The 55,189-nt window shown below is 57.2% G+C and carries 58 protein-coding genes (1 of these 58 cut by a window edge); 29 read left to right on the top strand and 29 right to left on the bottom strand.

Going from position 1 to position 55,189, the window contains the following annotated elements; genetic code table 11:
• From JIF53_RS03995 to JIF53_RS03985, 3 genes are all read left to right on the top strand, one after another.
• Positions 1-886, top strand: partial view of a pyridoxal phosphate-dependent aminotransferase gene (locus tag JIF53_RS03995; protein ID WP_011785682.1) — the 3' portion only. Its footprint begins 341 nt before the window's first position; only the last 886 of its 1,227 coding nucleotides appear in the window; its start codon lies beyond the left edge, outside the window; it ends in the stop codon at positions 884-886.
• An 8-nt stretch (positions 887-894) separates the two neighbouring features.
• Positions 895-1,086 carry a CPXCG motif-containing cysteine-rich protein gene (locus tag JIF53_RS03990; protein ID WP_022990918.1) on the top strand — a complete coding sequence of 64 codons (192 nt, stop codon included), beginning with the start codon at positions 895-897 and terminating at the stop codon, positions 1,084-1,086.
• Between the two features lie 89 nt (positions 1,087-1,175).
• Positions 1,176-1,742: a DUF1439 domain-containing protein gene (locus tag JIF53_RS03985; RefSeq protein WP_011785680.1), complete on the top strand. Its 567-nt coding sequence runs from the start codon at positions 1,176-1,178 to the stop codon at positions 1,740-1,742.
• A 93-nt stretch (positions 1,743-1,835) separates the two neighbouring features.
• On the opposite strand, the gene JIF53_RS03980 is transcribed toward JIF53_RS03985, so the two are convergent.
• Positions 1,836-3,095: an aspartate aminotransferase family protein gene (locus JIF53_RS03980; RefSeq protein ID WP_199451889.1), complete on the bottom strand. Its 1,260-nt coding sequence runs from the start codon at positions 3,093-3,095 to the stop codon at positions 1,836-1,838.
• Positions 3,096-3,138: 43 nt separating this feature from the next.
• A complete protein-coding gene (locus JIF53_RS03975) occupies positions 3,139-4,293 on the bottom strand; it encodes an isocitrate/isopropylmalate dehydrogenase family protein (protein WP_199451888.1) in 1,155 nt (384 codons plus the stop codon).
• A 204-nt stretch (positions 4,294-4,497) separates the two neighbouring features.
• Between JIF53_RS03975 and JIF53_RS03970 the strand changes: the two genes are divergently transcribed.
• Both JIF53_RS03970 and JIF53_RS03965 read left to right on the top strand, forming a co-directional pair.
• The gene (locus JIF53_RS03970) at positions 4,498-5,262 is read left to right on the top strand and encodes an EAL domain-containing protein (RefSeq protein ID WP_014420796.1); all 765 of its coding nucleotides are present in this window, start codon (positions 4,498-4,500) and stop codon (positions 5,260-5,262) included.
• A gap of 23 nt (positions 5,263-5,285) precedes the next feature.
• Positions 5,286-5,642: a hypothetical protein gene (locus tag JIF53_RS03965; RefSeq protein WP_199451887.1), complete on the top strand. Its 357-nt coding sequence runs from the start codon at positions 5,286-5,288 to the stop codon at positions 5,640-5,642.
• Here JIF53_RS03965 and JIF53_RS03960 read toward each other — a convergent pair.
• Positions 5,636-6,538: a LysR family transcriptional regulator gene (locus JIF53_RS03960; protein WP_199451886.1), complete on the bottom strand. Its 903-nt coding sequence runs from the start codon at positions 6,536-6,538 to the stop codon at positions 5,636-5,638. The two genes, JIF53_RS03965 and JIF53_RS03960, sit on opposite strands and share 7 nt — an antisense overlap.
• A 145-nt stretch (positions 6,539-6,683) precedes the next feature.
• Between JIF53_RS03960 and JIF53_RS03955 the strand changes: the two genes are divergently transcribed.
• From JIF53_RS03955 to JIF53_RS03935, 5 genes are all read left to right on the top strand, one after another.
• A complete protein-coding gene (locus JIF53_RS03955) occupies positions 6,684-7,895 on the top strand; it encodes an acyl-CoA dehydrogenase family protein (protein WP_014420798.1) in 1,212 nt (403 codons plus the stop codon).
• A 472-nt stretch (positions 7,896-8,367) separates the two neighbouring features.
• Positions 8,368-9,189: an SDR family oxidoreductase gene (locus tag JIF53_RS03950; RefSeq protein WP_199451885.1), complete on the top strand. Its 822-nt coding sequence runs from the start codon at positions 8,368-8,370 to the stop codon at positions 9,187-9,189.
• Between the two features lie 21 nt (positions 9,190-9,210).
• On the top strand, positions 9,211-10,275 hold the full coding sequence (locus JIF53_RS03945; protein WP_199451884.1) for a phosphotransferase family protein: 1,065 nt from the start codon (positions 9,211-9,213) through the stop codon (positions 10,273-10,275).
• Positions 10,275-10,964 carry a histidine phosphatase family protein gene (locus JIF53_RS03940; RefSeq protein ID WP_014420800.1) on the top strand — a complete coding sequence of 230 codons (690 nt, stop codon included), beginning with the start codon at positions 10,275-10,277 and terminating at the stop codon, positions 10,962-10,964. The genes JIF53_RS03945 and JIF53_RS03940 overlap by 1 nt, the downstream gene beginning before the upstream one ends.
• 14 nt (positions 10,965-10,978) lie before the next feature.
• Entirely contained in the window at positions 10,979-11,749 is a 771-nt protein-coding gene (locus JIF53_RS03935) for an SDR family oxidoreductase (RefSeq protein WP_199451883.1), read from the top strand.
• Between the two features lie 72 nt (positions 11,750-11,821).
• Here the strand turns inward: JIF53_RS03935 and JIF53_RS03930 are convergent, their stop codons facing one another.
• Positions 11,822-12,688, bottom strand: a complete 867-nt coding sequence (locus JIF53_RS03930) for a DUF6279 family lipoprotein (RefSeq protein ID WP_199451882.1) — start codon at positions 12,686-12,688, stop codon at positions 11,822-11,824.
• A gap of 154 nt (positions 12,689-12,842) precedes the next feature.
• On the opposite strand from JIF53_RS03930, the gene JIF53_RS03925 reads away from it, so the two are divergent.
• Complete coding sequence (locus JIF53_RS03925; protein ID WP_014420803.1) at positions 12,843-13,103, top strand: DUF2798 domain-containing protein; 261 nt, start codon at positions 12,843-12,845, stop codon at positions 13,101-13,103.
• Positions 13,104-13,279: 176 nt separating this feature from the next.
• On the top strand, positions 13,280-14,314 hold the full coding sequence (locus JIF53_RS03920) for a fasciclin domain-containing protein (protein WP_199451881.1): 1,035 nt from the start codon (positions 13,280-13,282) through the stop codon (positions 14,312-14,314).
• Positions 14,315-14,388: 74 nt separating this feature from the next.
• Here the strand turns inward: JIF53_RS03920 and dacB are convergent, their stop codons facing one another.
• Positions 14,389-15,960, bottom strand: coding sequence for a D-alanyl-D-alanine carboxypeptidase/D-alanyl-D-alanine-endopeptidase (gene dacB / locus JIF53_RS03915; protein WP_199451880.1), 1,572 nt, complete (start codon positions 15,958-15,960; stop codon positions 14,389-14,391).
• A 249-nt stretch (positions 15,961-16,209) separates the two neighbouring features.
• Here dacB and JIF53_RS03910 point away from each other — a divergent pair, with 249 nt between their 5' ends.
• The gene (locus tag JIF53_RS03910; protein WP_228285459.1) at positions 16,210-16,977 is read left to right on the top strand and encodes a glutathione S-transferase N-terminal domain-containing protein; all 768 of its coding nucleotides are present in this window, start codon (positions 16,210-16,212) and stop codon (positions 16,975-16,977) included.
• Positions 16,978-17,063: 86 nt separating this feature from the next.
• Complete coding sequence (locus JIF53_RS03905) at positions 17,064-17,477, top strand: GFA family protein (protein ID WP_023007954.1); 414 nt, start codon at positions 17,064-17,066, stop codon at positions 17,475-17,477.
• A gap of 3 nt (positions 17,478-17,480) precedes the next feature.
• Here the strand turns inward: JIF53_RS03905 and JIF53_RS03900 are convergent, their stop codons facing one another.
• Positions 17,481-18,608, bottom strand: a complete 1,128-nt coding sequence (locus tag JIF53_RS03900) for a PQQ-dependent sugar dehydrogenase (RefSeq protein WP_199451878.1) — start codon at positions 18,606-18,608, stop codon at positions 17,481-17,483.
• 213 nt (positions 18,609-18,821) lie between these two features.
• Here JIF53_RS03900 and JIF53_RS03895 point away from each other — a divergent pair, with 213 nt between their 5' ends.
• Positions 18,822-20,999, top strand: coding sequence for a TonB-dependent siderophore receptor (locus JIF53_RS03895; RefSeq protein ID WP_199451877.1), 2,178 nt, complete (start codon positions 18,822-18,824; stop codon positions 20,997-20,999).
• 178 nt (positions 21,000-21,177) lie between these two features.
• Here JIF53_RS03895 and JIF53_RS03890 read toward each other — a convergent pair whose 3' ends face one another.
• The 6 genes from JIF53_RS03890 to JIF53_RS03865 form a co-directional block, all read right to left on the bottom strand.
• Positions 21,178-21,939 (bottom strand): (2Fe-2S)-binding protein, encoded by a 762-nt coding sequence (locus JIF53_RS03890; protein WP_023007958.1) that lies wholly within the window; start codon positions 21,937-21,939, stop codon positions 21,178-21,180.
• The gene (fhuB, locus tag JIF53_RS03885) at positions 21,926-23,959 is read right to left on the bottom strand and encodes a Fe(3+)-hydroxamate ABC transporter permease FhuB (protein ID WP_199451876.1); all 2,034 of its coding nucleotides are present in this window, start codon (positions 23,957-23,959) and stop codon (positions 21,926-21,928) included. Before fhuB ends, JIF53_RS03890 begins: the two co-directional genes overlap by 14 nt.
• Positions 23,946-24,875 (bottom strand): ABC transporter substrate-binding protein, encoded by a 930-nt coding sequence (locus JIF53_RS03880; RefSeq protein WP_199451875.1) that lies wholly within the window; start codon positions 24,873-24,875, stop codon positions 23,946-23,948. The genes fhuB and JIF53_RS03880 overlap by 14 nt, the downstream gene beginning before the upstream one ends.
• The gene (locus JIF53_RS03875) at positions 24,865-25,638 is read right to left on the bottom strand and encodes an ABC transporter ATP-binding protein (RefSeq protein ID WP_199451874.1); all 774 of its coding nucleotides are present in this window, start codon (positions 25,636-25,638) and stop codon (positions 24,865-24,867) included. Before JIF53_RS03875 ends, JIF53_RS03880 begins: the two co-directional genes overlap by 11 nt.
• Positions 25,639-25,721: 83 nt before the next feature.
• A complete protein-coding gene (locus JIF53_RS03870; RefSeq protein WP_113879911.1) occupies positions 25,722-27,509 on the bottom strand; it encodes an ABC transporter ATP-binding protein in 1,788 nt (595 codons plus the stop codon).
• A gap of 79 nt (positions 27,510-27,588) precedes the next feature.
• The gene (locus JIF53_RS03865; RefSeq protein WP_011785656.1) at positions 27,589-28,041 is read right to left on the bottom strand and encodes a YaiI/YqxD family protein; all 453 of its coding nucleotides are present in this window, start codon (positions 28,039-28,041) and stop codon (positions 27,589-27,591) included.
• 303 nt (positions 28,042-28,344) lie between these two features.
• Between JIF53_RS03865 and JIF53_RS03860 the strand changes: the two genes are divergently transcribed.
• Both JIF53_RS03860 and JIF53_RS03855 read left to right on the top strand, forming a co-directional pair.
• A complete protein-coding gene (locus JIF53_RS03860) occupies positions 28,345-28,887 on the top strand; it encodes a histidine phosphatase family protein (RefSeq protein WP_228285460.1) in 543 nt (180 codons plus the stop codon).
• Positions 28,888-28,927: 40 nt separating this feature from the next.
• On the top strand, positions 28,928-29,266 hold the full coding sequence (locus JIF53_RS03855; RefSeq protein ID WP_011785654.1) for a zinc ribbon domain-containing protein YjdM: 339 nt from the start codon (positions 28,928-28,930) through the stop codon (positions 29,264-29,266).
• A gap of 45 nt (positions 29,267-29,311) precedes the next feature.
• On the opposite strand, the gene JIF53_RS03850 is transcribed toward JIF53_RS03855, so the two are convergent.
• Positions 29,312-30,031, bottom strand: a complete 720-nt coding sequence (locus JIF53_RS03850) for a tellurite resistance TerB family protein (protein ID WP_199451872.1) — start codon at positions 30,029-30,031, stop codon at positions 29,312-29,314.
• A gap of 236 nt (positions 30,032-30,267) precedes the next feature.
• On the opposite strand from JIF53_RS03850, the gene JIF53_RS03845 reads away from it, so the two are divergent.
• A complete protein-coding gene (locus JIF53_RS03845; RefSeq protein ID WP_199451871.1) occupies positions 30,268-32,574 on the top strand; it encodes a putative bifunctional diguanylate cyclase/phosphodiesterase in 2,307 nt (768 codons plus the stop codon).
• Between the two features lie 66 nt (positions 32,575-32,640).
• Complete coding sequence (locus JIF53_RS03840; RefSeq protein ID WP_014420823.1) at positions 32,641-33,144, top strand: copper chaperone PCu(A)C; 504 nt, start codon at positions 32,641-32,643, stop codon at positions 33,142-33,144.
• A 32-nt stretch (positions 33,145-33,176) separates the two neighbouring features.
• Here JIF53_RS03840 and JIF53_RS03835 read toward each other — a convergent pair whose 3' ends face one another.
• Both JIF53_RS03835 and JIF53_RS03830 read right to left on the bottom strand, forming a co-directional pair.
• Positions 33,177-33,920 carry a class I SAM-dependent DNA methyltransferase gene (locus JIF53_RS03835; RefSeq protein ID WP_199451870.1) on the bottom strand — a complete coding sequence of 248 codons (744 nt, stop codon included), beginning with the start codon at positions 33,918-33,920 and terminating at the stop codon, positions 33,177-33,179.
• Positions 33,921-34,060: 140 nt separating this feature from the next.
• A complete protein-coding gene (locus JIF53_RS03830) occupies positions 34,061-34,339 on the bottom strand; it encodes a SelT/SelW/SelH family protein (protein ID WP_014420825.1) in 279 nt (92 codons plus the stop codon).
• 82 nt (positions 34,340-34,421) lie between these two features.
• Between JIF53_RS03830 and JIF53_RS03825 the strand changes: the two genes are divergently transcribed.
• Complete coding sequence (locus tag JIF53_RS03825; protein WP_199451869.1) at positions 34,422-35,315, top strand: diacylglycerol/lipid kinase family protein; 894 nt, start codon at positions 34,422-34,424, stop codon at positions 35,313-35,315.
• Here JIF53_RS03825 and JIF53_RS03820 read toward each other — a convergent pair.
• Positions 35,312-37,504, bottom strand: a complete 2,193-nt coding sequence (locus JIF53_RS03820; RefSeq protein WP_199451868.1) for an OsmC domain/YcaO domain-containing protein — start codon at positions 37,502-37,504, stop codon at positions 35,312-35,314. The genes JIF53_RS03825 and JIF53_RS03820 overlap by 4 nt on opposite strands.
• Positions 37,505-37,528: 24 nt before the next feature.
• Here JIF53_RS03820 and JIF53_RS03815 point away from each other — a divergent pair, with 24 nt between their 5' ends.
• The gene (locus JIF53_RS03815) at positions 37,529-37,762 is read left to right on the top strand and encodes a hypothetical protein (RefSeq protein ID WP_114433582.1); all 234 of its coding nucleotides are present in this window, start codon (positions 37,529-37,531) and stop codon (positions 37,760-37,762) included.
• A gap of 3 nt (positions 37,763-37,765) precedes the next feature.
• On the opposite strand, the gene JIF53_RS03810 is transcribed toward JIF53_RS03815, so the two are convergent.
• The gene (locus JIF53_RS03810) at positions 37,766-38,599 is read right to left on the bottom strand and encodes a zinc-dependent peptidase (protein ID WP_199451867.1); all 834 of its coding nucleotides are present in this window, start codon (positions 38,597-38,599) and stop codon (positions 37,766-37,768) included.
• Positions 38,600-38,681: 82 nt separating this feature from the next.
• Here JIF53_RS03810 and JIF53_RS03805 point away from each other — a divergent pair, with 82 nt between their 5' ends.
• The gene (locus JIF53_RS03805) at positions 38,682-39,005 is read left to right on the top strand and encodes an antibiotic biosynthesis monooxygenase family protein (RefSeq protein ID WP_199451866.1); all 324 of its coding nucleotides are present in this window, start codon (positions 38,682-38,684) and stop codon (positions 39,003-39,005) included.
• Here JIF53_RS03805 and JIF53_RS03800 read toward each other — a convergent pair whose 3' ends face one another.
• Entirely contained in the window at positions 39,006-39,977 is a 972-nt protein-coding gene (locus JIF53_RS03800; protein WP_199451865.1) for a ribonuclease Z, read from the bottom strand. It abuts the gene before it with no gap.
• Between the two features lie 71 nt (positions 39,978-40,048).
• Here JIF53_RS03800 and JIF53_RS03795 point away from each other — a divergent pair, with 71 nt between their 5' ends.
• The 3 genes from JIF53_RS03795 to JIF53_RS03785 all read left to right on the top strand — a co-directional run bounded on the left by JIF53_RS03795 (position 40,049) and on the right by JIF53_RS03785 (position 42,085).
• A complete protein-coding gene (locus JIF53_RS03795; RefSeq protein WP_011785638.1) occupies positions 40,049-40,903 on the top strand; it encodes a crotonase/enoyl-CoA hydratase family protein in 855 nt (284 codons plus the stop codon).
• 3 nt (positions 40,904-40,906) lie between these two features.
• Positions 40,907-41,488, top strand: a complete 582-nt coding sequence (locus JIF53_RS03790; protein WP_199451864.1) for a CPBP family intramembrane glutamic endopeptidase — start codon at positions 40,907-40,909, stop codon at positions 41,486-41,488.
• 120 nt (positions 41,489-41,608) lie between these two features.
• Positions 41,609-42,085 (top strand): DUF4442 domain-containing protein, encoded by a 477-nt coding sequence (locus JIF53_RS03785; RefSeq protein WP_199451863.1) that lies wholly within the window; start codon positions 41,609-41,611, stop codon positions 42,083-42,085.
• A gap of 16 nt (positions 42,086-42,101) precedes the next feature.
• Here JIF53_RS03785 and JIF53_RS03780 read toward each other — a convergent pair whose 3' ends face one another.
• A complete protein-coding gene (locus JIF53_RS03780) occupies positions 42,102-43,151 on the bottom strand; it encodes an alpha/beta hydrolase (RefSeq protein ID WP_199451862.1) in 1,050 nt (349 codons plus the stop codon).
• An 81-nt stretch (positions 43,152-43,232) separates the two neighbouring features.
• Between JIF53_RS03780 and JIF53_RS03775 the strand changes: the two genes are divergently transcribed.
• Positions 43,233-43,457, top strand: a complete 225-nt coding sequence (locus JIF53_RS03775) for a DUF2007 domain-containing protein (RefSeq protein WP_011785634.1) — start codon at positions 43,233-43,235, stop codon at positions 43,455-43,457.
• Positions 43,458-43,461: 4 nt separating this feature from the next.
• On the opposite strand, the gene thpR is transcribed toward JIF53_RS03775, so the two are convergent.
• Positions 43,462-43,998 (bottom strand): RNA 2',3'-cyclic phosphodiesterase, encoded by a 537-nt coding sequence (gene thpR, locus JIF53_RS03770; protein ID WP_199451861.1) that lies wholly within the window; start codon positions 43,996-43,998, stop codon positions 43,462-43,464.
• Between the two features lie 74 nt (positions 43,999-44,072).
• On the opposite strand from thpR, the gene JIF53_RS03765 reads away from it, so the two are divergent.
• Entirely contained in the window at positions 44,073-45,068 is a 996-nt protein-coding gene (locus JIF53_RS03765) for a CobW family GTP-binding protein (protein ID WP_014420835.1), read from the top strand.
• A 25-nt stretch (positions 45,069-45,093) separates the two neighbouring features.
• Here JIF53_RS03765 and JIF53_RS03760 read toward each other — a convergent pair whose 3' ends face one another.
• The 3 genes from JIF53_RS03760 to JIF53_RS03750 all read right to left on the bottom strand — a co-directional run bounded on the left by JIF53_RS03760 (position 45,094) and on the right by JIF53_RS03750 (position 49,140).
• Positions 45,094-45,954, bottom strand: a complete 861-nt coding sequence (locus tag JIF53_RS03760) for a DUF6160 family protein (RefSeq protein WP_011785631.1) — start codon at positions 45,952-45,954, stop codon at positions 45,094-45,096.
• Between the two features lie 96 nt (positions 45,955-46,050).
• A complete protein-coding gene (locus JIF53_RS03755) occupies positions 46,051-47,874 on the bottom strand; it encodes a choice-of-anchor D domain-containing protein (RefSeq protein WP_199451860.1) in 1,824 nt (607 codons plus the stop codon).
• 243 nt (positions 47,875-48,117) lie between these two features.
• Complete coding sequence (locus tag JIF53_RS03750) at positions 48,118-49,140, bottom strand: helix-turn-helix domain-containing protein (protein WP_199451859.1); 1,023 nt, start codon at positions 49,138-49,140, stop codon at positions 48,118-48,120.
• 199 nt (positions 49,141-49,339) lie between these two features.
• Here JIF53_RS03750 and JIF53_RS03745 point away from each other — a divergent pair, with 199 nt between their 5' ends.
• Complete coding sequence (locus JIF53_RS03745; RefSeq protein WP_199451858.1) at positions 49,340-50,011, top strand: class I SAM-dependent methyltransferase; 672 nt, start codon at positions 49,340-49,342, stop codon at positions 50,009-50,011.
• A 7-nt stretch (positions 50,012-50,018) separates the two neighbouring features.
• On the opposite strand, the gene JIF53_RS03740 is transcribed toward JIF53_RS03745, so the two are convergent.
• The 6 genes from JIF53_RS03740 to JIF53_RS03715 all read right to left on the bottom strand — a co-directional run bounded on the left by JIF53_RS03740 (position 50,019) and on the right by JIF53_RS03715 (position 54,550).
• Positions 50,019-51,017, bottom strand: coding sequence for a PA2778 family cysteine peptidase (locus tag JIF53_RS03740; protein WP_199451857.1), 999 nt, complete (start codon positions 51,015-51,017; stop codon positions 50,019-50,021).
• A 6-nt stretch (positions 51,018-51,023) separates the two neighbouring features.
• Positions 51,024-51,425: a PA2779 family protein gene (locus JIF53_RS03735; RefSeq protein ID WP_199451856.1), complete on the bottom strand. Its 402-nt coding sequence runs from the start codon at positions 51,423-51,425 to the stop codon at positions 51,024-51,026.
• A 96-nt stretch (positions 51,426-51,521) separates the two neighbouring features.
• Positions 51,522-52,253, bottom strand: a complete 732-nt coding sequence (locus JIF53_RS03730) for a glutamine amidotransferase (RefSeq protein WP_199451855.1) — start codon at positions 52,251-52,253, stop codon at positions 51,522-51,524.
• 49 nt (positions 52,254-52,302) lie between these two features.
• Positions 52,303-53,028 (bottom strand): YebC/PmpR family DNA-binding transcriptional regulator, encoded by a 726-nt coding sequence (locus JIF53_RS03725; RefSeq protein ID WP_011785624.1) that lies wholly within the window; start codon positions 53,026-53,028, stop codon positions 52,303-52,305.
• Between the two features lie 120 nt (positions 53,029-53,148).
• Positions 53,149-53,949: an MBL fold metallo-hydrolase gene (locus JIF53_RS03720; RefSeq protein ID WP_011785623.1), complete on the bottom strand. Its 801-nt coding sequence runs from the start codon at positions 53,947-53,949 to the stop codon at positions 53,149-53,151.
• 172 nt (positions 53,950-54,121) lie between these two features.
• Complete coding sequence (locus JIF53_RS03715; RefSeq protein ID WP_022992924.1) at positions 54,122-54,550, bottom strand: SRPBCC family protein; 429 nt, start codon at positions 54,548-54,550, stop codon at positions 54,122-54,124.
• Between the two features lie 198 nt (positions 54,551-54,748).
• Here JIF53_RS03715 and JIF53_RS03710 point away from each other — a divergent pair.
• A partial coding sequence (locus tag JIF53_RS03710) for a contractile injection system protein, VgrG/Pvc8 family (protein WP_266096867.1) occupies positions 54,749-55,189 on the top strand: 441 nt, incomplete at its 3' end.

Raw genomic sequence — 55,189 nt, 5'->3', positions numbered from 1 at the left:
AACGAGCGGCGCGACTGAGGCCATGTATCTGGCCATTTCGGCCACCTCGGCGCCCGGGCGGCAGTTCATCGTGACAGACCCATCGTTTCTGTTGTATGCACCTTTGATCCGGATGACCGGGGGTGAGGTGAAGTTTGTTCCCACGAGGGCCGAGAACAATCACCAGCTGGATCCGGACGATGTAATTCGGGCCATGGGCTCCCGCACCTTTGCGCTGATTTTGAACAACCCGAACAACCCCACCGGGGCGGTGTATCCCCGCAGCACCGTGGAGACCATTCTGGAAGAGTGCGCCTATCGTGGTATCCAGGTATACGCCGATGAAGTCTATGACCACCTGATTTTTGATGACGATGATTTTGCCAGTGTCCTCAATTGCTCCATGGACCTGGACAACATCATGTGCATCAGCAGTTTCTCCAAAACCTACAGTATGGCCGGCCTGCGCGTAGGCTGGGTCATTTCCAGCCAGGCGGCGATCAAGTCCCTGCGCCGGTACCATATGTTCACCACCTCAGTGGCCAATACCCCATCCCAGTTTGCCGGAGTGGCGGCGCTGACGGCCGACCAACAATGCGTTCAGGACATGGTGGATATCTACCGGGAGCGTCGGGACAAGGTTGTCGAGTTGATTGATCAAACCCCTTACCTGACCGGCTACAAGCCCGGTGGTGCCTTTTTCGCCTTCCCGGACTTGCCGCCCCACGTGGATGGTTCGGATCTGGCCTTGCGCATGCTGAAGGAAACCGGTGTCTGCGTGGTGCCGGGGGACGCCTTTGGTGAGCACTGCACCAACGCCTTGCGGTTCAGTTTCTCCACTACCTGCGAGCGTATGGAAGAGGCCTTCGACCGGATCATCCCCTGGATGGCCAAGCAACAGTTCTGAGGCCTGGCATGTCGGCTCTGGAATCCGTCCTGATTCAATGCCCCTACTGTTGGGAGACGCTGGATATCAGCGTCGACCCGACCGTGCCTGAGCAGGAATATGTCGAGGACTGTCAGGTGTGCTGTCAGCCCATTGTTCTGACTGTCCAGTTGGAAGAGGGGCGAGTCGTCAGCGTGGATGCCCGCCCCGAGAATGAGTAAGCGCATGACCAATCGTTAATGCCAGTCAGTTGCGGTGCAGGGCGCTCTGGCGCAGGATAAAAGCCGACCAATTTGCAGGGAATCCAATCATGTTGAATCACGCCAAAGCCTGGCTGCTGTCTCTGTTCGTTGTGCTGACGGCTAGCGGTTGCGCAAGCCTTTCGCCCTACGCCATCTCCGAGGGTGAGATTGAGGGTCACCTGAAGGATGTGGTGGCGGAGTTTGATCGAAAACAGCTGCAGAGTGGGTCGCCTCTCAGTCTCAGCCTGGATGACGCTGATATTACCCTTGGGCCTGATGGTCGGGACGTAGCGGTGATCGACCTGCGTGGACAGGTAGCCCTGAATGCGTTGATGGCCAAGTTACCCGTGGACCTCGCTTTGAAAGTGGAGGGTGCGCCGGTATACGACAGCCAGGAGAAAGCAGTGTATATCCGCCGCTTGCAGTTACTGGAGAGCTCGATTGACTCGCCCTTTTTCAAAGGGGATCTGGCACCCATCACCGACAATGTCATGCGGGCGGTGGCTCAGATGCTGGAAACCATGCCGGTGTATCGTCTGGATGAAACCGATTTCGCCCAGCGCATGTTCGGGATGGTACCGATGGATGTGCGGGTAGCCCCGGGACGACTGGAGTTTGTGATGGCGGATCAGTAAGGCAGGATCCTGCCTTGCGGTGAGTGGAAGCAAAAAAGGCCGGGTGGATGACGTTCCTCCCGGCCTTTCTGCTTGCTGGTACCGGCCGATGGCTCAGGCCGTGGCTTTCAGCGCCTCTTCGAAGATGCCGGTGGCTTCGTCAATCTGGTGCTGGTTGACGATCAGCGGCGGCAGCCAGCGTACTATCTCCTGGTATGGGCCACACCGCAGCATCAGCAGCCCCCGCTTTTCACATTCTTTCAGGATCTTGCCGGCGCGTTCTCCGTCCGGGCAGTCTCCGCGGCGCATCTCCACGCCAACCATCAGGCCTTTGCCCCGGACATCTGCCATTTCCGGGTAGTCCTTTTTCAAACTGTGCAGGTTGTCCCACAGGCGTTTGCCCATCGCATCGGCGTTCTGCACCAGGCCCTCTTCCTGAATCACGTCGATGGTTGCTATGGCGGCAGCCGCCGCTACAGCGTTGCCGCCATAGGTGCCGCCCTGAGAACCCGGCCAGCCCTTGGCCATGGTTTCTTCTGAAGCCGCCAGAGCAGAAATGGGGAAGCCGCTGGCCAGGCCTTTTGCGATCATGATGGCGTCGGGTGTTACCCCGAAGTGTTCGTGGGCCCAGAACTTGCCGCTGCGGCCGAACCCGGCCTGTACTTCGTCAAACACCAGCATGATGCCGTGCTTGTCGCAGCGCTCCCGCAACCCCTGCATAAAACGAGCGTTGGCCGGCACATAGCCACCCTCGCCCTGAACCGGCTCAATCAGCATGGCCGCGGTTTCCTTGGGGGCGGAATAGGTCACAAAGATGCGATCCAACTCTCTCAGGCAGAAGTCCGTGGCCTCATCCAGGCTCCAGCCGTAATGGAAGGCGTGAGGGAATGGCGCGACGACCACGCCCCCCATCATCGGGCTGACGCCGGCTCGCAGGCCCACGCTGGAGGTGGTCATGGACAGTGAGCCCATGGTGCGACCATGAAAGCCGCCATGGAATACGATCACATTGGGGCGACCGGTGGCCTGGCGCACCAGGCGGATGGCACCTTCGGCAACTTCGGTGCCAGCATTGGAAAAGAAGAAGGCATTCAGCGGGTCCGGGGTCACGGCGCCGAGTTTTTCTGACAGTTCAGGTAGTCTCGGGTTCATGACTGTGGTGGCCTGGGCATGGATCATGGTGGCTACCTGTTTCTGGGCGGCTTCCACCACTTTCGGGTGACAGTGCCCGGTACTGGTGACACCAATGCCGGATGTAAAGTCCAGGTAACGGCGACCTTCAGGGTCAATGATATAGGCACCTTCGCCTTTGGCCGCGGTGATGCCGGTAGCCTGCTTGAGCAGGGGGGACAGCTTGCCTTTGTGGTCGGTCATGGACACCTCCCGAAGTGAATGGAATACCTCTTTTGCAGCCTAGTCAGGCCCCAAGGCGTTTACAAATAGCATCCCCGATTTCCCGGGTGCTGCGTTGTTCAGAGCCTTTCTCTGCGAGATCCGCGGCCACCGCATCAAACAGTTCCTGCCCGGCCTGGGCCAGCAACGGGTCTTTTCGGCCTAGCCAGTCCAGCATGCGGGCGGTGGTAAACAGCATGGCGGTCGGATCAGCGATGCCCTGGCCGGCGATATCCGGCGCGCTACCGTGGGTGGGTTCAAACATGGAGGGCATGTCCGGGTCGGTCGGGTTGAGGTTGCAGGACGGAGCTACCCCCATGCCCCCCGAGATCACGGCGGCCAGATCGGTCAGAATATCGCCCTGGAGGTTGCTGGCTACGACTACGTCAAAGGCCCAGGGGCTGGAGACAAATTTCATGCAGGCGGCATCCACCAGTTCGTGATGGGTGGCTACATCCGGGAATTCCCGGCTGATTTCCTCAAACACTTCGGTATACATGTCACCCCAGTAGCGCAGGGCATTGCGCTTGGTGATCAGGCATACCTGGCTTTCGCAGGTCTTGCCATCCAGTGTCCGGAAACTGCGGGTGCGGCCTTGCTGAAGACGTTCGCCGGCCCGTTTACGAGCCTGTTCAAAGCCGTACCGGATAATGCGCTCAGTGGCCCGGCGGGTGAACACCTCCATCTGGGTGGCCACTTCGTCGGGCGATCCCGGGCGCAGCCGGCCACCCTGACTGACGTACTCACCCTCGCTGTTCTCGCGAATCACCAGCATATCGATGTCCTTGGCACGGTCATCTTTCAGGTACTGGCGTGCGCCGGGGAGCAGTCGTGCCGGGCGTTCACACACCCACTGGTCAAAGCCTTTTCGCATGTCCAGCAGGGGCGCGAGCGAAATGCTGTCCGGTAACAGATAGCGCTCCGGGTCGTGCATGGGGCCCGGATCTCCCAGCGCGCCCAGCAGTATGGCGTCGTAGGCCTTGAGCTGCTCAAGGGCATCTGTGGGCCAGGATTCGCCGTGTTCTTCGTGCCAGGCGTGAGAGGGCCATGGAAAACGGGTCCATTCCAGTGGCAGGCTGTGCCTGGATCGCAGTGTCTCCAGGCATCGCACGGCTTCCGCGACCACTTCCGGGCCGATACCATCTCCGGGTGTTACTGCAATACGGGTGGTCTGGGCCATCCATGAACCTCCTTTTAAGAGCGGCTTGACTGATTAAATACACCAAAACCAGTGTAGACCCGCAGCCGGCAGATGCCACCCGACTATGGGAGGTATAGCGAGTTTTCGTTTTACCCGATTGCGGATGGTGTCTATAGTTGAATGTGATTGATTCTTTTACAGTTCCACCCGAATTCATTTCGAGCGAGCCACTCTGGAGCTTCTGTGGATAGACCCTCTGTTCTTTTTGATGAGTCCCATTGCGACGAGTGCGCCTGTGGTAATGGCCTCGACTTTTCGTTCAGCTTTGCCTTCCAGCCTATTGTTGATGCCACCAATAAAACGGTGTTTGCATACGAGGCGCTGGTGCGGGGAACCGAGGGGCAAGGGGCCATGACCGTGCTGGATAAGGTGAATAGCCAGAACCAGTATGCGTTCGACCAGATATGCCGGGTCAAGGCGGTGAAGCTGGCGTCGCGGCTCGATATGAAGGCCATGTTGAGCATCAACTTCATGCCCAACGCGGTCTATCAGGCAGAATATTGCATTCGTACCACGCTGGCGGCCGCCAAGACCTATGATTTCGACACCCGGAAGATCATCTTCGAGGTGGTAGAGGGTGAGGAGATGACCTCGGTTGATCACCTCACCTCCATCATCGAAGCCTACAAGAGCATGGGGTTCAGCACCGCCATTGATGATTTCGGTGCCGGTTACTCCCGCTACAACCTGATGATCTCGAGCCCGCCGGATTTGCTGAAGCTGGATATGGGGCTGGTTCGCAACATTCATGCGGAACCCAACAAGCAGGCAGTGGTCTCAGGTATCATCACCATGATGCGCCAGCTTGGCGGCCGAATTGTGGCGGAGGGCGTGGAAACGCCGGAAGAATACTTCTGGTTTCGTTCTCAAGGGATTGCCCTTTACCAGGGCTACCTGTTCGCCAAACCGGGATTCGAATGTCTGCCGGAGCCGGTGTTTCCCGACTGATTGACTCTTAACAGGATGTTTCCGTGCTCTATCGCCTGATTACCCTGATTGGCGGCCTGGTCTTTGTGGCTGCCTTGTTTGCCCTGGTCTGGTTCTTCTGCAAGAAGTTTCTGGAACATCATGGCGTGACCGACCAGACCTCGGACCGCGCGACTGTACTGGCTACCTGGACCTTTGCCGGAATCGCCATCGGACTGGTGTTTGCCGTCGTGGGCGCGTTCGTGCTTGGCCCATGGGCGTTCTATCGCACCCTGCGCGGTCATGGTGTCGACATTGCCGATGGTGCGGCTATCTGGTGGGGCCTCGGTATCGTTGCGGTATCTCTGGCGATTACCGCGGCTGGCTTCTTTGGCTTTCTGATGCTGGTCGGAGCCTATTGAGCCTGCTGCAGGTTGTGTAGCAAGTCCCGAAACCACACCAGCGCCGGTTCCTGTTCATAGGCCTTGTGCCAATACAGATGCACATCAATCGACGGCATCTCCACCGGCGGCGCCAGCACTTCGATGTCGGTGTTCTGGGCAATGATCCGGGCGTAGGTTTCCGGCATCGTCAGTAACAGGTCTGAGCTCTCCACCACCCGGCAAGCCGCGTAGTAATGCTGGCAGCGTAGGCGAATAGTGCGCTGGGCGCCGTGGCGGGAAAGCTCGAAATCCTCAATACCCGGGCCCTCGGCCCGTGACGACACCAGAATGTGCCGGGCCTCCAGGTAGCTGGCCATATCCAGCCCTTGCGCGATGACCGGGTGACCCTTTCGCGCCAACACCACCAGTCGGTCCTGCCTCAGCAGTTCATGACTGGTCTGGTTGCTCACTGGCAATAACACATCAATGGCAAAGTCCAGCTTGCCTGCGGCCAGTTGCGTTTCCATGTCTCGTCTTGCCACCCGTTGACTCTGAACCTCCATGTCCGGATACGGCGCGAGTTTTGAAATCAGTTGAGGCAGGAAGGTGGATTCCAGAACATCCCGAAGGCCGAGGGCGTAGGTTTTACGCTGGCTGGCGGGGTCGAAGGCGTGAAACTGATTCACAGCACTCTGGATCTGGTTCAACCCCGGGCGCATGGATTCCAGAAACCGTCGGGCCAGGGGGGTGGGCACCATCTGGTTACCCTGGCGGGTAAACAGCGGATCATTGAAATGATCCCGAAGCCGAGCCAGGGAATGACTGATGGCAGGCTGGGTCAGATGCAGAGCTTTTGCGGCCCGCGTCAGGCTTCCTTCCCGATAGATAGTGTCGAAAACATGCAGCAGGTTCAGGTCCGGTCTATTCAGCGCCATGATGAGGTTCCGTTGTTCTGAATAAGCATGATTAATGATAAACGATAAGAACAATTCAGTCGCGTAATAATGTGTTGGCTCCTAGACTGATTCCCATCTGATCGACATTGCCCCCGACAGGGCGGCCAGCGCGAGGAGCTGCACCATGGATTTCAACATTTCCGAGAAAGGCCAGGATTACCTGAAGCGCGTGAAACAGTTCATGCGCGACGAGATTTTTCCCATTGAGGAGCAGTATCACAAGGAGCTTGCCTCTCAGGAAAACCGCTGGGTGGTGCTGCCGATCATCAAAGAACTGAAAGAAAAAGCCAAGGCCCAGGGCCTGTGGAACATGTTCTTCCCGGACGACAAGTATGGCTGTGGCCTGCTCAACTCCGACTACGCCCTGATTGCCGAAGAAACCGGCCGCAGCTTCATCGCCCCGGAAATCTTCAACTGTAACGCGCCGGACACCGGCAACATGGAAGTGCTGATCCACTACGGCTCTGAAGAACAGAAAGCCGAATGGCTGCCGAAACTGCTGAGTGGCGAAATCCGCTCCGCCTTCTGCATGACCGAACCGGCGGTTGCCTCTTCCGATGCCACCAACATGGAAGCTACCGCCACCGTAGAAGGTGACGAAGTGGTGCTCAACGGCCGCAAATGGTGGAGCACCGGCATTGGCCACCCGGACTGCAAAGTGGGCATCTTCATGGGTGTAACCGACCCGGACGCGCAGAAACACCGCCGACATTCCATGGTGCTGGTGCCGCTGGATGCCCCGGGCATCACCATCGAGCGCATGCTCCCGGTCTTTGGCGCCTACGACGAGCCCTACGGCCACGGCCAGGTGTTGTTCGACAACGTACGTTTGCCCAAAAGCGCCATCATCGCCGGCCCGGGCCGCGGCTTCGAAATCGCTCAGGGCCGTTTGGGGCCCGGCCGCGTGCACCACTGCATGCGTGCCATCGGAGCTGCCGAGCGCGCTCTTGAGATCATGATCAAGCGCGCCATGACCCGCGAAGCTTTCGGTCGGCCAATCGCCAAGCTGGGCGGCAACCCGGACATCATCGCCAATGCCCGTATGAACATTGAGCAGGCTCGACTGTTGACGTTGAAGTGTGCCTGGGCCCTGGATACCAAGGGCATTATGGGCGCGTTGCAGGAAGTGTCGATGATCAAGGCGGTGGTGCCGAAGATGCTTCAGCAGATTGTGGATGACGCGATTCAGATTCACGGCGGGGCTGGTGTCAGCGACGATGATTTCCCGCTGACGGCATTGTTCGGTTACGCTCGGGTTCTGCGGTTGGCCGACGGTCCCGACGAAGTGCATCGGGCCATGGTGGCTCGCCTGGAGCTTCGGAAGTATAAGTCCTGATTTTGGGCTTGGGTGCTTTGGCTCTTCTGGCCTCTTGGCTCGGAGTGGGTGGCCGTTGGGGTGGGGCTTCTGAAAAGCGCTCCTTCGGCACATCCATGTGGCGCTTGTGTTCCGCCATCCATGGCTTCACAAATTTTCAGAAGCCCCACCCCAACGGCCACCTCTAACTTTTTGGAGGGACTGCCCTGAAGAAATGCTGGTGGTTGTGCCAGGGTGGATCTCGAATGGGTTACCGAGCGGTGCGCCAAAGAATTTTCTTCTTTTGAACAGCATACTGGAGAGTATGGGAGTTGGTGCCAGAGGGCCTTTCCAAAAATTTCGGAGGCCATGGATGGCCGGAGAGAAGCGCACATGGATGTGCTTGTAGCGGTTTTTGGAAAGGCCCTCTGGCACCAACTCTTACCCGAAAGCAAAGAGAACTCGAATTCCAAAATACAAAACGAACTCAAACGTAAAAACGGTGAGCACTAACATGACACAACGGGTATTTATAACCGGCGGGGCCAGTGGCCTGGGCCGGGCGATTGCGTTGCGGTATGCCAAAGAAGGGGCCAAAGTCTGCATCGGGGACATTAACCCGGAGCAGGGCGTGGCCGTTGAGGCGGAACTGAACAAGGCCGGTGGCGAAGGTTATTTCGTGGAATGCGATGTGCGCCGCCTGAGCGACTTCGAGAAAGTCCGTGATGACCTGGTCCAGAAATGGGGTGGAGTGGACGTAGTCGTGAACAACGCCGGCGTTGCCTCCGCAGGCTCCATTGAAGACACCACCATCGGTGACTGGGAATGGATTCTCGACATCAACGTATTGGGCGTCGTGCGCGGCTGCAAAGCCTTTACCCCGCTGTTCAAGCAGCAAGGCTCTGGCGCGTTTGTGAATGTGGCTTCCATGGCCGGGCTTATGCTGGCGCCATTGATGGACAGCTACAATGTTTCCAAAGCCGGGGTGATAGCCCTGTCGGAAACCCTCAGCCAGGAATTGCGTGATTCCGGCATTCACGTCAGCTGCGTGTGCCCGGCGTTCTTCCAGACCAACCTCGCCAGCACCATGCGTTCGGATATTCCCGGTATTCAACAGAACGTGAACAAGCTGATGAAGCGCTCCAGCATCACCGCCGAAGACGTGGCCGAGGATATCTTCCGCAGTGTGAAAGACAAAGACTTCTGGGTACTGCCCCACGCCAAAGAGCGCCGTATGTGGATGCTCAAGCGCCACGCACCCTGGGCGTTTGACTGGCTGATGCACCAGGAAACCAAGCGCTGGATGAGCAAGATGGGTAGCAAGGCGAACGCCTGAACACATCACAGGAGAGATTGAATGACACAGATCGACCAGGCCGTAGACATCCGTGAAGGCGAAGAGCTGGATATCAGCGCCGTCGACAAGTTCATGAAGCAGGCCATTCCGGGCCTGGAAGGCCAGCCGAGCATCAAGCAGTACCCCGGTGGTGCGTCCAACCTGACCTATCAGGTGGATTATGGCGACCAGTCCTACGTGCTGCGCCGGCCGCCGTTCGGCAAGATCGCCAAGTCCGCCCACGACATGCTGCGGGAAGCGCGGGTGATGGAGGCGTTGAAGCCAGCCTATCCCTATGTGCCCAACATTGTTGCGATTTGCGACGATCACAGCGTACTGGGTTGCGACTTCTACGTGATGGAGCGGCTCAAGGGCATCATTCTGCGCCAGGACTTCCCCAGGGATTTCGAGCTGAGCGCTGAAGACACTCGCAAGCTGTGCCTGAACGTGATCGACAAGCTGGTGGATCTGCATACGGTGGACGCCAAGGCCGCAGGCCTGGACAAGCTGGGCAAGGGCGCGGGTTACGTGCAGCGGCAGATTGGCGGCTGGAGCGACCGCTTCCGCAAGGCCCGTACCGACGATGTCGGTGACTTCGAAGAGGTCATGGCCTGGCTGAACGATAAGATGCCGGATGATATCGCTCAGGTGGTTATTCACAACGACTACCGTTTCGACAATGTGGTGCTGAACCCGGACAACCCGTTTGAAGTGATTGGCGTGCTGGACTGGGAAATGGCCACTATTGGTGATCCGCTGATGGACCTGGGCAACAGTCTGGCCTATTGGATCGAAGCCGACGATGAAGGCCCGTTCCAGATGCTGCGGCGCCAGCCCACGCACCGGCCGGGCATGCTGACTCGTAAAGAAGTGGTGGACTACTACATGGAGAAATCCGGCTTCCGGGCGGAAAAGTTCGACTTTTATGAAATTTACGGGCTGTTCCGCCTGGCGGTGATCATCCAGCAAATCTACTACCGCTTTTATCACGGCCAGACCAAAGACAAACGCTTCGCCGCCTTTGGCCACGCCGCCAACTATCTGGAGAAACGGTGCCAGCGCCTGATTAGCGAGAGCACCCTGTAATGGCCACGATTTATCTGGTGCGCCACGGCCAGGCCAGTTTCGGCAAGGAAAACTACGACCAGCTCTCGCCGCGAGGCTGGGAGCAGGGCAGGATTCTGGGCCGCTGGCTGGCGGGCAAGGTGGAGCCGGGTGCTGTTTTTGGCGGTAACCTGCAGCGCCATCGGGAAACTGTGGAGGCGATCACTACCGGTTACGGTGTCAGCCTGCCGGATATGCAGGTGCTGGAAGGCCTGAACGAGTTTGATCATCTGGAAGTGGTGGAGCGCCTGCGTCCGGAATGGGCGGATAAACAGGTGATGGCGCGGGACCTCGCCAGCTTTCCCAAACCTGCTAGAGCCTTCCAGCAGGCTTTCGAGAAGGCAGTGACCCGCTGGGTGAGTGGCGAGTTCGACCAGGAATACAGCGAAACCTGGAACGGATTCCGGCAGCGGGTTGGCCATGCACTGGATCAGCTGATTGAACTGGCCGATGGTGCCGATGTGATTGTGTCCACCTCTGGCGGCCCCATTGCGGTCATTGCCCAGCGCCTGCTTGAACTGTCAGACCGCAAGGCGCTGGAGATGAACAATGTGATTGCCAACACCAGCGTGTCCCGCATTCTGTATTCCGGCCCCCGGCGCAGCCTGGCCGTATTCAACAACTATAGCCACCTGGAAGCGGAAGACCCCGCCCTGGTGACATTCCGATAAGCTGAGGGAATTCCATGAGCAACAAAAACCTGTTCGACCTGACTGGCAAAGTCGCCCTGGTAACCGGCGCCAGCCGCGGTATCGGCGAGAGTATCGCCCGTACGCTGGCTCATTACGGTGCTCACGTGATTGTCAGTAGCCGCAAGATTGACGGTTGTGAGACCGTGGCCAGTAGCATCCGTGAAGACGGCGGCAGCGCCGAAGCCTTCGCCTGCCACATTGGCGAGATGGACCAGATTGAAGCGGTGTGGGAGCACATCGCCAAAGCGCACGGCAAACTGGATATCCTGGTGAACAACGCAGCCGCCAACCCATACTTCGGTCCGGTGGAAGACACCGACCTGGGTGCTTTCCACAAAACCGTAGATGTGAACATCCGTGGTTACTTCTTCATGTGCGCCCGTGGCGCTCAGCTGATGAAAAAGAACGGTGGTGGTTCCATTGTGAACGTGGCCTCGGTTAACGGCGTAAACCCCGGCCACTTCCAGGGCATCTATTCGGTGACCAAGGCAGCAGTGATTTCCATGACCAAATCTTTCGCCATGGAGCTGGGCCAGCAGAATGTGCGGGTGAATGCCTTGTTGCCGGGCCTGACCGATACCAAATTTGCCAGCGCCCTGACCACCAATGAGGCCATCAAGAAGCAGGCCATGGCCCACATCCCGATGAAGCGTGTGGCGGATCCCGATGAAATGGCGGGTACTGTGCTGTACCTGGTGTCTGACGCTTCCAGCTATACCACAGGAGCCTGCATTAATGCGGATGGTGGTTACCTGACGGTCTGACACAGATCGAGACGCAAAAAGGGCCGGATGATACGGATTCATCCGGCCCTTTTTTGGTATCGCGATCCGTGTTTAGCTGCAGGTCAGCGCTGCAAAATCTCCTTTCAGCTCACTGGCCCTGGCCAGCAGCTGATCTTGATGCCGGCTATCTCCAGCCTGCAGAAGATCGTGCATCAAGCCGGCCATCGCCACCCGGCTTTCGGCCAGCATGGCCTGGTATTCCGCTCCTCTGGCGCGCTCTGAGTGAACCAGCAACTCGTTCACCTGTTCAGCAAAGCCGGACTGGCGTCGTCTCTCCAGCGTGTCGAGCAATGCCAATTGCCAGTTTCTCCGCCCTGTTAACCAGATTTCTGTTTGCCGGCCACGGTTCGCTGACCAGTTTTCGACGATGGCCCGCTGTTGCTGATTCAGGTCGCCAAGCCATCGTTCAATACGCTCAATAGTCCGTTCAGAGCGCGCCTGTGCCGTTTGAGCGGGTGTTCCCTCCAGCATTTCCTGCTCCAGCTCCTGCTGCTTCTCCGCCATGTTGTCGGCTAGTTGCGCTACCTGCTCATCCGATAGAGAAGACAGCAGATTAACGGCTACCGGAGTGGCCCGTTCCAACAATTCGGGTAAGAAGTCCATGAGTTGTTCCTGATGGAACAGAACCGTGGCCTCGCTCGGCTTCCCTTCCTCCAGATCTGATTTGAGGACTGCCAACCATTGCTGGTAACGGGGCAACTCTGCCGAGCAATGCCATTGTCTGAGCGCTTCCAGATCCTGACTCAACTGAGCTTCTTGTTCACCGGTCAGGCTGATGTAATCCTCTACCCACCAGACGACGCCCCAGTCGGCGTACCGGTAGGCCAGGCGCGTCTGACTGCAGCCCGCCAAAAACGTCAGTAACACCAGCCCGACGATCCAGCGGGCGCGTCGTGTTCCGGGCGTTGGGGCATCCATTACCTATGCTCCTTGGTAAAAAGCCGTATGGAAAAATGTTGCATGCTCACTAAGATGTTGCGATCCAGCATCGGTGGCAGTGTCTTCTCTCCTACGCTGCGGTCGCCTGATTGGATTCGGCAGTGTTCCATACGTTAAAACCGGGAAGGAAAACATGTCCAGTTACAAGCAAACGCGTGTGCGCCAGTTTGTTTTTGCCTTTTACATGTCCGGCATCATGTCGCTTTTGATGTCTGGGATTATCACCCTGATCAATACCGGCTTGACCGAGGGCTATTTCCATCGCTGGGGCGCAGCATTTGTGGTCGCCTGGACGGTGGCCTTCCCGCTGGTCAGCTTTATCGCACCAATGGCAGGCAAAATGGCGGACTGGACCATGGCCCGATTGTTTTCCAAAGAACGCCGGCCAGACTGATAAGGCCAGTGTATTGCTGCTATTCACCTTACAATTGTTCGCTTAAATGTAAAAATCTGTAAATCCGTTTCTCTCGCCTCACCGTAATTTGCTTTCGACACTGGTCAGGGACTGAATCAGTGCAGGTTCGAACCACTTTAACCTGGTAATCAACCCCTCCAGACGAGGCACGAAAAATGAAAGCAAAATACGCTTTACCGATGGTTTTAGCGGGCAGTGTCATGCTATCCGGTTGCTGGCTTGATGACGATGATAACGACGATAACGGCAGCACCGATGCTGTAACCCAAAGCATTCTCGAAATCGCTGTTGAGAACGAAAACACGACCATTCTGGAAGCTGCCGTTCTTGAAGCCGATCCATCCATCGCGGAACTGCTCGGCGGAGATGATCAATTAACGGTGTTCGCACCGACCGACGCCGCCTTTGAAGCCCTGCTGGGCGACCTGGGACTTACGGCGGAACAGTTGTTAGCCAACACGGAGTTATTAAACACCGTTCTTACCTACCATGTCCTTGCAACGTCTGTGGGGGAAGTGAAGGCTGCCGCTGCGATCAGCGTTGCGCAAAGCCCGGTCCCACAAAATCTCGTTCCAACCGTGAATAGTGAAAACGTCGCGCTGTCTATTTCACAGGAAAGCGGAGAAGACGTGCTATACGTCAACACGTCTCGAGTAACGGGGCCAGATGTAGACGCCACCAATGGTGTTATTCACATTATCGACAAAGTGCTGCTTCCGCCGCCGAGCGATCTCAGTGATACAGACTCAACGATTGCAGAAATCGTAACCGCGCTGGCAGGGGCTGAAAACGCGGAGTTTACAACGCTACTTGCGGCACTCCAGACCCCTGGTGCGGCAGCGTTGCTCACTGCAGCTGCGGATGTTGATGCAACCTTGACGGTGTTCGCGCCAACAGATGCCGCTTTTGAGGCGTTACTGACGGATCTCGGTATTACAGCCGGCGACTTGCTCAATGATCCGAATCTGCCAGCCATTCTGAGCCAGCATATTCTCGGAACTACGGTCGGCTCTCTTACGGCATACGCTTCTAACGGCGGAACTGTAACAACATTGGCCAGCAACAACTTGAACGTTGATATACAGGACAACGCTCTGGTTATCGAGGGCAGTACCGTCGTCGAAGCTGATGTTGAGGCGTCTAACGGCGTGATTCATGTGATCGACGAGGTAATTTTTACAGTCGACTGACAGACGAAACACGCTTTCTTTGAACAAAGTATGAATGCCAGGCCGGCTGCTGCAGCCGGCCTTTTTATATTGACTTACTGAATCGAAGAAGCCGGATTTTCGTCGGCAGACTGGGATAAGGTCATGCCCACGGGAGGCCGGAAATGCAGAGAGTAGAGAACCCGATCCAGAACCGCCTGACCGTTCCAGGCCGGATCGTTGTTCACCATACCGACAATGGCCCAGGTGGTGTTGTTATCGTCCCGGGTGAACCCCGCGATTGAGCGAACATTCTCCAGATAACCGGTTTTGATTCGGCCTTCGCCATCCATACCGGTGTTGCGAAGCCGGCGCGCCATGGTTCCGTCCATGGCGATAATGGGCATTGAGGCCATCAGGTCAGAGGCGTAGGGGCTGTCCCAGGCCTGTTGCAGTATCTGGGCGCCTTGCCGGGCCGTGATGCGACCATGGCGGGTGAGCCCGGCGCCATTGTCAATCACCATGCCTGCGGTGTTGATGCCCATATTCTCCAGCCATTCGTACACTGTGCGGATACCGGCTACCCGGTCGTCTTTGTCATCTTCCTTGCGGAACTCGGCGCCAATGGTCAGCAGCATCTGGCGGGCCATGACGTTGCTGCTCCATTTGTTGATGTCTCGCACCATGGAAACCAGATCAGGTGAGGTGGTGCGCATGATCAGCCGTGCGTCTTCCGGTGTGCCCTCAAAGCGGTCGCCACCACTGACAATAATGCCCATTTCCGATAGCACAGAACGAATCACGGAAGCAGAGTACCGTTCGTGCGGTAGCAGAGACAGATAGGTGGTGCTGCGGCAGCCTTGCGGTAACTGTCCGGTTACCCGAACCGTTACCTGATGGTTTTCATGAAATACCGGTTCCCAGTCAAACCGGCTGCGGGCAGGGCAGGGACCTTCCGGTAATGCGGTTACCCGGTTATCAATGGAGACTTCGCCCAGATCCGGGGTTGTCCAGGCCTGTGTTCCACGCTCATCGGCGCGTACCTGAAAATGCAGCAGATTCAGGTTGGTAAGATAGCCGGAGGGTTCCACCAGAAAGGGGGCGTGGGGGTTGTCGCCGTTATCCTCGAACGCCGGGAAGCCGCCGTCGACCCGGAAATAGCTGCCATCCAGTACCAGGTCGCCTTCAATACGGTTGATGCCCATGCTCTTGAGTTCACGCAGGGTGCTCCAGAGCCGTTCCAGGGTCAGTTTGGGGTCGCCACCGAAGCGTACGTAGAGGTTTCCTTTCAGGCTGTCGCCCACCATCATGCCGTCTGTGAGGAAATCGGTATTCCAGTGGTGGGTAGGGCCCAGGAGTTCCAGGGCGGCATAGGTGGTTACCAGCTTCATGATGGAGCCCGGGCTCATCAGTGTGTCAGCGTTTACATACTGCTCAATGCCGGGGCCGTTCAGGGGAATGGCGGCCACACTCAGGGCTTCATCGCTGTTCAGGGATTTGCTGGCATAACTTCGGATCTGGCTGGCCCAGTGACGGGAGCTGGCGAAGGCCTCTTCCGCAGAGGTCTGTTCTTGAGCGAAAGCCTGGCCGAGCGGGGCGCTGGCCAACGCGATGGCCAGCGCCACTGCTCCTGACGCATATCTGCCTGTGGCAAGGCCTTTGCCCGCCTGCAACCCCTGAGTATTCATGACCGGAACCCGTTGTTGTGTTCTCTTTGTACAATAGCCCATTCTTTGCGTATGTACTATGCAGAAAAGCTATACATGACGTTAAAAAATGGCAGTAGAGTCTTTGTTTATATTGAGTTTTTGTGACATCGAGTAAGTGGCCTGAAGAATCAGTGAGTTAGTATGACGCCAGCCCAGGGGCCAGCGGGCCAATGGGCACAGATTCTAGTGTGGGACAATGCAGAAAATGACGAAAACAAGGGAACGATCATGTTAAAAACGCTGAAGCATCAGGTGAATGTGCTGGAATCGGTTGCCACTTCTTCTTTTGCCGCCTGGCGCGGGTGCCTGGTTATCAAGGCCGTTCCGCAACCTGAGAAGCCGCTGGTTCTCTATGACATTGAAGCTTGTCCATACTGCCGACGTGTTCGTGAGGTGCTGACGGCATTGCATCTGGACGTTGAGATTCGACCCTGCCCGAAGGGTGGTCGGGTATTCCGCCCGGAAGCCGAGACCCTGGGGGGCAAACAGCAGTTTCCCCTGCTGCATGACCACAACACCGGCGAAGTGCTGTATGAATCCGAGGCGATTATCGAGTATTTGTTCCGCCAGTATGCTAATCGTTCCGTGCCTCGCTACTACCAGAGCCGTCCTTGGCAACCGGCGCTCGGTGCTGCGGGCTCCGGAGCCAGTGAACTTCGCGGAATGCGAGCGCGGCCAGCCCGGCGGCCTGAGCAGGGACTTCACTTGTGGAGTTTCGAGGGCAGTCCGTTCTCGCGCCTGATTCGGGAACGACTCTGCGAAAACGAGATTCCGTACACCTTGCATAATCTGGGCAAGGAACACTGGACAGAAGCAGGACCGGCCCGGCAGCGCATCAAACCCGGCCCCTATCGGCCAATCCCGGGCGGCAAGCGGGACGCGTTTTTCCAACAACACGGCCGGGTGCAGGTGCCCTATCTGGAAGATCCCAATAGCGGGGAGGGGTTGTTTGAATCGGCTCGCATTCTTGCTTATCTGGAAAAAAACTACGGGTAACGAGTTTGCGGAACCGGGGCTGCTAATCCGGCTGCCAGCCGGTATCATCTGCGCGAACAGTGAGCCTTCGCGGAGCCAGGAGTGTTATGTATACCGGCCAGTGCCTTTGTGGTGATATCCAGTTTGAATACGATGGCCCGATTGGGCCTATAGCGCTGTGCCATTGCAGCCAGTGCCGTCGCAATCATGGCAGTGCCTTTTCAGCCAGTGCGCCGGTTCAGGCTGTCCGGTTCCGATTTACGGCCGGTGAGGACCGGATCACCGAATTTGAATCCCGGCCCGGCAAATACCGGGCCTTCTGTAGCCGTTGTGGAAGCCCTCTTTACAGCCGGGTCGACGCTATTCCGGGCATCCTCCGGCTGCGAATTGGCGTGATCAATGAGCCGCTGGGAAAACAGGCGGCCCAGCACGTTTATGTGGGGTCGAAATCCGACTGGTTCGAGATCACCGACAACCTTCCGCAGTTCGAAAAAACCGAAAGAACCAACGACCCGCACTGAGCCTCAATCCGCCGGCACCATCCGGTATACCTTGCCGTTATCGGAGTCGGTCAGCAGCCAGAGTGCGCCGTCTGGCCCCATACGCACATCGCGGATACGTTCACCCAGGTCGGTGAGCAGATCTTCCTCCTCGATGACTTTTTCTCCGTCGAGGGACAAGCGCACCAGTTTCTGAAGCTTCAGGGCGCCGACAAAAAGATCGCCCTGCCACTGAGGGAACAGATCTCCGGTGTAGAACGCCATGCCAGAGGGCGCAATGGATGGGTCCCAGTAATGCAGTGGTTCTGTGATGCCTTCCATCGTGGTACGACTGGAGATCGGCAGGCCCGAGTAGTCAATGCCGTAGGTGACCTTGGGCCAGCCATAGTTATTACCCGCGCGAAGGACGTTGACCTCATCGCCGCCCCGGGGGCCATGTTCATGGCTCCAGATCTCACCGGTTTGTGGGTGCCGGGTCATACCCTGAATGTTGCGGTTGCCATAGGTGAAGAAAGACGCGTTGAAGCCGCTTTGATCGGCAAAGGGGTTGTCCTCTGCCGGCTCACCGCTGATGGTGATTCTGTGAACGCCACCGGCATCGTCTGCGGTATCCTGAGCACGATCCATTTCACCCCGGTCACCGACTGAGATGTATAGATTGCCGTCGCGATCAAACTGCATCCGGCCTGCGAAGTGCCGGCTGGTGTTTGAGCGGGGAAGAGCCTCGAAGATCACCTCGACATCTTGCAAAGAGTTGTCAGCCAGAGTTGCCCGGGCAACCCGTGTGGTCATGCCCTCGCGATTACGATGCGCGTAGCTAAGGAATAACAGCCGGTTAGCCTCGAAATCCGGATGCAGCAGTACATCCAGCAGACCACCCTGGCCCGAAACGACTAGCTCCGGCAGGCCTTTGACTGGTTCACTGCGAAGTTGCCCATCTTCCAGAATTCGCAAACGGCCTTCCCTTTCGGTAATCAGTGCAGATCCGTCGGGCAGGAAAGCGATGGCCCAGGGGTGTTCCAGCCCCGCGGCTACGGTTTCCAGATGAAAGTCTGCCTTTTCGGATTGAAAGGTCTGGTTTGCCTGTGTGGCCAGGGCTGCCGAGACCAGTAGGCTGGCCAGAGGCCACTTCCAGAATTTGCGCTTGAACATATCCGTCTCCGCCTCTCTGTTGTTCTTAGAGATCTTCAGCACCTGCAATAACCATAGCAGGTCGTGGTATTGCGGCCGATGCGAGCCTCTGGAGATATAGAGTTTCGCGATAATTTCGGATCATTTGCATTTGGTGTTTCAAATCTAAACCATTCGCATTAACATAGTGGGGTTTAAAAATGACGTGGTCTTAATCAACCAAGGAGCCGTTAGATGTCTCTGAATCCGGAGCCCCGATTTAGAAGAAAAACCCTGATCACTGCCATGATGTGTGCGACTCTGCCAGGACTGGCAGCAGCGCAGGGCAGCGAACCGAAGGCATTGGAAGCCCTGGATGTTACCGCAAGCCGTGGCCAGGTGGCCTCGGAAGCGACGGAGAGTTACATTAGCGGAGCCAGCACAACCTCCATGAAGATGGAGCTGTCACACCGGGAGGTCCCCCAGGCCGTCACGGTCATTACCCGCGAACAGATGGACGATTTCGCCCAGAACGACATTAACGATGTTCTGGAAGGCACCACCGGTGTCACCGTAGAGTCGGTGGAAACAGACCGCACGTATTACACCTCACGTGGTTTCGATATCAACAACTTCCAGTACGACGGTGTTGGCATGCCGGCGGTATATGACAACGTTCAGGGTGAGCTGGACACCGCTTTCTTTGATCGCGTGGAGGTGGTTCGGGGCGCCAACGGTTTGATGACCGGTTCCGGCAGCCCGGCCGCCACAGTCAACTTTATCCGCAAGCGCCCAACCGCTGACACCAATGCCTCGGTTGCGGTGACTGGTGGTTCCTGGGACAAAAAACGGATTGTCGGTGATGTTTCCGGTGCCGTGTCTGAATCCGGGGCGGTGCGCGGCCGTGTGGTTGCCGGTTATGAGGACAAAGGCTCCTACCTTGACCGGTATAACAACGAAAAGCAGATGTTCTATGGGGTGCTGGAAGCAGACCTGACCGATGCCACGTTGCTGACCCTTGGCCACGCCGTTCAGACGTCTGATACAGACAGTCCGTTGTGGGGTGCGCTGCCTTTGTTCTACTCCGATGGCTCAGCGACGGATTTTGCGCGTTCAACCAGCACGGCTTCAGACTGGTCCTACTGGGACAACACCCAGCACAACAGCTTTGTTGAATTGCGTCAGGAGCTTGCTGGTGGCTGGAGAGCCACGGGCACGGTGTTCCGGCTGGAGAATGAAAGTGAGTCCGAACTCTTTTATCAGTATGGTACTCCGGATCGCCAAACGGGTGAGGGACTTAAAGCCTACCCCAGTCAGTACGACCTGGATGTAGAGCAGTGGGTCGTGGATGCATACGCTACCGGCCCGTTCCAACTGGCTGATCGAACCCATGAGCTGGTTTTGGGGGCATCCTGGTCTCGTTCAGAGACGGTGGATGAGTCTCGCTATGGCCGCGGCATCGGGAATCCCTTGCCACCGCTCAATGAGTGGGATGGGAACTACCCCAAGCCTGCTTTTGATAATGGTGTCGGCGGCTCTGACTGGACCGACCGCGAAACGTCCACCTATGCTGCCGCTCGTTGGTCGCTGACCGATCAACTCACCGCCATTACAGGGCTCCGTCTGACCTGGCTGGATAACAAGGGCGAAAGTTACGGAGCGACCAAGGAAAGCAGCTACGATGCCGTGAAAACACCCTATGCAGGTCTGATCTACGACATCAATGACGATCATTCGGTCTACGCCAGCTATACCGAGATTTTCACTCCCCAGACTGAGGTGGACATCAATCGTGATCGACTGGATCCGATTGACGGGGTCAACTATGAGCTGGGCCTGAAAAGTGAGTTTCAGAACGACCGTGTGAACACCACTATTGCTTTGTTCCAGACTGAGCAGAAGAACGTAGCCGAGGCAGAAGGAGTGTTCTCCGGAACCAATGATTCTTATTACACCGCTGTGGATGGGTTGACCAGCCAAGGTGTGGAGGCCGAAATAGTGGGTGATCTCACCGACCGAATTCAGCTCTTCGCCGGTTATACCTATGTGGATATTGAGGACAAGGATGGTAAAGGGGCCAAGTCCTTCGTGCCAGAGCATCTAGCCCAGTTGCGCGCTACCTGGAAGGTGCCTGGGGTCGAAGGGTTGAAGCTTGGTGGCAAGGTACGCTGGCAGTCTGAGATTACCCAGGAACAGGGTGTTGCGACTACCGGCCCGAATGCCGGTGAGACCATCGTCACAGAGCAGGACAGCTATGCGGTGCTGGATCTGATGGCAAGCTATGATTTCGCCCGACACTGGAATGCAACCCTGAACGTAAACAACGTGACCGACGAGAAGTACATCGAGAGCCTGAAGAAATTTGGTGCCTCGGCCCAGGGTTTCTACGGTGAGCCGGCCAATGCCAGCCTGACCGTTTCCTGGGTGTATTAATCACAGGGTGGGGCAGTCGGCGCTGCGCTGGCTGCCCCGGTTTTTGTTGATCAAGCCTCAAGGAGAGTGAGCATGAATCCGGAACAGGAAATACTCGATGGATTGAAGCTGGCGGCAGGTTCAGGTGCCGTCATAGGATTGATTGCGTTGGGAGTGATACTGGTTTCGATGGTCGGAGCTAGCTGATCCGCTCTTTCCGATAGATCCCACATGTTCCGCAATAGCCGCCTCCGGGCAATAAATATTTGAGGCAGCACCCTTTGCGCTGAGGGATGGCACACCACTGTTGGCTGAATTCTGCCGGAATCCAGTCAATGTATCGGTTGGCCTCGCATTTGAACTGCGCCAGCCAGCTACCGGCCTGTTTACACAACTCTGCCGGATTAACCCGGTTCCACACCACCGAATAGGGCGCACCCAACGCCAGCCCGACACTGCTCCAGTAGGCCCCTGGACTAACCCCGAAATGCTGCCGGAACACACCGTACCAGTCTTGCATCTGCTCACTGAGAATTCTTATGAACGCCTCAGGCTCCAGGATCTCCTGTTCACTGGCCGCATATTGCCAGCGAGACGGGTCCGCTGGTGTTGATGTTGTCGGGCACAGGAAAACCCGCCGGGGATCGAGTGCAGCACTGCTGCCATCCCTGAACAGCCGGATCACCAATGGTCCGATAATCTGAAGTGCCAGGCTCTGGTGCAGGACAGAAAGCCGCGCCTTGCGGAGTCGCGGATGATCGGCATCCTGATAGTCCTTGAGGACCTGTTGTTGCAGAAGGTCTGGATTTGCCAGTAGCTGGGCCAGGGAGAACAACGCGGGTTGTTCGCGGTTGGCGGGTGTCAGTGCGCTGTCCATCAGAGTGGTAGCGTCAAGGCCGTGGCGGGCCAACAGATTGTGGTAATCCGTCAGCCATTGCGTTGCTGTCTCAGCCGCGACCATGACGGCTTAGCCCCCACAGGAAGTACAAGCCGCCGACCAGGGCGGCCAGCAGCCCCGCGGGTAGCTGATTGGGATACACCAGAACCCGGGCCAGGTAGTCGGCCAGTGAAAGCAGTAGGCCCCCTGCCAGGGCTGCGACCAGCATTTGCCGGCCCACGGTCTGTTGTCCCAGTACCCGGGCCAGGTGCGGGGCGATCAACCCGACGAAGCTTAATGGCCCGATCACTACAGTCGACGCCGCGGTCAGCACGGCAGCCAGCACCAGTAGAAGAAGTCGCGCCCGTGGCACCCGCAGTCCCAGGGCAGAGGCGGATGTTTCGCCCAGAGGCAGCAGTGTGAGCGGTCGCAGGGCAAGCAAGAGCAAGGTCGAAAGGCCTACCACCAGTGCCAGTAAACCGATGGCTTCGGATTCCGAGATCAGCCAGGTGGAGCCGTACATCCAGTTCAGCAGGCGTGCTGCAACGGTGCCGCCAGAGGCCATCACCAGTCTCAGGCCGGCATCCATGAAAACGTACAGTGCCAGGCCGCCAAGCAACAGCTGGTTGCCCGCAAACTGGTGCTTGCGGGCCAGCAACAGTAACAGGCCCAGAGCGCCGGCGGCACCCGCCGTGGCCGCCGCCAGTTGGCCAAGCCGGCCAATCTCAAGCCCTGTCAGGACCATAACCACCATCACCAACGCTGCACCGCCGCTGATGCCCAGCAGCTCCGGGCTGCCCATGGGGTTGCCGGTCATCCGCTGAATCAGGGTGCCGGCCATACCCAGAGCCATGCCCGCAAGGATAGCAGCCATCAATCTTGGGCCTCGCCATACCCAGGCGTCTGTCCACTGCGCCAACGGGGTCCGGTTCCAACCTTCAAGACCCGGAGACCAACTCATGGAAAGAATGATCGTCAGGGCTAACAGAGAGCACAGAGTTCCGGCAACCAACAGCGGGCTTCGGCGGCGCGGCAGAAAGCCCGCAGGTCCGTTGCCCTGGTCAGGCATATGGTGAGTGTTTCGGAACCCCTGAAGCGCCAGAAGGATAACCGGGCCGCCAATGAGAGCGGTGGTGGTACCGGTCGGCACCAGCGAGCCGCCATCCCAGGCAGTCGCCCATTGGGCCAGAGTATCCGCCAGTAACAGCAGGCCGCCACCAGCCAGTGTGCTCCAGAACAGCCGTTCGGTCAGTGTTCTGGCGCCCAGCAGTCTTGCCAATACTGGTGCTGCCAGGCCAACAAATGCGACAAGACCAACCCGGCTCACCACCACGGAGCTCATAAGCACCACCAGGAAAAGTGCAGCGGCGCGAAGTAACGACACCTTTGCTCCCAGCGAATCTGCTGAGGCCTGACCAAGCTGAAGCAGCTGTAGCGGGCGCATCAGGGCCAGCATGAGCGCGGCAATAACCAGCACCCGGGGAAGCAGATCAAAGAATGGGGTCCAGTTGTTCTGTACCAGAGATCCCGCGCCCCAGATAAACAGATTACCGAGCCACTCACCTTTCAGAAGCAGGAAGGCCATGTTGATGGCGCCGAGAAAAAAGGTAACCACCAGCCCGGCCAGAATCACGGTCACAGGTGAGAAGCCAAGCCGCCATGTGAGCACTATTACCAGGCCGATGGCGAGCAAGCCACCGGCTACTGCGGCAAGATCAGGGCTGAAAGCCAGCAAACCTGGTGCAAACAGGGTGGCAAAGGTAACACCGAACTGTCCTCCGGCTTCGACCCCCAGGGTTGTGGGTGAGGCCAATGGGTTGCCAAGTACCTGTTGGGTAACAGCTCCTGCCAATCCCAGTGCGCAGCCAATCAGTATCGCGATGGAGACCCTCGGTGCCCAGCTGAAGTGGGCCAGAACGGAGGCGTACTGATTGCCATCAAAGGTCCAGAATGCGGCGAGAAGCTGTGAAAAGTGCAGTTGGTCGAACCAGGGTAAGGCACTGGCGCTGAATGCGGTAAGCCAGAGTAACGCGACCGCAATCGGGAGCCTGGCGGGAATCTCCGGGCGACTGGCGGTGTGCAGAGCGGATTCAGCGGCGGACATTGTCACTGCCCCCTTCAATCAGAGCGTTGGTCAGGGCAATGGCCAGGCGCTTCACCGGATAAACCCCACCAAAAGGCCAGGCAGCGGGAATCCGGTAGATCTCGTCGTTCTGTACCGGTGGCAGGTAGGTCCAGAAAGGACTGTTAGCCAGACTGTCAGCCAGGCCCGGAACCAGTGGCTCTATCACCACGATGCGGCTGTTTCGTGCATCTGCCACAGATTCAAGGCCTATGGCTGAAAACCCCCAGTAGTTGCCTGGATCTGACCAGGCATTGGTAAGCCCAAGGTTATCCAGGGCAGTCTGGAACAGACCGTTGGGGGCATAGATGCGGACATGGCGGTCATCCATAAAGTTCACCAGGGCAACCGGCTTGTCGGTGATGCCGGCTTGCTCCAGTCGTTTCCGCTGTTGGTTCAGGGTTTGTTCGATATCGGCCAGTACCCATTCGGCCCGGTCGATCCGGCCGGTGATTTCGCCCAGGGTTATCAGCATTTCCCGGGCCCTGTCGAATGGACGGGCGTCTTTTTTATACACGCTGATGACGTAGGTGGGCGCAATTCGCTCCAACAGTTCCGCCGCGGGAGCCATTTCGGTGCTGGTGACGATCAGGTCGGGTTTCAGTTCTGCAATTGCCTCCAGGCTGGGCGCGACCCTGGTGCCGACATTGGCGACGCCGTCAGGCAGTTCCGGCTCCTGAACCCACGTGTGGTAGCCAGCCTTGTCAGCCACGCCAACGGGGGTGATACCCAGTAATAGCAGTGTCTCGGTGGCGGCCCAGTTCAGTGCGATAATGCGTTCAGGGGGCTCTTCCAGGGTTAGTGTGCCGCCTTCGTGTTGCCAGGTCTGAGCCGTTCCCGCAATCGGCAGCAGAAGAAGCAGGGCGCCAAGCATCATGGCGTTCGAGTTAATGGACATAGGAAACCCATTGCCCCGGTGCCCGCTCCATCACGCCCATGGGAACGCTGTAGATGGACTCCAGAATCTGGCTGTCCATGATCTCCGCCGGCGTGCCATCGGCCACCACCTGGCCCGCTTTCAGGGCCACTAATCGGTCGCAGAAGCGGGAAGCCAGATCGACATCGTGCAGTACCACAATCACGGTCAATTCGCGCTGGCTGGCAAGTCGCTGCACAAGGCGCAACGTTTCCACCTGATGCTTTACATCCAGGGCGGAGATGGGTTCATCCAGCAGCAGGCAGCGTGTTTGCTGGGCCAGCAACATGGCAATCCAGGCGCGTTGGCGCTCGCCACCGGAGAGGGTATCGACAGAGCGGTGTTGAAAAGGTTTGAGGTCTGTGTCGGCAATCGCCTGATCAATCAGCGCGTAATCCGCATCGCTGTAGCGGCCAAGCGGGCCTCGCCAGGGGTAGCGGCCCAGCGCGATCAGTTCCCGGACGGTCAGGCCATCGGTGCCCGGCGGGTGCTGGGGCAGGTAGCCGACAATCCGGGCGAAAGCACGGGCCCCCAGCCTTTTGGCAACTTCACCTTCAAGCAGGACCTCACCGGCACTGGCTGGAATCTGCCTGGCTAGTGTCTTTAACAAAGTGGATTTGCCCGAGCCATTGTGGCCAAGTAGGGCGGTCACCTGGCCTTCGTTAAAGGCCAGGTTAATGTTATGAAGGATAGCCGTGCTACCAATGTGAACGGCGAGATCGCGGACATCAAAAAACGCGGACATTCAGATTCCCCTGTTTCTGTGGCTGGCAGGATAATCTAAATGCGAATACCTATCAATAATAAGTGGTAAACAGAATTACCTTGTCACGCCTGACCTGTTTGCACGCGCCACTGCGCGGCGTAGGCTCCGTTATTGCGTATCAGGCTGTCGTGATCGCCTTCCTCAACAATCCGGCCATTCTCGACCACGGCAATGGTGTCCGCATCCACAATGGTGGAAAGCCGGTGGGCAATCATAATGACGGTGCGGTTATGACCAATGCGCTTGAGTGAGCGCTGAATGGCGGCTTCGGTTTCGTTATCCACGGCGCTGGTTGCTTCGTCCAGAACCAGAATGGGTGGATTCTTCAGCAGCGCCCGGGCCAGGGACAGCCTTTGACGCTGGCCGCCGGACAGGCGAATGCCTCGTTCACCAACAGGAGTGTCCAGGCCTTCCGGTAGCGCCTCAATAAAGGACCAGGCCTCGGCAGTACGAGCGGCATCAATGATCTCTTCTTCGCTGGCATCGGGTTTGCCATAGGCAAGGTTGTCGCGGATGCTGCCCTCAAACAGGTAGACATCCTGGCTGACCAGGCCAATGGCATCGCGCAGGGACTTCAGGCTCACCCCACGAATGGGCTGGCCGTCAATCCGGATGTCTCCATGGGAGGGGTCGTAGAACCGCAATAACAGCTTGATCAATGTGGACTTGCCGGAGCCGGTCGCCCCCACCAACGCGAGGGTATTGCCTGCTGGAACGCTCAGGGTAATGTCCTGTATGCCTGCGCCGCTGCCGGCGTAACGGAAGCTCACCTGGTTGAATGAGACCTTTCCGCGAACGGGTTGTTCCAGGGACTTGCCGGCATCATCCCGGACGTTTACCGGTTCGGCGAGCAGATCGAGAATCCGTCGGGTACTGGCCATGGCCCGTTCAAACAGATCAATCACTTCCGCCAGGCCGGTCAGGGGCCAGAGCAGTCGCTGGGTGAGGAACACCAGCACCCCGTAAGCGCCCACGTTCAGGCTGCCTTCCAGCGCCATCATACCGCCAACGGTAAAGGTGGCCAGGAAGCCGGCCAGAATGGCCATTCGAATGACCGGAATGAATGCGGAGCTGATACGAATGGCGCGGCGGTTAGCATCAACATAAGCTTCGCTCGCGTCCTTCAGGCGTTTTGCTTCCCGCTGTTCGGCGGTGAAGCTCTTGATCGTGGCGATACCACCCAGATTGTTGGCCAGGCGGCTGGACAGGTCGCCTACTTTCTCCCTTACGTCTGCGTACAGCGGGCCGGCTTTGCGCTGGAAATAGAAGGCACCCCAGATGATCAGGGGAATCGGTGTGAACGCCAACAGGGCAATCAGTGGCGACAGCACAAAGAATACGGCACCCACAGCCACTACGGTAACCGCTACCTGAATCATGGCATTGGCGCCGCCATCCAGGAAACGCTCCAGCTGGTTTACATCGTCGTTCATGGTGGCTACCAATTGTCCGGAGCTGTTGGCCTCAAAGAAGCTCATGTCCAGACGCTGGGCGTGTTCGTAAGCGTCTTGTCGGAGATCGGACTGCAGTCGCTGAGCCAGGTTGCGCCAGAGAATCTGGAACAGGTACTCAAACAGCGACTCGCCAGCCCAGATGAAGAAAGTGAGCACCGCCAGGATGGTGATCTGTTCCTGCGCAGTCTCAAAGCCCAGGCCGGCAACGAAGCTCTCTTCCTGGTTCACCACCACATCGATGGCGACGCCGATCAGTATTTCCGGGGCAATGTCGAAGAGCTTGTTGATGATGGAGCAGGTGGTGGCGGCGATGATCTGGCGCCGGTAACCACGCGCGTATCGAAGCAGGCGGCCGAGAGCGGCAAAGCTGCTGGTGTGCTGGGCGCGTGTGGTCATGTTCCGCTTCCTTCTGCTGTCTGGTTGTCAGAGGCGGGAAGGGTAGCGGATTCTTCCATTTATTAAAACAGAATCATTTTCACTTGCGGGCGTTTCTTTGCAACCACCGATCCAGCTGGTCGGCAAACTCTTTTCGATCTCCCTGGCTGAATGGGGCCGGCCCGCCGGTTACCTGGCCGGCGTTACGCATTTCTTCCATGAAGTTACGCATGGCAAGGCGCTGGCGGATGTTTTCTTTGGTGAAGGCCTGTCCCCGGGGGTTGAATACGTCTGCGCCTTTTTCGATGGCTTCGGCGGCCAGGGGAATGTCCTGGGTAATCACCAGATCGCCTTTGCTCATCTGGTCCATGATTTCGTTGTCTGCAACGTCGAAGCCATGGGGGACTTGTCGGCGGCTGATGTGTGGGCTTGGTGGCAGACTGATGGCGTGGTTGGCGATGAAGGTGGTCTGGATTTGCCAGCGGGTGGCGGCACGGCAGAGAATTTCCCGGATGGGAACGGGGCAGGCATCGGCGTCGACCCAGATTGGCATTTCGGTTTTCCTTCGTTGGTTTGGCTGGTGGTCAGTTTAACCTTTCATGGGGTGAGCCTGTTAGTTTGGTTCCGCGTATTGGCTATTAGGCGGTAAGACATTGGGTGCCTGTGTCATTGGGGGCTACTTTCCAAAAACCGCTACGAGCACATCCATGTGCGCTTCTCTCAGGCCATCCATGGCCTTCGAAATTTTTGGAAAGTAGCCCCCAATGACACAGATCTGGCACTGGTGATACCGCCGCGATATGCGCGCTAACGGAGTCTTTGAGGAATCATTATGAAAGCGTTTGTGTTTTGTTTGATGGCTATCGGCGCTTTTGGGTTTTCTCAAACCCATGCCTCAGAAAAGGACGCCTGGGTTGCCCTTAGAGAGGGGAGAGCCGTTTTGATGCTGCGTCATGCCCTGGCTCCAGGCACCGGTGATCCAGTCGGGTTTGTTCTTGGAGATTGTGGTACCCAGAGGAACCTGAACGACACGGGGCGTGAGCAGGCCCGGGCGTGGAAAGCGTTTCTGGCAGAACATGGAATTGCTGAGGCGAGGTTGTTTTCCAGCCAGTGGTGTCGATGTCTTGAGACCGCCCAGGAAATGAATATGGGGCCAGTGACTGAGTGGCCGGCTCTGAATTCATTTTTTCGCAACCGGGGCGATGGCCCGCAACAGACCCGTGAAACCATCAACTTGGTGAATGCCCTTGGGCCCGGCATGCCGGTGGTGATGGTCTCACACCAGGTGAATTTGACGGCGTTGACGGGCATTTTTCCGGCTTCGAATGAAGGGGTGATTCTGGCGTTGCCGTTGTCGGAGAACCCGGACATTCTGGCGAGGGTGGCGCCGGGGCAATAGTGGTATAATCCTGTGCTCATTCAGTTAACAGGAAATGATAATGTCTCAGTTGCCCCCTTGCCCCAAGTGCAGTTCTGAATACACCTACGAAGATGGCGTTCAGCTGGTGTGCCCGGAGTGCGGCCATGAATGGACGGAGGCCGAGCAGGCAGCGGCTGAAGCAGGCAAGGTGGTTCGTGATGCCAATGGCAATGAGCTGCAGGATGGCGATACCGTCACCGTAATCAAGGATCTGAAGGTGAAGGGTTCCAGCCTGGTGGTGAAGGTGGGAACCAAGGTCAAGAACATCCGCCTGGTGGATGGCGATCACGACATTGATTGCAAGATTGATGGTGTGGGGGCCATGAAGCTCAAGTCGGAGTTTGTTAAGAAGGCCTGAGGCTGATTCGGCACCGGGGAGTCCGGTGCCGTCTGCTGTGATTGATTAACTGGCAGCCAGCACTTGTTGTTCCAGTTCTTTGGCCAGATTGGGTTCTATCTGCAGGGCACCGGCCAGCTGTTCCAGCCAGGCACGCTCCATCGGGTTCTGTTCGTCAATCATCACCGCGCTGACGACATAGATTTCCCGGGCGGCCTGGGGCGAATCGGCGTTGTGTGCCAGAGCACTGGCATCCAGTGGCGCGTCGAATTGTTGCTGGATCCAGGCCTGGAGTTCGTCGTCCGGGCCCAGTCGCTCGATTTCCTGAGTCAGTAGTTGCCTTTCATTGGCATCGATATGGCCATCGGCACGGGCGGCCATAATCATGGCCTGGAGAATTTCCAGCCCACGACGCTCCTGGTCGGCTCCCTGCAACTGCTCAAGGGGTTGGCCCTGTTGCACCGGGGCGGGCTGTGCCTGGCCCTGGTTGTTGCTCTGGTAGTTCTGATAGGCCTTCCATGCCAGTACGCCGACGCCGGCCAGGGCGCCATACTTCAGTGCCTTGCCGCCCATTTTCCGGCCGCGCTTGGAGCCCAGCATGAGCCCCAGTGCTCCGCCGCCCAGAAGACTTTTTACGTCAATGCCACTGCTGCCTTTACCTCCGGACAGCTGGTTACCAAGGTTGCCCATCATCTGGTTTACGTTCATTCCACCCTGGCTGCTCTGGCGGGACTGACCGCCCTGGGCCTGGTTCATGATCTGGTTCAGCACGGACATTACGTTCATTGTCTGGCTCCTTTTCCGCCTGGTTGCCGTTGGCTTTGATTTTGATTCTAGCCTCATTAAACCCTATCCGGCATGAACGCCAGATGAACAGATTGTCTGGATAACGACAGCAAAGTTCCTTTTGGCATCATCTTTTTTGGTAAGGTTGGGTCAAAACAGGGTGCGTATTTGCAGCGTCACCCTATAATCATGGTTAGCGAAATTAACCCATTCACCGGGACAAATGGACTGACTACTTGGCGGCTCTGAAACGCAATATCTGGGCTCTGTTTTTTCTGATTGTTACCGTCGGCTTTGTGTTGCTGGCCGTGGCTTTGCATCAGCGTTGGCAGGCTCTGCTTTCTGATGAGACTTCCTATCAGTTGTCTCGAGCAGAGCTGATTTCCCAGTCTGTTCACAGCTTGCTGCGCACTCAGGAGTTGGTGCTGGATGTGGTTGGGCGCGAGCTGGTGAATAATGGCAAACCGCTTTCAGATCAGCAGAAAATTCCCCTGCTTGACAGCATTATGTCGGTTAATCCTGCACTGGCAGGATTCGGGCTTGCCCGGCCGGATGGAATTTTTGTCCGCATGAGTACCAACATCGATCCCGCCGGACTTCCAAATCTCCTTGAGGACCCTGTCACTGGGGCTGATTTCCAGCGTACGCTCGAATCTGACACTATGGTGGTGGGCCGGACCTATTATCTGGAGGCCGTGTCGGAGTGGATTATTCCCATTCGCAAAGCACTCAGATCGGAGCAGGGTGAAGTGATTGCGGTCATGACGGCGGGGCTTGAACTGGGCGTTGACGGCTCTGTTCTTGGCCGTAACCTGCATAATGGCGAAGACGACAGCGTGATCCTCTTTCGGGAAACCGATGGCTATGTTCAGTTGATGTCCCGGGAGGGGGTGGGCCCTGAACAGTTCTCTTCCATTCAGGTAAACCAGGAGCAGTTGGCCAGCCAGCGCCGGGAGTTTGAGGCGAAGGCCGGGCGCACCATAAAAGACATTATGGCTAGCCGGGAGGCCGCTGTTTTCACTATGACGCGGGGAGGTGTTGACTACCTGACGGCATCTATCTATGACCCACGCTACCATCTCTGGACGGTTTCAGAGACCCGCTTTACCCCTTTGTATCGGGAATACATAGCGACATTGGTGGCCTTCATTCTTGGTTTCGCCGCTGGTGTCTGGCTGCTGTTTATCCTCTTCCGCATTATTGACCGGGCTGAACGGGAACGGCGCGAAGAATTGCTCCATCAGGCCCGCCACGATGATCTCACAGGCCTGCTCAATCGAGCTGGCCTGTTGGACCGTTTGGAACATCGATTAACGCGGGCGAGGCCGTTCAGTCTTGTGGTAATCAACATTGACAACTTCAGCGGTATCAATGACCGCTTTGGGCTGGAATATGGGGATCACACGCTGGTGGAATTCGGTCGAAGGCTCGAGCGACTGGCGGAAGAACACGATGACCTGGCGCGGTTGGGCAGCGACGAATTCGCCATTGTCACCCCAAATACCGAGGTTGCTCCGCTTACGCGAGCCTGTACCAGCGTGGTGGAAGACCTGGCCGAGATTTTTGAGGTAGGTAGGCTTCGGCTGCAAGTGGGTGCCAGCGTGGGTATCGCTCGCTTTCCGGATGATGGTGATTCCCTCAGCAAGCTGATTCGTAGTGCCCACCTGGCGTTGTATGAGGCCAAACAAAGCCGGAATGCCGTCTGCGTCTACAAGGCAGAAATGGAAACCGCTTATCTACGGCGGCTGAACGTGGAACAGAGGCTGCGCTATGGCCTGGCCTCTCATGCTCTCTATATGGTGTACCAACCGCAGGTGAACGATGCAGGCGAAACCATTGGTCTGGAGGCTTTGGTGCGCTGGCAGGATGAAGAGTTGGGATTCGTTTCGCCGGCAGAATTCGTGGATGTGGCCGAGAAAAGCGGCCTGATGATTCCTCTGGGTAACTTCGTGTTGGACACCAGCCTGAGGGAATTCCGGCAATTGATAGGCAAGGTGAAACAGCCGCTGGATCTGGCCATCAACATCTCGGTGATTCAGTTCTGCCAGCCAGGCTTCGTGGATACCGTACTCAACGCCCTGAAAACCCACGATGTCTCGCCGTCCTCTCTGGTTCTGGAGATTACCGAAACGCTGTTCATGGGCAATTTCGGTCAGGTGCTGCAAACCATCTGCGACCTGAGAAGCCAAGGTATACGCCTGGCCATGGATGATTTCGGAACCGGCTATTCTTCCCTCAGCCTGCTGCGCCAGTTACCTCTGGATGAGCTTAAAATCGACAAAAGCTTTGTGGACGGTATTGTTGAAGATGAAAAGGCCGCCAATATGGTGCGCAGCATCGTCGCCATCGCCCGCAGCCACAACATGAGTCTGATCGCTGAGGGTGTAGAAGAGCAGGCTCAGGCCCAGGCCTTGATCAAAATGGGCTGCCTGCGCTTCCAGGGTTACTGTTTCAGCCGGCCGGTGGCCATGGCAGACATTCGCCAGATGCTCACTGACACGGCGAACACGGACAATACCCCTGCGACCATTCGTCGCTCCTGATGGCTTTGAAGTGGTCGCAGCCGGCCGCTACAGTAGTGATATTTGTCAGAAAACAAGGAACGCCGAATGAAACAACCCCTGATTGCTCTGGCATTGGGCGCAGCCCTGTTCGCCCCGGCCGCATTTGCTGCCGATCACGCACACGGTAACGACCACAAGAGCCATCCGATACAGATCAATCACCCCTGGAGTCGGCCAACACCGCCGGGTACGCCCATGGGTGTGGGCTATATGGCGATCACCAACCACAGTGAACAGGCCATCACCCTGGTGGGCGCAGAAACCCCTAGAGCCGGCAACGTTTCGATTCACGAAACTTCCATGCATGAGGGTGTCATGCGTATGCAGCCGGTAGATGGTGGTCTTCTGATACCCGCCGGCAAAACCGTGGAGTTAAAACCTCACAGTTATCACCTGATGCTTGAAAGGCTGCCTGAGCCCCTGGTTGAGGGCGAGAAAGTTCCGGTAAGACTGGATTTTGATGGTGCCGAAGACCTGAATATTGAACTGATGGTGCGCCCCCTTGACGGTGCCCCGGCGATGAACGACCACGCCGGCATGAAGCACTAACCACTATTCTTCTCAGCGAAATCCGGTAACGCTCAACGCTTTACGCAGACAAACAGTGCGTTTCCGGATTCGCCATCCCAGGGCAAGATGCGTTCGTAGTCGTGCTCGAAGATGGTCACGTCAAACCAGGGCTGCAACAGGGTGGCCAGCTCCCGAAAGCTCAGTGCTACCATGGGGTGCTCATCCTGCCAGGATTCACTGATGCCGTTGGTGGTGCGATCAATACTCAGCCGGAGCGACTGCCGTTCACCACCGCCAACGTAATGCCAGCCAGACCTAAAGGTAAACTCACTGCCATCGTGCCGGGCGGAGTGACAGACATACAGATTGTTGTTGATTCGGGTCTTGTCTACGGCATTGAAACAGAACAATCCGTTGGCTGATAACGCCCGGTAGGCGCTTTCGATACAGCCCTGGAGCTTTTCGATACCATCGCTGTAATGAATGGAGTACAGGAAGCAGGTAATCAGATCAAATGGATTATCAAACCTGAATTCGCACATATCCTTAACACTGAAGACGGCTTCCGGGCAACGCTGTTGGGCTACATCCAGCATGGGCTGATTAATATCCAGCCCTTCGCACTGGTAACCAAGGTTCAGGAAATGCCGGATGTGCGGCCCGGTACCACAAGCCAGATCCAGATGACGCTTGCCGCCATTGCCGAATAGCTGATGTAACCGCTGTACCCCAAGACTCTGGGCAGGGTAATCGATATCGGCACACATCAGATCGTAGTAGCCCGACAAGTCGGTATATAAGGCATTGATGGACAAGGGAAAGCCTCTGCAGAGTCAACTGGATCACCTCTGGCGAACAGCAGCTGCAGACGGGCCTGGCGCAGCGGGCGGGCGTTTTGAGGGTGGCGTATGGTAGCGAAAAGATGCGGGAGCGGGTAGCCACCCTCGTAGATGTACTACACGGGCTTGTCTGAGTGCCCCAGTGAGTGCTCCGGGGCAATCTGATCCCGCACCAGCTGTTTCAGTTGCTTGATATCGGGGAAGCCCCCTTGCTCCTTGCGGGACCAGATTCGGGTATCGTTTACCCAGACTTCAAAGATGCCGCCGGAGCCGGGTTTCAAGGTGAGCTCGTCGACCATGCCGTCGAAGGTGGTCAGCAGTTCCTGCGCCATCCAGGCGGATCTCAGCATCCAGTTACAGCCGGTGCAGTAATGGAGAGTAATGCGCGTTGCCATACGGTAATGCTTCCTGCATGAAGAAATCGATCAGCCATGCTATCAAATGAAGGGGACAGTTTCTTTCTCCAGAGGGAATAGTATGGCGTATTGGCTGGTGGATAGCCCTGGTTCCGGTGATGGCTGCCGGGATGCGGATTTCTGGTTGCCGCATCTGCGCGAGCAGGGCATCGAGAACGTAACCGAATGCAGGCTGGATGAATCTGAACAGTGGCTGCGCCTGGTGACTGGCAACGACGTATTGTTGGCCGCGGGTGGGGATGGCACTGTGAACGGTGTGGCCGGACTTTGCCTGCGCACCGGCGCGACTCTCGCAGTTCTGCCTTCGGGAACCGCTAACGATTTTGCACGCAACCTGGGTATTCCGTCTGAACCGGCAGAGGTGGCCCGTCTGGTGGCGGACGGTAGCACCGAGATGATTGATGTGGCGGAGTTTGATGACCGCATCTATCTCAACGTGGCCCACATTGGCCTGGGCACTTTGCCTTCACGGCAGGCTAGTTCACCCACCAAAAAGTTTTTTGGAAAGTTCAGTTACATTGCCACGCTGTTCCGACAACTGGGCGCCCAGCGGGGGTTCTACGCCCATATCCGTACTGATCGTTCTAATCTGGGTGGTCGCTGGCTATCAATCGCGGTTGCTACGGGGGCCTATTTCGGTGGCGGCCATGAAATACCTGAGGCCTCTGCGAACGATGGTTTGCTGGATGTCATTGCCGTTAAACCGCGCCCGTTGCCGCAGCTGTTACTTGCATTTTTGATGGTGCGCCTGAACCGCAAGACGCCGCGCCGGACCAGCACCGTCATCCAGATCAAGGGCAAGTGGTGCCACGTAGAAACCACCCGCGCCAAGACGGTAACGGTGGATGGCGACGTGGCCGGTAAAACGCCCTTTCGGGCAACCTGCCGGCCGGGCGCAATCCGGGTGATTGGCAAGAAAGTGGTGCACACCGGCGAGCGGGCGCCCGCCGGTTAGGCTGACAGCCCAGCTTTGCGGGCCCGGGCCGCGTGCAGCTTTTTGTAGCTCTCGATCATCTTCAGGTGCCGGTCCAGGCCGCGCAGGTCCATGCCGGTTTCTTCCAGGCCGTAGAAACGCACCGAGCCGTTGATGGAGCCGACGACGGCATCCATTACCTCGTCACCAAACATCCGGCGGAAGTTGTACAGGTAGTCTTCCAACTTCAGTTCTTCGTTCAGCGTAGCTTCCAGGGCTGCGTTCATGGCCTGGTAGAACAGGCCGCGCTCAACGGTGTTGTCGTTGAACTGCAGGAACATGTCCACCAGTTCTTGGGCTTCTTCCAGTTCGCCCAGGGCCAGGTAGATCAGCAGTTTCAGTTCCAGAATGGTGAGCTGGCCCCACACGGTGTTTTCATCGAATTCGATGCCGGTGAGGGTGACGATGGTCATGTACACGTCCAGCTCGGCCTCTTCCAGGCGCTGCACCAGGTCGGCCAGCTCGCCTTCATTCAAACGGTGCAGGTTGAGGATGTCTTCGCGGAATTCCAGCGCCATGTTGGTGTTGTCCCACACCAGGTCTTCTACCGGATACACCTCGGAATAGCCCGGCACCAGGATTCGGCAGACCGGAGCGCCGAGATCTTCGAACACCGCCATGTAGCATTCCTTGCCCATGTCCGCGAGGATGCCGAACAGGGTGTCGGCTTCTTCTTCGTTGCTGCCGGAGAAATCCCATTCCACGAAATCGTAGTCGGATTTGGCGCTGAAGAACCGCCAGGACACCACGCCGCTGGAATCGATAAAGTGTTCAACGTAGTTATTGGGCTCGGTCACCGCCATGGAGTTGAAGGTGGGCGCCGGCAGATCGTTCAGACCTTCAAAGCTGCGACCTTGCAGCAGCTCGGTCAGACTGCGTTCCAGGGCAACGTGGAAGCTGGGGTGAGCACCGAAGGAAGCAAACACACCGCCGGTTTTCGGGTTCATCAGGGTGACGCACATCACCGGGAACTGACCGCCCAGAGAGGCATCCTTCACCAGTACCGGAAAACCCTGTTCTTCCAGGGCCTTGATGCCCTCGACAATCCCCGGGTACTTGGCCAGCACGCTGTCCGGCACATCCGGCAGGGCGATTTCGTTCTCGATGATCTCTTTCTTGACTGCCCGCTCGAAGATCTCGGACAGGCACTGCACCTGCGCTTCCTGCAAGGTATTACCGGCGCTCATGCCGTTGCTCAGGTACAGGTTCTCGATCAGGTTGGAGGGGAAGTAAACCGTTTCTCCGTCTGACTGGCGCACATAGGGAATGCTGCAGATACCGCGCTCCGGCGTGCCGGAGTTGGTGTCATACAGGTGGGTGCCCAGCAGTTCACCATCGGGGTTGTAGATGGCCAGGCAATGGTCGTCCAGGATGCCGTCGGGCAGCTCGCCTTCCGGGCCCGGCTGGAACCATTTCTCGTTCGGGTAATGCACGAACTCGCTGTTGGCGATGTCCTGGCCGAAGTACTGGTCGTTGTAGAAAAAGTTGCAGTTCAGGCGCTCAATGAATTCACCCAGGGCCGAGCACAGGGCCGCTTCTTTAGTAGAGCCCTTGCCGTTGGTGAAGCACATGTGGGCGGCCGTATCGCGCACGTGCAGGGACCACACGTGGGGCACAATGTTGCGCCAGGAGGCAATCTCGATCTTCATGCCGAGATCCGAGAGGATGCCGGTCATGTTGGCAATGGTCTGCTCCAGGGGCAGATCCTTGCCCTCAATATAGGTGTTGCCGTCGCCCCCTGGGGCTGCGGTGAGCAGGGCCTGGGCGTCTTCGTCCAGGTTCTCCACCACTTCGATCTGGAAGTCCGGGCCGGTTTGCACCACTTTTTTCACGGTGCAGCGGTCGATCGAGCGGATGATGCCCTGGCGGTCCTTGTCGGAAATGTCTTCCGGCAGTTCCACCTGAATCTTGAAAATCTGCTTGTAGCGGTTTTCCGGGTCTACAATGTTATTTTGCGACAGCCGGATGTTGTCTGTGGGGATATCCCGGGCATTGCAGTAAACCTTCACAAAGTAGGCTGCGCACATGGCGGATGAGGCCAGGAAGTAGTCAAAGGGGCCGGGCGCCGAGCCATCGCCTTTGTAGCGGACGGGCTGGTCTGAGACGACGGTAAAATCGTCAAACTTGGCCTCAAGCCTCAGGTTGTCGAGATAATTGACTTTGATTTCCATGGGCAGCTTACCGGATTCAGAAATATGAGCAGTTTACGCGGAATAGACGAGGTGATCCCCGATGCGCGGGATGGTCTCACAAAAACGGAACGGACGATACTTTACGTCTTGAGCGAGACTCAGAAGGAGTTGGGCGGGCGTAATGTGCCGACCGTGATGCTCTATGGCCGGGTACTGGAATATGTGAATATCAGCGAGGAAGAGCTGCATCTGTACCTGGATCGTCTCGGCGTCAAGGGAGACGGCCTTGGCGGCTGATCGTCAAGGCTTGTGGGCGCGCATGTGCTCCGGGTCGATCCGGTAAAAACGGCACAGGGCAGCGTAAACGTCAGGTTGTTCACGCTTCAAGTGCTGCGGTTGTTGATAGAAGGCCTCGGTTAGCACTGCGAAAAACTCGGCCGGTTCGGTGGCGCCGTACGGGTCCAGCCAGGGTTTGTGGTGGTGTTCCAGCCGGTGTTGCAGGTGGTCCCAGGCCTCGGTCATGGTTTTCTGCCAGCGCGCCGCCTCATCGCCACTCAGTGGTGGTGCGCCGTCTGCGGTGCCATCCAGGTAGTCCAGCTGATGGGCGAATTCATGGAGAATCACATTGTGCGGGCCATGGGGATTGGTGATGGCTTGTTCACACTGGCTCCAGGCCAGAATCACCCGGCCGTGGGACCAGGCTTCTCCGGCCCGGGTTTCGTCACTGGTGCTGACCACCAGGCCATCGCTCTCGGTGTCCTGTACCCGGTAAATATCGGGATAGACCAGGATGCTTTTAACGTCATCGTATTCGTAAAACCCGCGTTCAAGCAGTAAAAGGCAAGCATGACCGGCAATGGTCACTCGCACCCGGTCATCGATTTCAAAACCGGCACATTCGTAGAATTCCTTCTCCGAGATAAAGAGTTGAATCAGATTCTCCAGCCGGGTTTTGTGGCTGTCGGAGAGCCGATTATAGAGCGGCACATTTTCCTGAAGGTGGTGCCTCCAGAGTGCAGGGAACGGTTGTTGCAGTTCGCGCCGGCGTCGCCAGTTGCGGTAGAAAAACAAATAGAACAGCGAACCACCAATGAGGGCGATGGCGATAACTGCAAAAACAAGCGGTGCGGACATTGGTGACTTCCCTGTGAATGTCCGGCCAGTCTACCGCAAGCTTCAGCGAACCACGAAGATCCATAGGAGTGAGGAGAATGCGATGAAGTATATTTTTGAGGTCACGGTGAAAGACGGGCACTGTGCAGAGGAGTATGCCGATGCCTGGGTCAGAGCCAGTGAGCTGATTCAGCGGGCGCCCGGTGCCCGTGGTACCGAACTACACCGAAAGATTGGTGAGCCGAACAAGTTGATCGCTATCGCCAGCTGGGACAGCAAGGCCGACCGCGATGCCATGGATGCCCGGAAGGACCCGAGGATCGCGGAGATCATTAAAAGCGCCGCTCCGTTTGTTGAGATTCGGCCTTTGGGTGAATTTGAAGACCCTGAATGGGTGGTACTGCCGCCAGGCCAGAATAGCGACTGATTAGTTGTGGTCAACTTTGTGTAGCTGGAAGTCTTTCTCCAGACGGTAGGTGTCAAAATCCCGGGCCAGGAAAAGGTGGCCCGTGTAATGCTGCAACGCCTCGGCGGCGAGCTGATTGATGTGCGGTGTGCCACCCGGAGCCGATTGGTAGCGGGAGCTGAAGTGGGTGAGTACCAGATTGGGCAGCTTCGTTGCCTGTGCGAACCGGGCCACCTGCTGCGCCGAGCTGTGTTGGGGCCAGGGGCCAACCCGGTCTGCGACATCCTGGGTGTAGGTGGCCTCGTGAATCAGGACGTGGGTGCCTTGGCAGGCATTTTTCAGCAGTTCCGGGGTGTCGTTGTCACCGCCGACAATGATTTTTCGCGCGGTTCTGGGAATGTGAGTGTAATCGTCGCTACGCAGCAGGCGCCCGTCATCCAGTAGAACATCTTTGCCTTTCTGCAGGTCGCCCCATTGAGGGCCAGGCTCTATGCCATCAGCAACCAGTTTCTCCTTTTGCAGCTGACGTTCCAGGTTGCGCTCTGTGAATACGTAGGCCCGGCAAGGTACGCGGTGTGAAAGCGCCACGTTGGTAACGCCCAAATGGCCATCCTGCCAGTAAAAATCCGGAGCTTCCGAGTTGATGAAGTTCAACGGATAACTCAGGCTGGAGTCACTGTTTTCGATGACCGCATCGATAAACCGGCGTACCTGTGGCGGCGCAATGATGTCCAGAGGCTCGGTGCGACCCAGCATGGAAGCGCTGGTAAGCAATCCCGGTAGCCCGAAGATGTGGTCACCATGGATGTGGGTGATGAACATGGCGCGCAACTGCATCACCGAATACCGTGTGCGCATCAACTGATGCTGGGTGCCTTCACCGCAGTCCACCAGATACCAGGGTTTGGGCCCCGACAGGCAAAGGGCCAGGCCCGTGACGTTGCGTGACCGGGTTGGTGTTCCGGCCGATGTGCCAAGGAAAGTGAATTCCATCGTGCCTCGTTTCGCGGTAATGTGCTCCCTAATAATACGAAACCATGCTCTCAGATGATACGGGATCCATCATGTCTGAACTCGCCAACTACGAAAGTTTCAATATTGAAGTAAAAGACCACATCGCCCATGTTCAGTTCAGTCGCCCTGAAGCGCTGAACACCATGAACAAAGCATTCTGGCTGGAGCTGCCGCGCTGCGTTCAGGACATTGAAGCCAATACCGATGCCCGGGTGATTGTGATCTCCTCGACTGGGAAGCACTTTTCCGCAGGCATGGATCTGGGGGTGTTCTCGGATCCGAAATCCGTGCCCATGAGTGGTGATCCTGGCCGTATGGCGGAGAACCTGCGAAGAGTCGTACTGCAGCTGCAGGATACTCTGAGCTCTCTGGAGAAAGTACGTCTGCCGGTGCTGGCTGCCGTGCACGGTGGCTGTATTGGTGGGGCTCTGGACCTGGTATGCGCTGCTGACAGCCGGTATTGCACCTCCGATGCCTATTTCACCATCAAGGAAACCGAGCTGGGCATGACAGCTGATGTGGGCACGCTGCAGCGGCTGCCTAAACTGATGCCTGAGGGCGTGGTGCGTGAGCTGGCTTACACGGGCCGCAAGTTCGGTGCTGAAGAAGCCCATCGCCTGGGTTTCGTGAACTCGGTATACGAGACTCAGGAAGCGATGCTTGAGGGCGTGATGTCCATTGCCGCCCAGATTGCAGCCAATTCACCGCTGGCGGTGACCGGCTGCAAGGAAATGATCAACTTCAGCCGCGATCACAGCGTAGAAGACAGCCTCCGCTACATGGCCACATGGCAGTCCGGCATGTTCCGCCCCACGGACATGATGAAATCCTTCCAGGCCAAGGCCCAGAAGCAGGCGCCCGCCTACGACGACCTGTTCCCGGTCAAGGGCCTGTTCGAAAACTGAGTTATGGCCCAAGGTCGCGCCACTATATCCACTACCGCCGCCCTGCTGTTTCAGGGCGGTATTGGTTTGGTAGGCTGGCTCGCGATCTGGCTGTTCGATATTCCGTTAATGCTGAACGGCCTGAATCTGCCGGAAATCCTGCTGTACGGGATCCTGGGCGCTGGCACCACCTACCTTGTGCTATTGCTGCTGACTCAGCTCTCCTGGCTGTTCCCTGACGATGTTGGTTCGCAAATGCAGGCCCTTTACCGTTTTGCGGCGAGTTATCGCTGGCCGGTATTGCTGACCTTGTGCCTGCTCGCCGGGGTGGGGGAAGAACTGTTGTTTCGTGGTGCCGTGCAGGCCTGGCTAATGCAGCACACCGGGCCCTGGACAGCCTTGCTGGCGGCCTCTGTGTTGTTCGGGTTGGTGCACTATGTGTCGTTTACCTATTTTCTGGTAGCGACGTGTCTGGGCCTGATTCTCGGTGGCGCTTACCTGGTATGGGGCAGCTTGCCCATGGTGATGGTCTGGCATGCGGTCTATGACATGCTCGCGCTGTACTGCCTGCTGAACTATCCCCAGTGGTTCGGTGTGAAACCTTGATGTTTCCAGTCTAAATAATTCAAACGGTCGTATGAATTTTCGTTGAAAATGCAGTGTGGCTGTAAGAAGATAGCCAGCTACGCAGTTTTCAGGCTGATTCTCAACCGTTTGGATGTTCCTATGAATTCAACCATTCGCCGCTGGTTTGCCAGTGCCGGCGCCATGCGCCGAGTGCTCTCTACTTTCGCCCCTTACCTGGGGGCAGGTATTAAAGTCACTCACATTGCTGCTGACTTCAGCTTTGCAACGGTGGAAATGCGTCAGCACTGGTACAACACCAACTACGTGGGCACGCATTTCGGCGGATCTCTTTACAGTATGGTTGATCCGATGTACATGCTGTTGCTGATGCGACGCCTGGGCAATGATTACATCGTGTGGGACAAGTCAGCGAGTATTGATTTTATCCGCCCCGGCAAGGGCGTGGTAAAGGCCCGCTTCGAGCTGACCGATGCGCGTCTCGAGGAAATACGCGAAGCCACAGCCGACGGCGACAAGTACTTGCCGGAGTGGTATGTCGACGTTGTGGATGAAGCAGGAACGGTCGTTGCCCGAGTCCATAAGGTGCTGTACGTCAGGCGAAAGCCGGCGGAGTAATGCCGGCACCAGCCTACTATGGTTGTTCCACTTTTTTCAGAAAAGCCGCGATGTCGTCGAATGCCTCGTCTGCTTCAGGGAGCAGTGGCGTGAAGATGTGCCATACATGAACCATGTTCTGCCAGGTGTGAAGCTCCACCGGTGAACCCTGGACTTTTGCCTTGGCAGCGTAACGCGTGGCGTTGTCCAGCAGCATTTCCGTGGTGCTTGCGTGGATAAGCACGGGTGGCAGCTTGTTAAGCTCGCCCCGCAGAGGTGATGCAACCGGGTTGGTGGGAGAGATTCTGAATGCGGCAAGTGTTCCCCACCACAGCACGGGCAGCGGGATTTTGGACAAACCACCAAACACCGGGCCCAGTAGTGGGTCCGTGCGAATATTTTCGCGATTGCTCGGCGCCGTAAGCGTAAGATCCGTGGAGGGTGACAGGGCAACGGCGGCATCAGCCTGCCGCAGGCCATTGTCGCGAATCCACGCCAGCAGTGACAGGGTATGGCTGCCGCCCGCTGAGTCTCCGGCAACCACCATGAAGTCGACAGGCGCTTCGCCATCCGGGCCATGATTCAGCAACCATGCATAGGCCTGGCGGCAGTCCCGAATGCCATCCATGAACCGGTGTTCGGGCATAAGCCGGTAGTCAACCGCAAAAACGGCAGCATTGGCAATCCGGGAAAAACGGTCGGTAATCGCCCGGTGACTTCGAGGGCTGCCAGCAGCCCAGGCACCGCCGTGAATATAGAGCACACGTCGGCGGGAATCGGCCCCGGGCGCCAATATCCATTCTCCACGCGGATGATCCTGATGACGGATGTCCGATTCGATATCCACGCCTTCACCCAGGCTATCCAGGTGATTGCGGAGGGCGATCAGCCGGGCTTTGCCTTTCAGGCCACGGGAGGCGCGCCCCATGTCCTTGATGCGTTCTATGACCTCATCATGAGCCGGGTTTGGAGCAACTTCCTTGATAACCCAGTCCTGGCCGTCGTACTCGGAAAGATCCTTTACCCGGAAGATCAGCAGTGTGATCAGGACAACAAGAGTAACGACAGCGAGCAGAAACCAGAGCATGGACAATCCTTGGGGCGCGAGACACAGGGCATGTGGACGACTATAGTCGAAACAGCGTTAAGCATATAGGAGTGCTCCGTTTTGCAAATAGCCTATCGGGCCCGGGATATTACCGAGGCTCACATCATTGCTGGCCTGCTGCGTGCCAATCACATAGAGGCGCACGTAGGCGGACATTATCTGCAGGGCGCGCTGGGCGAGATCGGCGCAGCCGGCTTTACCAACGTGCATGTCGCTGACGAAGACTGGGTTCTCGCCAGAGCCTTGATTGAGGACTACGAGGCAAACCGACTTGAGCAATCCTGAGGCTTCAGGTGGCTAACGGATAGCGTTCCAGTACGGTATAGACCGAGCCGCTTTGGCCTGGACTGCTTTCAAACAGTGCAAAGCCCTGAACCGGCCAACTGCCAAACCGGGTCCTCTGGTAGTGCTCGATCAGCCCGGCCACCGAGCCTGCGCCAGCCCGAAAGCGGCTCAGTGTGATGTGAGGTTTGAATGAGGGATTCTGGAGAGTGAAGCCGTCGTTGATGAGCCTTTGGGCAAGGGTGCGTTGCAGTCCCCTCAGTTCTGCCTCGGGGGAGACTCCCGCCCATAGGATTTTCGGGCTCTCCTCCTTGCCGAAGCAACCCAACCCGGCGGCTTCCAGCTTAAAAGGCGTATGGGTCACCTTTCTGGCGTTATCCCGAGCCTGGATTACCTGTTCGGCCTCCACCTCTCCCAGAAACGCCAGGGTTAGGTGAAGCTGGGTTTTGCTTTGCCAGCGGGCACCTTTAATGTCAGTTTTTACCTTTAAGAGGCTGGTCTTGATCGACTCAGGAATTTCCAGCCCGAAGAACAGTCTTGGCATTAACTCCTCCATAGTCGGGACGTAGCCCGGCCTGGTCAATGTTGTTATAGTATAACGTTTTTGAGGCCAGAATTATGTCCAGCATTCCCCGCCCGATTCCCACCAACCTGATACTCGGGTTCCTTGGCGTTGGCAAAACCACTGCCATTCTGGACCTTCTGCGCCAGAAGCCGGAAGGGGAAACCTGGGCGGTACTGGTGAACGAGTTCGGCGAGGTGGGCATTGACGGTGCCATCCTGGAGACCGAGGGGGCGGTGGTGCGCGAGGTGCCAGGTGGCTGCATGTGCTGCGTCGCGGGGCTGCCCATGCAGATCGGCCTGAATCAGCTGATTGCCAGAGCCAAGCCGGATCGTTTGCTGATTGAGCCCACGGGCCTGGGCCATCCGTCCCAGATTCTCGATACCCTGACTGGAGAGCATTATCAGGATGTCCTGGCGTTGGGGCCGGTGATTACTCTGGTGGATCCACGCAAACTCGAGAACCCGAAAGTGCTTGAGAATGTGCAGTTCCGGGATCAGATCGAAGCTGCCGATATTCTGGTCGCCAACAAATCGGATCTTTGCACGGCACAGCAACTCTCGGCGTTTGAAGACTGGGTTGCCACACTGCCCCTGACGAAGCGTGCCGTTTACACGACAAGCCAGGGACATTTGGCGCCCGAGTGGCTGGACGGTGAGATGGAGCGTCAGCCGGTATCCAGCCCGGATGCTCATCAACAGCGGGCTGCGCTTGATCTTCGCCCCCCGGCACCGTCTCTGGACGACCAGCCCTGGCAGCGGATGACCAACCGTGGTCAGGGGCATTACAGTCTGGGTTGGCGCATCCACCCGGAAATTCAATTCTCGGAGGCGTCTCTTCTGGCAACGGCGATGGACGAACGCCTGGTGCGGTTCAAGGCCGTTGTGCATACCCTGGATGGCTGGCGAGTGATCAATCAGGTGGAAGGTGCGTTGACCGTTCAGCCCTGTGAGCCGGGAGAACAATCGCGGATTGAATTGATCAGTTCAGAGCCCTTGGCGGAGAGCGATCTGGATCTGGAAATGAAACGCGCCGCCGGGTTGGCAGAGTGAGGGCCCGGAACGGGCCCTCGGTGCATTACTGGTGACCGTAGATTCTCATGCGGGTGTTCTGCACTGAGAGGTTGTCCAGTGTCAGGGAGCCGATGCTGGTTCCGCCCACCAGAACCTGGCCAATCTTCATGTCTGCGTCAAACTGCTGCAGATCAATCGCCAGGGAATCGTCCGAGCTGCCGAAGCGTTGGTCTTTGTAGACCTCCACTACGATATCCGCGGCGGCATCCAGAATGGTCGGGCCATTGCCGCCAGTTGCTTTGTCAGCAACCTTTTCGAGATAGGTATTCTTGGTGAGCTGCAGGTCACGAATACCGATCGCGAGGAAGTCGACATCGATATCCAGATCGGAAATACCGACCTTTGTGTCCAGGGTCAGCTTGTCGGTCGCGGTATCCACCGTGATGCCGACCTTGTTGAAGATACCTCTCATTGAAAAGTTGCTTGCCAGCAGGGTGGAGTCTGTGTTGCCCTGCAGGCTCCATTCACCGGTTGTCACGCCAAAATCGATAGGAGCTGCGGTGATTGGCAGTACGTTGATGATGGCGTCGCCATCCGCGGCAACGTCGATCTCGATCTTGATATTATCGATCAGGTCGGTGTAGTCCTTGAAAGCCAGGCTTCTGCCAATCTCGATGTCTTTGAACATCTCATCTTCATAGCCGGCGCCAGCACCGCCGATGCTGATGTCCTTGATGGCGAGAGAGCCCTCATCGGTATATCTGAATTCACCAATGTTTACTTTGGTTTCGAGCTCGATGGTGACACCGGCCTGGCCGGTGATGCTGCCCATCTGAGCATCGTCGATTGGTTTAAGTTCTGCCTGCGCGGCAAACGGCGCGCCGATGATAGCCAGTGCTAGCAGATTTCTTTTCAGGCTTTTCATTGCATTGTTCCTTTTTTGATTTTGTTTTTACTGCGTGTAAGGTTCACGGCCAGCTAGTGCCAGCCGTGAACCTGCTTCCGGCGATGCCGGAATTCCTCAGAATTGCGGAGTGAGCTCAAGGTTGATGGTGTTGCCCGGGCCAGTCATGAACTGGTTGAGCAAGCTGGTGAGCAGCCCGCAGTTCTCCAGAGCGCCCAGTTCGTAGACGCCGCTGACCTCGCCGCCCGTTGCCGGGGAGAAGTTAGAGCCTTCAACGGATTTGAGTTCGATGTTGATCGGTTCACGGGTTTGGCACTCGGAACCGCCACCGATGCGAACTGGCAGCCAGCCAAGCTTGATGGCAACCTTGGGTACTTTCACATACAGCTTGGAATTTGCGGTCAACTTGCCATTCACAAGTGTGCCGGTGGTAACCTCTGCCTGCTCAAACTCCACGTTGGCTGCCGCATTGATCTTGCTGAAAAGCAGTTTGATGGAGAAGTTGCCAGAGGTAGGCAGTACTTCCAGATCGGCTTCAAAGGTGCCTGAGGCAATGTCCAGCAGTGTGGCAATGGAACCGTTCAGCGGCAGGGTGCCTCCGGTTGCATTGATCAGAGTAGAGCCCTGCAGACCGAGCAGCAGCTCAAGTTCGGAACCTCCGGTCGGTTCCTCGTAAGACTCGGCTGTGACGCTGACAGAGGTTTCCGCAGTTTCCGGGTCGTTGGAGCGAACGACAAGCGTTGCGTTGCTTACACCCGGTGCCCCGGCGGTGTAGTTCAGATCAATGGTGCAGCTTTCACCTGCGGCGACCGTTGTACAGTCATTGGTCTGAATGAAGTCCGCCGCATTGGCGCCAGTCAGGGTGATGCTGTCAATCTGCAGAGCAGCGTTGCCGTTGTTGTCTACGGTAACCTGTGCAGTTGCGCTGGTGCCTGACAGAACGCGACCCAGATCAACGGATTCCGGCGTTACCGAAATTTCCGGAGTGGGTGCCAGAGTTCCCTTGCCAGAGAGCGGAACGCTTACAGACTCGTTCTCCGGATCGGTAGATTCGATGGTCAGAGTAGCGTTGCGAGTACCTTCGGTGCTTGGAGCAAAGGTTACGTCGACAGCGCATGAAGCTTCGGGCGCCAGGCTGGAGCCGCACTGATTGGTGACAGTGAATACATCGGCGTCGGTTCCATCAATGAAGATGTTGCTGAGGCCAAGGCCGGTGTTGCCGGTGTTGGTAATGGTCACACTCTGCTGCGCACTGAGGCCAGCCTGTACTGATCCAAAGCTGATGTCTTCAGGGGTAATACTGATGCGTGGTGTTTCAACAACGTCTCCGCCTACAGTCACTGTCTGAAGCAGGTTGTTCTGATCCGGCAGCTGAACACAGTCGGTTGTGATTTCGCCGATTGGTGCGGGTGCGATGTCGCCGTTGGCGGTGCGCGCGATCAGGTCCAGCCGTAGAGCGCCTACCCTGATTTCCAGTTCGCCGACATCATCTGCGGTAACCAGGAATTCCGGTGAAGTGCCGGTAGCCGGGACATTGAATTCGCCGGAGGTTTCCGGAACCGGTGTCGGTGGTATATCAAGAGTGACGATCTGCTCTACCGTTCTGCCCGGTGTGGTAACGCTGTTGAAGCTGGTGGCAACCCCTTCAAGAGTGGCTGATTGAACCAGTTTCAGGCCGGTGCGGGCATCGTCGTTGACAACGGTGATCGCGTCTACGGTGAAGGCCGGTATCGTTTCTCCCACTGATGCTGCCGAAGGAATATCAGCACTGATGGTGGCACGGATCGGTTGATCACCGATGAGTGGAAACGGGCACTCAAATGCCAGCTCGGTGGATACTTGCTCGGCGGAGGCATTACCTGCGCCTCCCGCCATCAAAGCCGCCGCGGCAATCGCGGGGCCGAGCTTGCGGACACTCGTATTGAGGTTCCTGAGTTTCATGAGTTCGTCCTCTGTACGTCGTTATTTGTTGTAGTGGGTTGCAGACAACACCGATAAGGACTGCTCAATCGGACTTGCAAAGATCCCTTTGCCATACGTGTTCACGTATGAGTGCAGCGTTATTAGACGGGGAGAGGGTGCCGCGGGTCATTGCTTGTCGCGGCACCGTTTTTGTTCAAAGCGGAGAGGGGCGAAGGGATTGTCTAAACCGTGAACGGTGTCAAAACGAAAAGTGAGCTGTGTTCACTTTTTTGAGCGGGCTTGCCGCCGAACGTCGCCGGGGGTTTTGCCCGTCCAGGATCGATAGGCTTTGGTAAAACCGGCCTGGTCACTGAACCCCAGCTTCTCGGAGATGGACTCCAAGGGCACGTTGGTGTCTTTCAAGTAAAGGGTGGCGAAGCTTTCGCGAATTTCGTTCCGTAATTCCCTGAACGATGTGCCGGCGCTGGCAAGATGCTGGCGCAGGGTGCGCGGGCTGATATCCAGGCGCCGCGCAATGTTTTCGGTGGTGCAGGGACGGCCGGGTTGACTCATGATCAGTTCGCGAACCTGCATGGCGGTCTCGTCGGCTTCCAGATTGCCTGGTTTTCGATTGCATCGGGTGCGGGCGACAAGGAACTCCAGGTTCGCCTCGCTTTTCGGGATTGGTGAGCCTTTCAGTGGCATGGTTACCTGAGCAACCGGTGCATCGAATTCGAACTCGCACCCAGGGGCCAGCAACTGCCAGTCTTCCAGTGAGGCAGACGACGGAAAATCAAACTGGAAGTGGAAATGGCTACAAACCTGGCAGGAGATACGGTGAATGCTGCCCATATAGATTTTGGTCAGGCAGGGTCTCAAGTCCTCCACGCCCCAGGTATCGATCAGCCGGATGCGGAATGTGGAGCCGGTCGATTCCAGTTCCATGTCCATCAGTGGCAGGCCAACGCGCAGGTATTGAACGATCATGCTCACCAGGCGTCGCGGATTTTCCTGGCCCAACATGGCGAACCCGAGCAGGCCGTGACTGGGCAGGTCCAGTTGCTGGCCAAATTCGAACGCCGCGCGCTCGTCGGTCATCAGCCAATCCGCCTGGCGCAGCAAATCCATGACCTGATGCATGGACAAGCTGGCGTCCGGGTTATTCAGCATGTCGTCGGTGATGCCGGTATTGGCAAGAATGGTATGCCGCTTTACACCGCGATGTTCCATAAAACGGACAAAACGGCGGGCATAGCGAGCCGAGACGATCGGCACTTCCAGTGCGAGTTCAGATGACGTTTCCATGTTCCGGTCTCTGAGCCGGGGCAGTTCCCGGGCATTTAGTCTTGAATTGAACTGTTGTTATCATTCAAGAGGTACAAGCCGACTCCTCTCTGTTCGGTGCCAGTATAGGCAGCGCACGATGGGCGCTTTTACGCATCCGGTCACAAACTCGCCGCATGGCCGGATATGACAATGAAACTTTTGTCAGGTTGAAACGTTCATGATCGAAAGACCGCAATCGTCCGCGCAACAGAAGGCGCTCTGCCCGGTGTGTGAAGACGCTGAACTGGCGCCCTTTCGCGAAGTGGGGCAGCAACGATATTTTCGTTGTGGCCAGTGCGAAGCCACGGTGATGGCCTCCGAGTGTCGGCTTTCCGGCTCCCGGGAGCGAGCCGTCTATGAATTGCACAACAACAATGCGGACGATCCCGGCTACCGGCGCTTTCTTTCAAAGCTGGCCCAGCCCCTGCTGGGGCAGGTTTCACCCGGAGCACAGGGGTTGGACTTCGGCTGTGGCCCCGGTCCGGCATTGGCCAGCATGCTGGCGGAAGCGGGATTGCACATGACCCTGTACGATCCGTTCTTTTACCCGGACGCCGCCGCGTTGGATCGGCAATACGATGTTATTACCTGTACCGAGGTTGTGGAGCATCTGCATCATCCAGCCGAAGTGTTTCGCATGCTGGACAGCCTGCTCCGGCCCGGAGGCTGCCTGGGTATCATGACTTGCTTCCAGACCGACGATGCCCGTTTCGATAACTGGCACTATCGGCGCGATCCCACCCATGTGGTGTTCTACCGTGAGCAGACATTCCGCTGGCTGGCCCAGCATTATGGCTGGGATCTGGAGATTCCCGTGAAAGACGTTGTGCTCCTGCGAAAATCGCTGTGACCGCCTGTTAGTGGGCGTTTGAGGGGCAGGCGGGAATCTGGGGGCAGGCGGCGGCATCTGCCGCGTGTGATCGGGCCTCATCCTGTAGCGGTTTAAACCGTTTCGGTGCCAGCCCGGCTGCACACTCGGAGGCCTGTCTGGCTCTAGCCGGACAGCCTGCATCGTTGAGTGCGATGGCGAGGTTGTTCCAGCCTTCGGAGAACCCGGGGAACTTCTCGACCACCCTCAGGAAACTGCCCACGGCATTCTGAAAATGACCTAGCTGGTACTGCAGGTTGGCGTTTGCCATTAACGGTGTGGGCTGCTCGGGCCATCTCGTGATGGCAGTTTGGTAGGCTCGCTGGGCCGCCAGGGTGTGGCCTGTTGTCTCAAGATCGTGGGCCGCCTGGAGGTAGGGCAGCATTTCAGCACTTGCGGGTGTTTGATCGGGGGGCAGAATGACTGCAGCCCATCGCTCAGCCTTGCTCCAGGTGTTGTAAAACACCTTGTATGGCATTTCATAGTGGCGCCGTGTATCCGTGTTCAGGATGAAGACCTGTTCCGTGCTGTCGTAGCCCACCACCACCGCAAAATGCCATTGCGGCCACCAGCTCAGACGAAGATTCTGCATAACCAGGACCGGATTTCCGCCCTCAACCTCGGCCAGAATGGCCTCTGGTTCCGGTTCCAAACGGTACACCAGCATGTCGTGGGCCCGTGCGCCGGCAACCATTTCCACTTGCAGGGAGCCTTCCTTGCCCGGCAGGTAGACCAGCTCTTTCAGAATGTCCGGATTGGTCGCCAGCCCCTGTGCGTTCAGCATCATGGCCAGAGAGGCGGGACCGCACTGGTACTTCTCCTGCGGATAGAAGGGCACCTGTTCCAGCAGCTTTTCCGAGTAAACCGGTTTGGTGTTGTCCCGGGCAGAGACAGGCCAGTCTGGTGTTGATGCACACCCGGCCAGAAGCACTATGGCCGTCAGAGCGACGGCCATAGTCAATTTAAGACGGCTGTTCATCTGCTGCATTGGGGATCAGCGAATGCATTTCACGAAGGGGAACAGATCCGTCGCGCAGAGCATATCGGTTATGATGAACACCAGCAGGAACAGAACAATGATACCGACAACACCTTCGCCGGTTGGTGCTTCGGCCAGTTGTTGTTCAAACTCGGCCAGTTCCGTCGGGGTCAGATTCTGGATGCGCTCTTCAACCTGGGCATCACTCACGCCGAGTTCCTGCAGTTTTGCCTTCACTTCCTGATCTTCAAGCATTTCCAGCAGTTGTTGCCGGTCCAGATCGACCTGCTGTTGCTGGATCAACTCACCGGTACCCACCATGCCTGCGTTGGCGGACATGGAGAAGGTGGTCGTAAACGCGAGGAGTACGGCCATCGTCAGTGAGAACTTTCTTAAGTGCTTTCTGATACCGTTCATGTGAGGCTCCTTTCTCTGTTGTATTCCAGTACAGTAGTTAGCGATCTGTACTCGTTCAACATACAAAACGTTCACACAGCCGCACGGGTTCCATGACTATTTGGTCATTGCCTGGGCGTTCAGGTACTCAGCGAAAAGCTTCAGCAAGTGATTGGCATCAGGGGCAGGGCGCACACCCTGCAGCAGGCTCTGGGCGTCCAGGCCTTCGGCAACGATGTCCTGATATTGGACTTCGAGGTAGGCTTTCATGATTGCATCGGTGAATTCCGGATGAAACTGCACGCCCCAGGCATGTTCGCCAACCCGGAACGCCTGGTGTGGCTCGAAGGCTGAATTGGCCAGCAATACAGCGCCCGGAGGGAGCTCAATTGCGGATTGCTTGTGGGTCAGGTGGGCGGGAAATTCTGCCGGCAACTGACTGAACAGGGGGTCTGAGCTGGCGCTGTCGAGCAATCGCACGGTGTGCGTGCCGGTCTCGCGGCCTTTCGGATGGTAGTCCGCCTTGCCACCCATGGCATGGGCCAGCAACTGGTGGCCATAGCAAACTCCGAGAAGTGGCACGTTGGCCTCGACGGCCTGTTTTATCCAGCGGGCGGTTTCTTCGCTCCAGGGTGCTTTGTCGCTGACCATCGCAGGCGAGCCGGTAATGACGATGCCAGCCCAGTCGCTGGGGGCAGACGCGGGTGGCGTTTGCACGGCATCCAGTACGGTAAGTTCAAGATCGCCCGTCAGGCTGCGGAGGAACCAGGCGTCGAAATCACCAAACTGATCCCGTATCTGCGGGTAGGTCGAGCCCGTTTTCAGGATAATGACCTTTGGTTTTCCCACGCCTGCTACCTCCGCCAAGTCCGCTATTGTTAATGCTGGTGACCAGCGGTTATTCCTGCGGCAGTTCCGCGTTGTGGAATACGTTCTGTACGTCGTCGAGATCGTTCAGCATGTCGAGGAATTTCTCGAACATGGGGATGTCGTCGCCTTCTACCACAGTGGTGGTTTTTGGCAGGAACTGGATCTCGTCCACATCGAACTCGATGCCTTCAAACGCGGCTTCCAGAGCCTGTTTGGCTTTGGCGTATTCGGTGTTCGGGGTGAATACCGTGATTTTGCCGTCTTCGCTTTCGATGTCGGTAACGTCCACGTCGGCTTCCATCAGAGCTTCCAGTACGGCTTCTTCGTCCTGGCCGGCGAATGCAAAGATGGCGCAGTGATCAAACATATGGGCCACGGCGCCCGGGGTGCCGATCTTGCACTTGGTTTTGGTGAATGCCAGGCGAACATCGCCAAAGGTGCGGTTCGGGTTGTCGGTCAGGCAGTCGACGATGACCATGCAGTTGCCCGGGCCGTAGCCTTCGTAGCGGGCCGGCGCATAGTCTTCGCCTGCACCACCCTTGGCTTTGTCGATGGCTTTCTCAATAACGTGGGTGGGCACCTGGTCTTTTTTGGCCCGCTCGATCAGCCCGCGCAGGGAAAGGTTGGCTTGCGGGTCGATGCCACCAGCCTTGGCAGCCATGTAGATCTCGCGGCCGTACTTGCTGTAAACCTTGGTTTTCGCGGCGGCCGTTTTGGCCATGGATTCTTTGCGGTTTTGGTAGGCTCTGCCCATATTCGCTGCCTCTAGGGTTCAGTGAAAAGGCGGATTTTACTGAACCTGAGCGGATTGCAACAGGCCTGATTTCGCAGCTTTTGCCAGGAGGTGGTTCCGCGTCCCTGCGGAACCGGGTTGTTACACGTATTCCACCGGCTGGCGATAGTTGTCCTGAGATACCAGATCAATGCCACAATCCATATCGCTGACCCAGTTAAGGAAGCGATCAATCATCACCGGGCCTTCAAAGCGCTTGCCATGCTGGGGCACGATCATCGACACGTCCATGTCTCGAACCATGTTGGCCCAAAGACGACAGACTTTCTTGGAAGCAATGTAACGGCGGTGAAAGCCGATCATGTTCGGGATGTGTTTGTCGAAATCTTTCACCGGCTGGTGGTCGTCTTCTCCGCCCATGGACGCGCCGAGGTCACCTGAGAACAGGATTTTTGAGACTGGATCGTAGAATTGAAGGTTACCGACCGAGTGCATGAAATGCGCCGGCAGGCACTGCAGATAAGTCTCCCCGAACCTCACATTGGCGCCGCCGTCAGGAATACTGACGATGCGGTCGTAGACGCTGCCACTAAGCTGGTTGGTGACGTAGCTGGACACCAGGTGCGGCAAGAAGCGCGCCCACAGCTTTGAGGTAACGATTTTTGCCCGGGTGTGAACAATCCAGCGGTCGATGGCGCCGATGATGTCCGGGTCCTGGTGGGACGCGAAGACATAGTCCATATCGCGGATGTTCATGTACTTGGACGCGGCGACGGAGAGTGGGGTGTAGGTCAGATCTCCGCCGGGGTCGATCAGGGCTTCGTGTTTGCCATCAACAATCAGGAACTGGTTGGACTGAACGCCTTCGCCAGTGACCAGGGAATCGAACATCAGGCACTTGTGGTGTCCGTTGTCGAAGAGAACAATCGGTGCTGCCGCCATTTCTGTCTCCCGCAAAGCAGTAGGGTCTTCGGCTTCAGGCACACTTATAGCCCGATGGCCGGATATTGCAAGCTGCGCGGGAGAGTACAGAATTGACAAATATAAATTGTTGCCTCAGGTCAATTATCTGATATTCATCAAGTTACCGATTGTTGCCTTCGCTCCCACAGGCTTACGCCATTGACGGCAGGCGTTTGATACCACGGCGTAATCCCTTTTCCAGCGCGACCTGAACCGCTTTGCCGGTAAACGGCACAATATCCTCAAAACGGATGGAGTACTGAATACGGGTTCTTCCTTCGCCTGCATCGGAGAACAGAATACGCCCCAGGTGATTACGCAAAGGGCTGATGCTGCTGATGGTGTATTCAATCAGAGAGTCGGGTTCAAAACCGAGTACGGTTTCCTCAAGAGACAGCGGGCCAATGCCGATCTTGCGAACCGAGCCAATGCCGTTGGGGTCTGCCTGGTCGCTGTCCTTGATGCGCTTGACCGGTGCCCCGACCAGTTTGCCGAAGCGGTGGTGGTCGGCAAAAACGGCAAAAGCCTTGCGCCTGGGGACATCGAAAGTTTCGTCAATTTCAATGGTGTACTGTGCCATGGTGCTGCTCTTGTTGTTAGACGGTGTTCAAGGTTAACCGTTCACCGGGTTCAACAAAAGTCGCAGGCGCGGGTTTTCATCACTGAGAACTGGTTAAAACAGGCCATCGGTTTGTTGGTTGGTATTCCGGAGGCTGGTGGTTATAATCGGGACTGCTCAGGATGAGTCAGTTCAACATAATCTTCAGGGATCGAAGTCATGCCCCAGGCAAGCGGATTGCAGTTCACCGCCCGTGTAGGCGAATTCCCCTCGGATCACTTTGTCGTTGTCGGCTTCGCGCTGACCGAACGGCTGTCTGATCTGTTCCATGGCCGGTTGCAACTGGCGAGCACCGATCCGGATGTGGCCGCCGCCGACGTACTGGAACAGCCGGTAGACCTGGTGGTGTGGCAGGACGGCCAGCCCCTGCGCCGGTTCACCGGCGTGGTGAACGAATTTATGCGGGGCGACACCGGCCACCGCCGCACCCGCTACGAGGTGGTGATCCAGCCGCCGTTATGGCGCCTGGGCCTGATGCACAACAGCCGCATCTTCCAGACCCAGACCACCGACGCCATCGTGCGCACCCTGCTCGAAGAGCGGGGCATTGTGGATTCCATCTTCGACTTCAAACGCCCACCGGAAGAACGGGAATACTGC

This window comes from Marinobacter sp. bablab_jr008 (genome assembly GCF_016464145.1).
GTDB lineage: Bacteria > Pseudomonadota > Gammaproteobacteria > Pseudomonadales > Oleiphilaceae > Marinobacter > Marinobacter nauticus.
Note: the sequence above shows the minus strand (reverse complement) of the source record. Positions and strands in the feature narration are given on the sequence as shown.

Excerpts from the sequence above, each read along its gene's own strand:
- JIF53_RS03990 (WP_022990918.1), top strand. The coding sequence starts at position 895 with ATGTCGGCTCTGGAATCCGTCCTGATTCAATGCCCCTACTGTTGGGAG.
- JIF53_RS03985 (WP_011785680.1), top strand. The coding sequence starts at position 1,176 with ATGTTGAATCACGCCAAAGCCTGGCTGCTGTCTCTGTTCGTTGTGCTG.
- JIF53_RS03980 (WP_199451889.1), bottom strand. The coding sequence starts at position 3,095 with ATGACCGACCACAAAGGCAAGCTGTCCCCCCTGCTCAAGCAGGCTACC.
- JIF53_RS03975 (WP_199451888.1), bottom strand. The coding sequence starts at position 4,293 with ATGGCCCAGACCACCCGTATTGCAGTAACACCCGGAGATGGTATCGGC.
- JIF53_RS03960 (WP_199451886.1), bottom strand. The coding sequence starts at position 6,538 with ATGGCGCTGAATAGACCGGACCTGAACCTGCTGCATGTTTTCGACACT.
- JIF53_RS03955 (WP_014420798.1), top strand. The coding sequence starts at position 6,684 with ATGGATTTCAACATTTCCGAGAAAGGCCAGGATTACCTGAAGCGCGTG.
- JIF53_RS03950 (WP_199451885.1), top strand. The coding sequence starts at position 8,368 with ATGACACAACGGGTATTTATAACCGGCGGGGCCAGTGGCCTGGGCCGG.
- JIF53_RS03945 (WP_199451884.1), top strand. The coding sequence starts at position 9,211 with ATGACACAGATCGACCAGGCCGTAGACATCCGTGAAGGCGAAGAGCTG.
- JIF53_RS03940 (WP_014420800.1), top strand. The coding sequence starts at position 10,275 with ATGGCCACGATTTATCTGGTGCGCCACGGCCAGGCCAGTTTCGGCAAG.
- JIF53_RS03935 (WP_199451883.1), top strand. The coding sequence starts at position 10,979 with ATGAGCAACAAAAACCTGTTCGACCTGACTGGCAAAGTCGCCCTGGTA.
- JIF53_RS03930 (WP_199451882.1), bottom strand. The coding sequence starts at position 12,688 with ATGGATGCCCCAACGCCCGGAACACGACGCGCCCGCTGGATCGTCGGG.
- JIF53_RS03925 (WP_014420803.1), top strand. The coding sequence starts at position 12,843 with ATGTCCAGTTACAAGCAAACGCGTGTGCGCCAGTTTGTTTTTGCCTTT.
- JIF53_RS03920 (WP_199451881.1), top strand. The coding sequence starts at position 13,280 with ATGAAAGCAAAATACGCTTTACCGATGGTTTTAGCGGGCAGTGTCATG.
- dacB (WP_199451880.1), bottom strand. The coding sequence starts at position 15,960 with ATGAATACTCAGGGGTTGCAGGCGGGCAAAGGCCTTGCCACAGGCAGA.
- JIF53_RS03910 (WP_228285459.1), top strand. The coding sequence starts at position 16,210 with ATGTTAAAAACGCTGAAGCATCAGGTGAATGTGCTGGAATCGGTTGCC.
- JIF53_RS03905 (WP_023007954.1), top strand. The coding sequence starts at position 17,064 with ATGTATACCGGCCAGTGCCTTTGTGGTGATATCCAGTTTGAATACGAT.
- JIF53_RS03900 (WP_199451878.1), bottom strand. The coding sequence starts at position 18,608 with ATGTTCAAGCGCAAATTCTGGAAGTGGCCTCTGGCCAGCCTACTGGTC.
- JIF53_RS03895 (WP_199451877.1), top strand. The coding sequence starts at position 18,822 with ATGTCTCTGAATCCGGAGCCCCGATTTAGAAGAAAAACCCTGATCACT.
- JIF53_RS03890 (WP_023007958.1), bottom strand. The coding sequence starts at position 21,939 with ATGGTCGCGGCTGAGACAGCAACGCAATGGCTGACGGATTACCACAAT.
- fhuB (WP_199451876.1), bottom strand. The coding sequence starts at position 23,959 with ATGTCCGCCGCTGAATCCGCTCTGCACACCGCCAGTCGCCCGGAGATT.
- JIF53_RS03880 (WP_199451875.1), bottom strand. The coding sequence starts at position 24,875 with ATGTCCATTAACTCGAACGCCATGATGCTTGGCGCCCTGCTTCTTCTG.
- JIF53_RS03875 (WP_199451874.1), bottom strand. The coding sequence starts at position 25,638 with ATGTCCGCGTTTTTTGATGTCCGCGATCTCGCCGTTCACATTGGTAGC.
- JIF53_RS03870 (WP_113879911.1), bottom strand. The coding sequence starts at position 27,509 with ATGACCACACGCGCCCAGCACACCAGCAGCTTTGCCGCTCTCGGCCGC.
- JIF53_RS03865 (WP_011785656.1), bottom strand. The coding sequence starts at position 28,041 with ATGCCAATCTGGGTCGACGCCGATGCCTGCCCCGTTCCCATCCGGGAA.
- JIF53_RS03860 (WP_228285460.1), top strand. The coding sequence starts at position 28,345 with ATGGCTATCGGCGCTTTTGGGTTTTCTCAAACCCATGCCTCAGAAAAG.
- JIF53_RS03855 (WP_011785654.1), top strand. The coding sequence starts at position 28,928 with ATGTCTCAGTTGCCCCCTTGCCCCAAGTGCAGTTCTGAATACACCTAC.
- JIF53_RS03850 (WP_199451872.1), bottom strand. The coding sequence starts at position 30,031 with ATGAACGTAATGTCCGTGCTGAACCAGATCATGAACCAGGCCCAGGGC.
- JIF53_RS03840 (WP_014420823.1), top strand. The coding sequence starts at position 32,641 with ATGAAACAACCCCTGATTGCTCTGGCATTGGGCGCAGCCCTGTTCGCC.
- JIF53_RS03830 (WP_014420825.1), bottom strand. The coding sequence starts at position 34,339 with ATGGCAACGCGCATTACTCTCCATTACTGCACCGGCTGTAACTGGATG.
- JIF53_RS03825 (WP_199451869.1), top strand. The coding sequence starts at position 34,422 with ATGGCGTATTGGCTGGTGGATAGCCCTGGTTCCGGTGATGGCTGCCGG.
- JIF53_RS03820 (WP_199451868.1), bottom strand. The coding sequence starts at position 37,504 with ATGGAAATCAAAGTCAATTATCTCGACAACCTGAGGCTTGAGGCCAAG.
- JIF53_RS03815 (WP_114433582.1), top strand. The coding sequence starts at position 37,529 with ATGAGCAGTTTACGCGGAATAGACGAGGTGATCCCCGATGCGCGGGAT.
- JIF53_RS03810 (WP_199451867.1), bottom strand. The coding sequence starts at position 38,599 with ATGTCCGCACCGCTTGTTTTTGCAGTTATCGCCATCGCCCTCATTGGT.
- JIF53_RS03805 (WP_199451866.1), top strand. The coding sequence starts at position 38,682 with ATGAAGTATATTTTTGAGGTCACGGTGAAAGACGGGCACTGTGCAGAG.
- JIF53_RS03800 (WP_199451865.1), bottom strand. The coding sequence starts at position 39,977 with ATGGAATTCACTTTCCTTGGCACATCGGCCGGAACACCAACCCGGTCA.
- JIF53_RS03795 (WP_011785638.1), top strand. The coding sequence starts at position 40,049 with ATGTCTGAACTCGCCAACTACGAAAGTTTCAATATTGAAGTAAAAGAC.
- JIF53_RS03790 (WP_199451864.1), top strand. The coding sequence starts at position 40,907 with ATGGCCCAAGGTCGCGCCACTATATCCACTACCGCCGCCCTGCTGTTT.
- JIF53_RS03785 (WP_199451863.1), top strand. The coding sequence starts at position 41,609 with ATGAATTCAACCATTCGCCGCTGGTTTGCCAGTGCCGGCGCCATGCGC.
- JIF53_RS03780 (WP_199451862.1), bottom strand. The coding sequence starts at position 43,151 with ATGCTCTGGTTTCTGCTCGCTGTCGTTACTCTTGTTGTCCTGATCACA.
- thpR (WP_199451861.1), bottom strand. The coding sequence starts at position 43,998 with ATGCCAAGACTGTTCTTCGGGCTGGAAATTCCTGAGTCGATCAAGACC.
- JIF53_RS03765 (WP_014420835.1), top strand. The coding sequence starts at position 44,073 with ATGTCCAGCATTCCCCGCCCGATTCCCACCAACCTGATACTCGGGTTC.
- JIF53_RS03760 (WP_011785631.1), bottom strand. The coding sequence starts at position 45,954 with ATGAAAAGCCTGAAAAGAAATCTGCTAGCACTGGCTATCATCGGCGCG.
- JIF53_RS03755 (WP_199451860.1), bottom strand. The coding sequence starts at position 47,874 with ATGAAACTCAGGAACCTCAATACGAGTGTCCGCAAGCTCGGCCCCGCG.
- JIF53_RS03750 (WP_199451859.1), bottom strand. The coding sequence starts at position 49,140 with ATGGAAACGTCATCTGAACTCGCACTGGAAGTGCCGATCGTCTCGGCT.
- JIF53_RS03745 (WP_199451858.1), top strand. The coding sequence starts at position 49,340 with ATGATCGAAAGACCGCAATCGTCCGCGCAACAGAAGGCGCTCTGCCCG.
- JIF53_RS03740 (WP_199451857.1), bottom strand. The coding sequence starts at position 51,017 with ATGCAGCAGATGAACAGCCGTCTTAAATTGACTATGGCCGTCGCTCTG.
- JIF53_RS03735 (WP_199451856.1), bottom strand. The coding sequence starts at position 51,425 with ATGAACGGTATCAGAAAGCACTTAAGAAAGTTCTCACTGACGATGGCC.
- JIF53_RS03725 (WP_011785624.1), bottom strand. The coding sequence starts at position 53,028 with ATGGGCAGAGCCTACCAAAACCGCAAAGAATCCATGGCCAAAACGGCC.
- JIF53_RS03720 (WP_011785623.1), bottom strand. The coding sequence starts at position 53,949 with ATGGCGGCAGCACCGATTGTTCTCTTCGACAACGGACACCACAAGTGC.
- JIF53_RS03715 (WP_022992924.1), bottom strand. The coding sequence starts at position 54,550 with ATGGCACAGTACACCATTGAAATTGACGAAACTTTCGATGTCCCCAGG.